A 57671-nucleotide genomic window follows, 5' to 3' on the forward strand; every position below is an offset into this window, starting at 1 on the left:
CACAGGAACAACTGTATGTTTTTCTTCAGAGTGAACAGCCAATTACTCTGATGGGATTTTCACCCATTGGATTCCTATAGCCTCGTGGCACACCAACGTTCTGTGTATGGTGCGTATCCCGAAGGGTATGCACTATACACCGTGTGCCTGTTACACAAGTATTAGATAAAAATAGTATTATTTCGTAAATTGATATATGCAAGGCAAGAAGATTTATCAAGAAAAACTATTCACTCATTTTCAATTGAGTGATCGTATAGCCAAAACAAATTTCTATCGTCGATTAAAGGAAGTTATCCACTTAGATTTTTTATATGACAGTACTAAAAAGTTTTATGGTAATAGTGGTCAAAAAAGTATTGATCCTTTAGTATTTTTCAAATTGTGTTTAGTAGGTTACCTAGAAGATATCATTAGTGATCGCAAGCTTATCGAGCATTGTAGCATGCGATTGGATATTCTTTACTTTTTAGATTATGATCTAGATGAACAGCTTCCTTGGCATTCTACTATCAGTCGTACTCGACAGCTTTTTCCTGAAGCAGTTTTTGAGCAAGTCTTTACTCATATACGTACCTTGTGTGTGGACAAGGGTATGGTCAGCAGACATACTTAAGCCATAGACTCAGCTCCCATAAAAGCTAATGCTAGTATGGATTCTTTAGAATTAAAAGTTCCTGCTAATGAATTAGATGTACATTTAGCCAAGATCAGACATATTAGTAATAGAGATAAAGAGGTTTTTAGAAAAACTAAAGAAAATAAAGCTACTCAACAGCAAAGAACAATCACAGCTAATGCCAAAGAAAAGAAGTTTTCTGTAACCTATTATCGTGAACAATACGAACGAAATAAAACTAGAGTACATAGCAAGAAAGGAAAATATATGAAGTAAAAAAGACAAAGTACAGTTGAACCAGTCTTTGGAACGCTAACTCAATTTATGGGATTGAGAAAGATCAATACTATAGGTATACCACAAGCCAGTAAGGTGATGATGCTTTCTGCTATTGCGTATAATCTCAAAAAATACTTGAAAATCTCTAAAAACCTGAGCAAGAGTATTGCTAAAATCAAAACACCTAGTTATAAATCTCTATATGTTGAATTAGGAGCGTATTATATCTCTTTTAAGGAACTTTAATTTTATCAATTAAATATCCTTATCTCATAAGAAAACCCCTTTTAAAGAGCTTTTCTTCTTCTTTATATTTTATAATTATTGACTTGTGCAACAGTTACCATTGTTACCTACCGTTATTATTTATTTTTTCAATCCAATACTCCTCAAATTCCTCTCTTAGTGAGTCTTTATTTCGTTTAGGATAAATTTGCGGATAAATATGTCTGAAACCAAATCTATTTTGTTCTTCGGTTCTAAATTGTTGGAAATTTCCTTTTTCAGTTTGACTGTACATTATAAATTCTGTAGTGTCAATCATTTGTTTATTTCTGCCATAGAACGTTTTACTTAAAAAATCAATTCTTGAATCTTGATTGAAATCGTACAATTCAAATTCAAATCCCGTTCTAAATCTTCCGAAATAACTTTCACTTTTTGTTTTTAAGTCATAAATTAATTGATAATTCACGCTACAACCCAATCCTGTACAAGGCTCATTTGTAAGCACGAAACCAATTAGAGAGTCAGATTTATAAAGTTTGATTTGTCTCACGTTATTTGCAAAATTCACACTGTCAATGCTTTTTCCCCAATTATAATTCAGAGTAACTTTTTTTGATGTGTTTATTTTAGTTCCATTGATTATAATTTCAAGTGCGTTATCTTTCTCCGACCATTTGATTTCATTATCGGCAAGTTTAATCGCTGACTTTTTATCTGAATTATAAGGGTTATTGAAAATCAGAGTAGGTTCATATTTTTTAGGTTCGAGATATTCAGAAATTATAGTTCCGTATTCGATTTTTTTTGTCAAGTCAGTTTTAGGTTTAGTTCTTTTCTCTTTAGAACAACTAAAAATCAATATCAGTATGAATATTAATTTGATTACGTATTTCATCTAATGGTAGGTAACAATTATATATAGTTACCATGGTAACTATATATCTATTATGTAATTAGCTAAATTAGCAAATCTTACACATTTTTGAACTTTTTTATGGATCAATCTCAAAAGTTGTGGGAGAATTAGAATACTATATTGAATGATATATAAAGATTTTATATTTTCATTTAAAGACTCCTCAACTAAAACCCTTTAAACCTTTACATTTAGTATTTTACCTTTTAGAATATTTTGAAGTTAAAACACAGTAATTGTTTTTGAACGATAATTATGGAGATCATAGTAATAACGGATCAGTCTCAAAAGTTGTGGGTGAATTAAAATATAATAATGAATGTCGAGTACAGAGTTAGGATTAACGATAGTTGATTTTAGATTAATCGATCGTGGAGTCAAAGTAACGAATTTCACTCAAAAAAACATTTTAGATTTTAGATTCAATCTCACTTATCTCTCATCGCTAATCACTCGTCACTTATACAAAAACACAACAATTGTTCTTGACTCGTAATAACTGTGATCTTTTTTATCTATATAATGTAACATTTTATAAACTTATACCGTCATATAATTGTGGTTCAAAATTTATAAGGATTTTTTTATTCTTAAGGTTCTTTAAAAAAAAAGAACTTACCTCCTGTATCCGTAGGAGGTAAGTGTTGGGGAAAACAAAAAAAGTAAGGGAAAAATTGTAATTGGAATACGATTCAAAGATACAGAGGTTTATCAATATTTGCATACGGTTAAACCGTAAACCTTATGTGGTTGTGCTAGTAACTTGCTAAAAACCACCACTTAAACAACTAAAAAACAACGATTTAAATCATTAACTTGTAAAAATTAACTTTATAAAAAATACTCATTTTTTTCATAGAAAAAACATAATACACTGATTTACAAAGCTCTTGTTTTTATTTTTTTTTACGCTTTTATACTAGAAAACAATTATTAGACAATAAACTGTTGTTATTTTATCATTATAGTGATCTTAAATTATCCATTTATAGCGTATTCACTCATAATATTCTTTATTAATAATCTATCTTGTAAATGGATAATGAAAAAATAAAAAGAAACTTTTCAAAAGACTTTTTTTAAATCGATAATGGCTTAAATTTGCAGTGTAACTTTTAAGCCAGTAGGCAGAATATAGAATTCATTTTTTTATGATGCAAAAATTAAGATCGTTAGAGAACAAAAAAGCCCTTAAATTAATTGACAAAATATTGGCTGATATAGATCGTGTAGGAATCATTACAAATACTTTAATAGAAGACCTTAAAACATTAAGACCTTTTGCTATTGAAGAAGAAATTCCTTTGGTTGTTAAAGTAATTAGATTGACTTATGAACATATTGAAAAATATGAAACTTTTGCAATTCCAATTCCAGATGATGAGCCTATAGAAGGAGAAGAAATGATTACAGACGAAGCTGTAGTACCAGAAGAAAGTCTTTATTATGTAATTGCTCTTTTAAAAGATACCTCAAAAAAAGTTAACGTAGCAGATTTAAGAGTATACTGTAATGCCTTAATTGCTTATGCCGAAGAAAATTAATTCGTAGTTTATTATATATTAAAGATAAGCCTTGATTTTTCAGGGCTTATTTTTTTTACATCAACTATACTATTCTATCATAATATACGTTATAAGTTATCTATCTTATTTAAAAAAATAAATACACAAATTGTAAGCCTTATTAATTTATTTCGACGAAATTTCTGTCTATTAATGAATGATATTTAAAAAATAATTATTTTTGCCCCCTTTTTAAAAGAGTATATGAAGACAAATCAGAAGACGTTAAAAAAAACAAGATTACAACTATTACATCAATATTATAGTTATACTGGGTTTTATAAGTTTTTAGGTACTAGCTTAAAAAAAGCCTTACCTCCTATTCTTATCTTTATAGCAGCATTATTAGCTGTAAACTTTTTTGTAATCAACATTAATGATTTACTTATTCATGTTACAGAAAACTATTCCTATTTTGTAGTATTGAGTGTATTCTTTGCTTCAGAATCTTTATTAGGTTTAATTCCGCCAGAGATTTTTATTGCTTGGAGTGATAAGACTAGTAATCCTATATTCTATTTATCATTATTAGCTTTATTATCATATTTGGGTGGTGTTGTATCTTATTTTATAGGAAAAGCAATCACAAAAATTCCAGCTATTCATGATTATCTAGAAATAAAAATGGCTAAACATATTAAAAACACTCGCAAATGGGGTGGATTTTTAATTGTTGTAGGAGCTTTATTACCTATTCCTTTTTCTATTACAAGTATAGCGGCTGGAATGATTAAATACTCTTTTACTAGCTATTTATTATTTGGTCTTTTACGTTTCGTTAGATTTTATTTGTATGCAATTGCTATCTTTAGTCTAGTTTAGCATTCAAAACAATACATGAAAACATACGGAATTTCAAAATATTTTCACACCCTTTTCTTAGAAAAAGGGTTTTCTGATACTATAGCTGCTTACCTAACATTATTGGTAAGCATTTTTCTTATCCTAATAATCGTATATATTCTGGATTTAATACTGCGTAAAGCTGCTTTAAATCTATTCAGAAGATTTGCTATTAAGTCCAAAAATAATTTTGATGATTATTTAGTTAAAAACAAAACATTTGTCTTCATTGCCCACAGTATTCCTCTGGGTATTGTGATTTGGCTATTACCTGATTTATTTCATGATTTTCCAACTTTAAAACGTATCGTAGAAATCATCCTTGATATCTTAGCCATATTTTTAAGTATCTGGATTATACGTAGCATACTTAGAACCTTTAGAGATTTTTTAAAGTCCATAGATTCCTTTAAAGACAAACCTATAGATAGTTATATTCAAGTCTTTATGATCTTTGCATGGCTAATTGGTATTGTATCTGTTTTTTCTGTGATAACAGGTAAATCTATCTGGACATTTTTAACAGCATTAGGGGCATTATCTGCTGTAATCCTACTTATTTTTAAAGATACTATTCTGGGCTTTGTATCTAGTATACAAGTAGCTGTCAACGATACTGTGCGTATAGGTGATTGGATCACTATGTCAAAATACGGTGCAGATGGAGACGTTATTGAAATCAACCTTTCTTCTGTAAAAGTTCAGAATTTTGATAAAACTATTACTACTATTCCTACCTATTATCTCACTTCAGATTCTTTTAGAAACTGGAGAGGTATGTTAGATTCGGGAGGACGAAGAATAAAACGTTCTATTTTAATTAAGACGAGTAGTATTAAGTTTTTATCTGATGGAGAAATAAGCGAACTTAAAAAAATTGAACTTATTCAAGCGTATCTCGATCATCAGCAAAAAGAAGTGTCTCATTATAATACTTTGCAGCAAATAAATAAGGAATTACTTATTAACGGTCGTAATCTTTCTAATATGGGAGTTTTCAGAAAATATGCCGAATTATATTTAAAAAATCATCCTGATATTAATGAAAAAATGACGATTATGACTCGTCAATTAGCTCCTACAGCTCAGGGAATCCCTTTAGAAATATATGCTTTTAGTAATGATAAAGTTTGGCTTAATTATGAAAACATCGTTGCCAATATTTTTGACCATCTCTTGGCTGCTATTCCTTATTTTCACCTTGAAGTATTTGAACTGGATTACACAAAGAATTGAGTGTTTTTTCTCTTAATATCATCTTTTTGTGATGTATCTTTGCGCAATGCAATTTTAAACCCCGTAAGATGATAAAAAGTTTTAGACTCATCAGTATATTAGAAGGTATCTCATACCTACTTATCTTATTTGTTACCATGCCATTAAAATATATCTTTGAATCACCTGGACCTAACCAAATTATAGGTATGGCACATGGTTTACTATTCTTATTATATATAGTAATGGCTGTAATGGTAAAAATGGAAAAAAATTGGACTCCAAAAACACTGTTCATAGTATTACTCTGTTCCATTATACCATTTGGAACATTCTGGATGGATAAAAAATATTTAAGACAGGCTTAGGCCTGTTTTTTTTATAGCTGTTCTTCTCGTTTTTCTATAGGAATCAATTTTTCAATTTTGTTCCTTTGCATTTATGCTAGATCAGGAGAAATTAATACATACTTTAAAAGAATATTTTGGTTACGATAGTTTTAGACCTCTTCAAAAACAAATCATCGATAGTGTTTTTGAGAAAAATGATAATTTGGTCATTATGCCTACTGGTGGAGGTAAATCTATTTGCTATCAATTACCTGCTATACTATTACCAGGAATTACATTAGTAATTTCGCCTTTAATTGCATTAATGAAGGATCAGGTTGATGGATTAACGGCAAACGGAATTCCATCTGTATATCTTAATAGTAGTCAAAGTGAAGAAGAGCAACAAAAAATATATAGTGCACTTCATACAGGTAAAATAAAACTACTGTATATAGCTCCCGAGAGTTTAAGTTTTTTAGAAAGTATATTAACCACCACTCCTATAAGTTTAATTGCTATAGACGAAGCCCATTGTATTTCTTCATGGGGACATGATTTTAGACCTGCATATACACAATTAGCATTTTTAAAAAGTAGACTACCTCAAACTCCTATAATAGCTTTAACTGCTACAGCCGATAAAGCAACTCGTGACGATATTTGTAATCAATTAAATATTCCTAATGCCGTAAAACATATCGCTTCTTTTGACCGTAAAAATCTATCGCTAGAAGTACGTCCAGGAATTAATAGAATCAAGCAAATTGTCGATTTTATAGATGATCACCCTAACGAAAGTGGAATCATCTATTGCCTTAGTAGAAAAACTACTGAAGCTCTTGCAGAAAAACTACAACAATCTGGTATAGATGCCGCAGCATATCACGCGGGTCTTAACCATACTCAACGTGCAAAAACACAAGACGAATTTATCAATGATAGCGTTCAAGTTGTTTGTGCTACCATCGCTTTTGGTATGGGTATCGATAAATCAAATGTGCGATGGGTGATACATTATAATCTACCTAAAAACATCGAAGGTTATTATCAAGAAATCGGTAGAGCTGGGCGAGATGGATTACCATCTGCTACCTTATTATTTCATAGTTATGCAGATATAGTACAGCTACAAAAATTTGCTGACAATGCAGGTAATAAAGAGTTGCAATTTGCAAAGCTTGATCGAATGAAACAATATGCAGATGCTTTGAGTTGTAGAAGAAAAATTTTACTGAGTTATTTTGGGGAACATATAGAAAAAAATTGCGGTAACTGTGATATTTGTAAGAACCCTCCCTCCTTTTTTGATGGTACTATTCTCGCTCAAAAGGCATTATCTACTGTGGTAAGATTAAAGGAAGATGAATCATCCGGTACAGTAATCGATGTCTTAAGAGGGGCTCAAAATGCTGTTATTCATAATAAGGAATATCAGAATGTAAAGACCTATGGTATTGGTGCAGATGTTTCCTGGAAAGATTGGCAACAATATCTAATTCAGTTAATCAATTTAGGTTATCTAGAAATTGCTTTTCACGAAAACAATAAATTAAAGGTCACTCCGCTTGCGCGAAAAGTTTTATTCGAAAAAGAACAAGTTCAATTGGCAAATCTAGCCGAATTAGAAAAGAAAAAACAAGCGATCCCTAAAGAAACTAAAAAAGCTGTTGCAGATACGCTATTTGAACGTTTGCGTTTATTGCGTTTAAAACTATCTAAAGAAGCAGAGATACCAGCTTATCAAATCTTTAGTGATGCTACCTTAAAAGAAATGGAGCAACAACGTCCAATGACCGATGAAGATTTTATGCAAATTAGCGGAGTTGGTAAGCGTAAAATGCAAGACTATGGTTATCAATTTATCAAAGAGATTATAGCTTTTCACAAAGAGAAAAGAACAACTAAGAAAACAAAAAAAGGAAATACACATAAAGTAACATTGGAGCTTTATAAAAATGGATTATCAATTCCAGAAATCGCTATTGAAAGAAAATTAGCAGAAACAACCATTTTCTCACACCTATCAAAACTATATGAAGATGGCGAAGATATCGATTTACATCAGTTTGTAGATAAAGAAGAGTTAATAGCTATAGCTAAAGCTCAAAAAGAATTGGAGTCACCTACAGCATTAAAACCTTATTTTGAATATTTTGAAGAACGTATTTCTTATCAAGCTATAAGAGTAGCATTAACCATATTAAAAAAAGAAAAAACGACCTAGATAGCACCTGTTTTTTATTAAAATAAGTAACCGTCTTAAATTCAATTTTTTGTAAAAAACCAACAATTCTTTTTATAAAAAACATACTAAAATTAGGTTAAATATGAATCCAATTTTTAACTTTGCCATGTATGGAGCACTTTATAGTATCAGCACGAAAATACCGACCTAAAACTTTTAAAGATGTTGTAGGGCAACAGGCTATTACTAATACATTACTTAATGCTATTGATAATAACCACCTTGCTCAAGCTTTACTCTTTACTGGACCTCGTGGTGTAGGTAAGACTTCGTGTGCTCGTATATTAGCAAAAACAATCAATCAAGATGGAACAGAAAATCCAGATGAAGATTTTGCTTTTAATATATTCGAATTAGATGCTGCTTCAAACAACTCTGTTGATGATATTCGTAACTTGATTGATCAAGTTCGTATTCCTCCTCAAGTAGGAACTTATAAAGTATACATCATTGATGAGGTTCATATGTTATCTCAAGCTGCTTTTAATGCATTTTTAAAAACACTTGAAGAACCACCTAAACACGCTATTTTTATTTTAGCAACTACAGAAAAACACAAGATTATCCCTACGATATTATCTAGATGTCAAATCTTTGATTTTAAACGTATCACTGTTACCGATGCTAAAAATCATTTGATAGAAGTTGCAAAAAGTGAAGGTATCACTGCCGAAGAAGATGCATTGCAGATTATAGCTCAAAAAGCAGATGGAGCTATGAGAGATGCCTTATCAATCTTTGATCGTGTTGTAAGTTTTAGTGGTACCAACCTTACAAGACAAGCTGTAACAGAAAACTTAAATGTTTTGGATTATGAGACTTACTTTAAGGTTACAGATTTTATCATAGATAATGATATTCCACAATTGCTTATTGAGTTCAATACTATTTTGGCAAAAGGATTTGACGGACATCATTTTATTGCTGGATTGGCTTCTCATTTTAGAGATTTATTAGTCTGTAAAAACGAAGCTACCATACATCTTCTAGAAGTAAGTAAGCAAACCAAAATGATGTATTATGAGCAATCAAAAAAATCACCTCATGAGTTCCTAATTACAGCTATTGAATTAGCTAATGATTGTGACCTCAGATATAAAACAAGTCAAAATCAACGTCTCTTAGTCGAATTATGCTTAATGCAACTTGCCTCTATCCTTACCGATGGAGGAAAAAAAAAATAAGCAACCTTATATAATTCCGCCTGCGTATAAAAAACTAGTTGAATCCCTTTCACAAAAGGATTCGGCTACGTCTTCTGTTTCAGAAGATACTCCTGAAACTTCAAAAGAAGAAAACCAAGTTCCAGCTACAACTCCTGTTGAACCACAAGAGCCCCCTAAGATTTCGCTTGCAGAAAGTCGTAATTCACGTTCTTCTGGTCTTTCTCTAAGTAGTATTAGAAAAAGGAAAGAGATGCTAGAAAGTCGTGTCGAAAAAGTAATCGACCCTAATAACCTTCCTAAAAAGCCATTTACTCAAGAAGAAATGATTTTCGCTTGGCGAGAATATGGTGCCAAACAAGATAAAAAAGGTGAAAAGATTGTAGGTTCTATGTTTGCCATGAATACTCCTACTCTAGACGGTATAACAATTTGTCTTGAATTACCTAATGAATCTATGAAAGTAGATATGGAAGCAGCGCAATCTGGACTTTTGCAATATATGTATCGTGAAATGGAAAATTTCAGCATTGAAATGAAAATCACGGTAAACGAACAGGCTTCCAAACGTCATGCTTTTACACCTCAAGATAAATACGAAAAGTTGAAAGAAATTAATCCATTGATCGATAAATTACGTGTGTCTTTTGACTTAGAGTTATAATCGCTTTAAAAGTATCTTTTCTATTTAGATTTAGACCTTATCATTTTTAAGAGCCATAATTTATCTTTAATTTTGTATTCTATTACAAAAACATATATATGTTAGGTCTTAAACTTCCTACAGATCCTAGATGGGTAAATATCGTTGAAAAGAATATTGAAGAAATTTTAACCGATCATGCTTTTTGTGAGCAAAAGGCTACTTCTACTGCTATTTCTTTAATCGTTTCTTTTCCTGAATATTCAGAATTAGTTGACGAAATGACAAAATTAGTCAAAGAAGAAATCAGTCATTTTAAAATGGTGCATGATAAAATATTGGCACGTGGATTTGTTTTAGGAAGAGATCGCAAAGATGAGTATGTATTAAAACTTGTTACCTTTTTTCCAAAAGGAGGTTCTCGTACTACACAACTAGTTCATCGCTTATTATATGCTGCTTTAATCGAAGCTAGAAGTTGTGAACGCTTTAAGTTACTATCTGAAGAACTAGAAGATAAAGAGTTGGCAGATTTTTATCGTAATTTAATGGTAAGTGAAGCTAATCACTATACTATGTTTTTAAATTTTGCTCGTAAATATGGTGACCGTAAAGAAGTGGATCAAAAATGGCAAGATTTACTCACATTTGAAGCTGAGATCATGAAGAATCTCGGTAAAAAAGAAACTGTACATGGATAATCTCATATATACTAAAGGCAACCTATCTAGGTTGCCTTTAATTTTTCAATATGCTTTTACGCATTGTCATCTAATATCTTTTTATGCAACGCTTTTGTATTTTCTATAAAATACCACCCTTCGTCTACATTTTGTAAATCAATCTCTATAATAGGATTGATATGATAATGTATATTCTTTAATGCATAGAAAAGCATTTGATTTTTATTCTCTAATTGCTCATTTAAAGAAGGTAAACTAGTATTTCCTATTTGAATTTTCTCTACAAAACCATCATATTGTTTTTCTATCTCTCTACGCATTTCTAGAGGTTTCAAATTAGGATCTATATTATTGGGTATTTGTATTTTTTCTTTGGTTACAATTTTGATATTATCTATTAAAGTTGGTGATGTTTTAAACATAGGAGAAAATTGCGCGCTTGGTATTATTTCATTTTCTTCAACTTCACTTATATAAGTGGCTAAATTCAATTGAAAATAATGTTTATATCTCTTTCTTCCATTAATTTTTACTTCTTCTATAACAGCTTTGTAAATAACTCTGCCATTAGTTGTATAAACACTAAGTTTTCTAGGCTCTTTATCATTACTTAAAACAGCTAAGGTCACTTTTGACAATGATATATAATTTAAATCGTTTATAAATTCTTTTCCTTCTTTAGGAAACGTCCTATATATCAAATATAAAAAGCCAAAACTTATAGGAATATACCTTCTCCAATTTAAGCTTTTGATCAAGGGAGTTAATATTTTTTTAATTCTTTTTATTGATAATGGTATTAACTCCTTTTGTAATTCACTTATATATTTTCTTCTCTCATTATAAAAACCTGTAGTATTAATCTGTTCTTCATAATACGTTTCTATAAAATTATTTGTCGGTACTATAAATGCTTTTCCTTCTCTAAAACCATGTTTTTCTTCTCTTAATGCATAAAATGTGCTTAACCTAGCAAAATCAAAAGCATAGTTTCTGGCTCTTTCTGAGCCAAATCCAGCAAATGCAGCAATTTCTTCTCCTGGTAAACGTAAAGTCTCTAGATGTTTATTTATAGGTAAAATAGCAGCTCTAGTGGCTTCAAGTTTTTTTCCTTGAGTGTTTAATGAAAAATCTATTATTATATTAAATACAGTTTTTGCAAAAGTTTCTTGTGTAGATTCATCATCCTGTATTTCTAAATAAGTATAGATATAATTAGTATTCATACTCTTTAGCAATGCACCTTCATCTGTTTTGGACAATGCTACAGCTTTATCAATTTCAGCTTTTAAAGCTTTTAACTTTTCTTTGTTAATTATACTACATATATCTTCTTCTGTATTGTTTAAACATTTTTTTTTCAGTTCGTTTAAGAAATATACAATTGGACTTCTGGTTCCTAGAGAGATTGGATGATATTTAAGATTTTTATCTATTTTATTAAATGCTTCGGTTAATAATCGAGCATCTATTCTATCCTTAAACGTATTTTCCTCTAGATACGCTTCAAATGTAGTTCTTAGGTGTAAATTTTCACGTACATCATTAATCTTCTGCTCTTCTTTGATATTCCCCTGATTCCTGAGTACATTGGCTATACTCGATACTGCACCAATAAACTTATCAAACTCTTTATTAAATTCACTTTTTCTTTCCTTTTGTTTTATCGGCTTATAGGAGTTTTGTTCAAAAGGATGATGTTCATTAACACGAACTATAGGGTCAACAAATAACACTAATCGTTCTTCATGTTCTAGCTCGCTATCACGTCCATAATCTTGAAAACTTCCTAATTTAAACGCTTCTTTTATAGGTTCGTTATTAAAGGTTCCTCCATCCATATAAGGAAAATTAAAAATTTCATAATCAATCTCGTTTTCTTCGTTTGCAGTATTAAAAAACACATTATGTTTCGATACTTCTCCTCTAGTTTCATTAAGAATATCTGTATATGCTTTAGGCCAATATGTATCTATTTTTTTGTCTCCTTCTTGTTTATCTTTAAGATCAAACTCTTTTTTAAATCGCCTGAGCATTACTGGTTCAAAAGCTATAGGAAAAGCTCCACAAGCTATAGCCGAAGCTGCTAATTCTGCCCAAGCTTCATTTGAATATACATTAAAATGCATAGGATTATCATTCGTATTTGCTCTAGAAAACTTTAACCATCTATGATCTGTTGGTCTCTTTTCATTTTCGTTAAAAACGAAATCTATAATTCGTAATTCTGTATGATTCTGTGATCCTATAGATTTCATTACATTCTTTTCTAGTTTACTCTTGTTATTAGAGTATTTTATAACATCTATTGGTAATAAGTTTGTTAATGAACAAGCAAATACTATTCTATTTGTATCCAATACCTGTATAGCATTCTTATCTACTATAGGCGTCAATAGAAAATCCTTAGTTAACTTAATCAAATGATCACGGTCTAGCAACCCAAAAGAATCGTTATATTCATATTTTTTAGTTTTTGTACGCTCACCATACAAATCTTCAATGGTTACTTTCTTTACCCACAATTCTTTTTGTATTAATTGTGCCAACTCTAATGCCTTTAACGCTTCAATCTCCTCAAACGATTGTGCTTTATTAGTATCTCCTTCATAATATGCATTTGCAATATTTTCAAGCAGATCTTCTTCTGTTTTGTCAATTTTGGATAACATTGATTTATAATCGATCAAGCATCTTAACATAATTGTTAATGCTATAGCTCCAGCACTTGCTCCACTTATCCCGTCTACTATAATTTTTTTATAAGGTTTATTTTGAGCATCACGTCCATAGAGGATTAATAATTTTAAAGCTTCTGTAAGTGCCGATCCAGAAAAAGACCCTAAAGAAACACCGCCTCCCATTGCTAAACAAACACGCAAAGTTTTACCCATAACTAATTGATTTTATATGATTTACAATAACTTAAAGTTAAAACATTATTATATTGATTTAATGGGGGTTAACTAGTATTTATAGAGATGGTACTCTTTTTTAACATAAAATGTTAAGTTTTTTAGTTGGCTTATCGAAAACAGTATCTTTAAAATAAAATATTTTATGGTTCTACGTTTGTTCTTATTATGTGTCTGTTTATGCTTTAGTATACTTTCATTTGCTCAAAAAATGGATTTTGAAGCCTATGACCCACCTTCAACTTTAGTAGTACCAGAACATCAAATTACCAAAGCTAAATTTCCTTTTATCGATGTACATAATCATCAATTTAGAATGCCTACTCAAAACCTTAACGATCTAGTTGCAGAAATGGATAAACTTAATATGGCTGTAATGATTAATTTGTCTGGTAGAGGTCGTGGGTCAGAAAAGCATTTATTTGGTGCTCTGGATAATGTCAAAAAAACTGCACCTAATCGTTTTATTGTCTTTACTAATATTGATTTGAATGGAATTGATGATCCTAATTGGACAAAAAATACAGTAGCTCAAATTGAACGTGATGTTGCTAAAGGAGCTAACGGTTTAAAAATCTATAAAAGTCAAGGAATGGATAATACCGATAGTAAAGGTAATCGTATAAAAATTAGCGATCCTAGGATAGGTCCTGTTTGGGAAAAGTGTGGAGAGCTTGGCATTCCTGTATTAATTCATGCGGCAGACCCTAAACCATTTTGGGATGATCACGATCATAATAATGAGCGATGGCTAGAGTTAAAACTAAGACCTAGAAGAAAAAGAGATGCAAAAGTTACTGGTAGTTGGCAAACTATAATCGATGAGCAGCATACTATCTTTAGACGACATAAAAACACCAAGTTTATCAATGCGCATTTAGGTTGGTATGGTAATAATCTTAAAAAGCTTGGAGAATTAATGGACGAAATGCCTAATATGTATACCGAAATAGGTGCTGTAATTGCAGAATTAGGTAGGCAACCTCGCAATGCCAAACAATTTTTAACCAAATATCAAGATCGTGTAATGTTTGGTAAGGATTCATGGAAACCTAAAGAGTATTATACCTATTTTAGAGTATTAGAATCTAATGATGAATATTTCCCTTATTATAAACGTTATCACGCATTCTGGAAAATGTATGGTTTGGATTTAGATGATGAAGTCTTGCGTAAAATTTATTATAAAAATGCTTTAAAAGTGATTCCTAATATTGATAAGAGTTTATTTCCACAATAAAAGTTGTTATAATTAAATCTAATACATTCCTATAAGTGGTCAATTCTATTAATCTAGATGATTTCTTTAATCTATTTATAAGCCTTATATTGCATTAACAATTATCAACTTATGAAACAGCTTATCACTCTTTCTACTTGCGCTTTAATATTCATAGGATTATTTTCTTGTGGATCTGCTCAAAAAAAGGATGCCACTTCTCAAGATACTACCGAAATTAAGGAAACTGAACGTTCTATCTCTGGAATAGTGCAATCTATTGAAAATGGTAAAGATGGTTATACGGCTGTAGTCAAAACTGCTAATAACGAATTGTATACTGTTTTAATAAGTATTCCTAATTTAGGGAAAAACAATCAATATCGTAGGTTTAAAGTCAACGAAGAAATCGCTGTTAAAGGTGAATATTGGACTCTAGGAAACGAAAAACGTATAACTGTAAGAGAAATTTTAAATTTATTTTAAACACTCTTTTTGTTTAAACTTAATAATTAAAACTATATAAGACTATTGATAGAAAACAATAGTCTTTTTTATAAAATTGTTTTGCTTTAAAACTGCTCATTTTTTGCAAAAGACCAAATAACCCTCTTTACATCAACATATTATCTTATTTTTTCTGTACTATAAAAATACGGTTTAACCTTATATTTAAATACAGATAAAATATCTAAAAATACTATGACTATTGTCATCATTTTACTGCTCTTTTGATACTACTTTTAGTATAGAAATTAAAACCAGAGATCATGAAAAAAAGAGTTCCAGTTTCACAGATAATGACAACTGATTTGATTTTATTAAATCTTACAGATAGTCTAGAAAAAGCAGAAATACTATTTAAAAAACATAAAATACGACATATTCCTGTTGTAAGTGGTAGTTCTATCGTAGGAATTGTAAGTTATACAGACATACTACGTATAAGTTTTGCTGATGTAGTTGAAGAAAGTGATAGCGATGTTGAGACAGTTGTATACAATATGTTCAGTATTGCTCAAGTAATGGCAAAAACACCTATGACAGTATCTCCAAGCACTACTGTTAAAGAAGTTGTAGAAATATTAATAAAGCAAGAGTTTCACGCCTTGCCTGTAGTAGAAAATAATGAATTAGTAGGTATTGTAACGACTACTGATTTAATGAAATATTTATTAGAACAATATTAGTTTTAGGATTATCATTAGGTTTCAATTAAAAGGGCGCTTAACTGTAAATCAATATACATTGACACACATATTATTAATCATCAAAGAATTCATCTATTTCTGTGGCTAGTAAATCATTTAATTCTTTAATTAATAAAAAATATATTGTCTTTTAAGCGTTCTTTTAAAATCAAAAAATAAAGGGTAAGCATATATACTTACCCTTTACTCAATCAAATCAAACCAAAAAATAAAATAATCAATCAATCAAAAAACTACTATTAAATATCTTGTTGTTATCGTCTATAATACGATAGCTATAAAGTCCTCTAGCTAAGTTGTCATTTATAAAAGTAACTTGCTGTCCGTCTTCTTTTGTTTTTAATTCTTTATGGTATATTCTTCTTCCTAACATATCTACAACAGTAAGTGTAACATACCTTGAGCTATTAGGTAATTTTATTGTTGTTTTTCCTCTAAATGGATTAGGATAGTTATATACTTGTTCTTTTACTATTACAGTTTCTTCTGTTACAGATAAGGTTTCTTGCACGTCAAACGTTACATTATTCACTTCTAATTCAAATGAATTGAATGTACTATAGTCACCTTGTATAGAGAAGACCACGCTACGTATGTTTTGAATTTCTTCTGCTACATTATTGGCATTTAAAAATTCTTCAAAAAGGATAGTACGTCTCTCTGTCTCTTCATAAGCTGGTAGTGTATATCGTAACCTATTGTTCCAATCTTCAAGGTTTTCGGTTACCAAAATAACTTCTACAGGTCTTGTATTTTTTATATCAAAAGTAATCGCTTCATATTCACTCGCATCTAGTGTAAGGTCACCTGCCAAAATATTTCGGAATACATTGAATGTACCTTTAACCTCTCCTATAACTTCAATACCACGTTCAATTACATATGTATCAGTGTTTGCATTTATCACCTCATCTTGTGCCATAATGTCGATTACATCAACTATTGCTTCTTCATCCAAATGATCTACACCCCAAGGTCCATCTGCAAGATATAAAGCATCACTTCTATTAGAGTTCTCGGCTACAAGAGATAATCCTGCATCAAATAAATATCCTGTAGGTACTGTTACTGTTTGTGTCCATTCTCCATTAAGTGAAATTTCTTTTGAATAGTCTTCACGTTCAGAAAATTCTGTTCTAGCAATACTTGCATTAATATTTGCATAGGATGCATTAGATTTATTCGTTAGTACTAATTCTAATGTTCCATTTTGATATTTCCCTTCACTTATAAATACTGTAGGAACTCTATCTTCTACCACATCTGCTGTAACTACTTTTTCTTGCTGTAAAGTCCTTATTATTTCGTTTGCTAGCGTCGCCACTTGTCCTACAGAACATCCCCATAATTGAAAATTTATATAAGATCCAGCAGGATACTCTTCAATATTCCATCTACTGTGTAATTTGTATTCTTGAGGATTCTCTTGAATAGAGAAACTTACTGCATATTCAATATTTCCATTATCACGCTCTATTACTGCATAAATAACTTGATATCCTTGAATGTTTACGTTACGTACATCTTTTAGTTTTGAACCATTTAAACGATCACAAATCATTTTTGAATGATCATAAACACTGGTTGCTGTTCGTGTCGCTAATCCTGCTGATACTCTTTTATCTCCATTGTAATAATCTACAGCAAAAACTTCAGTTGCATTAGTGATTTCTAACAAGTCACCTGGGCTAGATACATAAGGCGTCTCGGTATAAAACATTCCTGTTTGTGGGAAATAATGATCCAATGTACTGGTTCCACTGCTACTCCTCCGATATGGAGTTTGCGAGGATTTTTTATTAAGTGCTGTATTGTTTTTTGCTCTTTTAAAATTTCGCTTAGCAATTAATGTAGCTAGATTTCCATTGCTTTCTAATCCTCCATTATTTGCAGAGTAGATATCTGTAGCAGAGTCAACATCTGCATAATTATTAGTTGTCATCGCACTATAAGGACTTGCTGTAATATAGAATACTGCATCATTAAAATCATTATCACAAGACCCATAATCTCTACGGATGTCCTCAAAACCTAATATCACTCTTTCATTTTCTGGGTCTTGCAATAATACATTATGGTATCTCAAATCTGGATTACTTTCTGGGTTGTAATCTGGGTTAGAATACAACTGCCAGTATCCTGATGTTACTTGCTGTCCATTCCAGGCATTGGCTAGTAAAACCCAGCCAATACCTGTTCCTGCTTCAAAATTTCCTATCTTAACTTTATTACCTGCTTCTAATCCTCCACCACTACCTAGTGCCGATACATTAGGAAAAATAATTGTTATATCTTCTGGATCTGGTACTGTAGGTGATGGATTATTTATATCATATGTATAAAATCCTAAAACATTTCTGTATCCTGCTCCTTCACTTACAAAAGTTACCCAGATATCGGCATCTTCTTGCAGCATAATATCCGTATCATATCCTGACGAAATATAATGTGGGTTATATTCTGGCACCGGGTAACTTTCTGGTAAAGAACTATCTATCAATTCTAGTGTTTCTACACTAACTATATCGTTATCATCTAAATATAATGGAGTTCCATTTGAAGTATAACTTCCTAAATAATTATAGTTTTGAGCACTTATTGTTGTTATGCTTAATATCGTAAGTAGTAGTAGGTATCTCATAACTTGTTCATTTTGGTTACCTCAAAACTACAGCAGAATACCTCTTTTTTATTTCATTTTTCGATGAATGAATCTTAAGTGTAGACGAATAGATTCATTTTTAAAACAAATCGTAACAAACAGAAATACAATATTTTAAAATCCTAAATAATCTTTTAAAGCATCTTTATACGATTTTCCTATAGGCAATTTCATCTTACCTATTTCTACAGTATTTCCTTCAATTGTTTTAATATTATTTAGTGCAATAATATAGGATCTATGGATTCTTAAAAATCTATTTTTAGGAAGTGTGTCTTCTAAATTTCTAAGCGTATTTAAACTCAAAATCTTTGTATTGTCATTGAGATAAAAACTCACATACTCAAGAGCCCCTTCTATATACAAAATGTCACTAAAAGCTATACGATGGATTTTCTTATCAGACTTAATGGTTATAAAGTCTTCAGTATTATCTAAATTATTTATGTGGTTATGTTTTACTTGATCAAAAGAATTATCATCATAAGCACTAGCTTTTCTTTTTATAGTTATTAATTCTTTAATCTTGTTGGCTGCTTGAATAAACCTAGGGAAAGATATAGGTTTAACGATATAATCATTCACATTAAGCTGGTAACCTTCTAGCGCATATTCTGGATATGCTGAGGTAATGACAGTACATGTTTTTTGCTCTATAGATTTTAAGAAATCAATCCCCGTAATTTCGGGCATTTGTATATCTAGAAAAAGAATATCAACATTACCATTTTCAATTAAAGAAAGGGCTTCTAGCGGAGACTCAAAAGAACCAATACATTTTAGATACGGAATGCGTTGTATATATTGTTCTAATAAATTTCTTGCCAAAACCTCATCATCTACAATAACACATTGTACATATTCTCCTATCATGTCAATTCAATTTTTAAAATTACTTTAAAAGTATCTTGATCTTGTATAGATAATTTATGTTTATCTGGGTAAATTAAATTTAATCGTTTTTTTACATTATCAAGTCCTATTCCTCCTTCTCCTACAAGCATATGCGCTCTGCTCATTTGTGGTTTACTATTTTCTATTTCAAAACTTAAAGATTTCGCTTCAAAATGCACTTTAATGTTTACAAATCCTGTTTTATCTTTTTCAATTAGGCTATGCTTAAAGCTGTTTTCGATAAACGGAATAAGAATCATTGGAGCTATCTTTATTTGTAGGTCTTTAGTTTCAGGAATATTATAACTTATATTTTGTTCATGTGTTGTTTTTATTTGCTGAAAAATTATATAATGCTCGATATAACTTAATTCTTTTATTAATGGTATGTAATCTTCTTTACAGTCATACAAGACAAACCGAAGCATATCTGATAATGATAAAATTTGATCTGGAGCGTTCTCATTACCAGAGTATGTTAGTGAATAAATGTTATTTAAAGCATTAAATAAGAAATGAGGATTAATTTGAGATTTTAAAAATTTAAGCTCATTATCTACGTTTTCTCTTTTAAGCTCTTCAAACTTCTTTTGTAATTTTATTTGATGCCGTTGTAAACCTATAGAAAGACTCACAAAAAAAGCTAGCCCCATTATAATAGAGTAAAAGAAATATCGTAAAATCCCATCTGGTTCATGATCATTTATATTATCTCCTTCATCTGCAAAAAAACCTTCTGGAATAAACAAACTATCTGTTAAGTATATCCCTAAAAGTATACTAAACCAGAATATAATAACGTATTTATAATATTTTTTTGAATTATTTTCATCATAATATCTAGGCAATAAAAACTCTAAATTACCGTAGAAAACAATCACTTGTAACCCTGTAAAAAACATAGCCACAGCAATTGGGTATTTATCATCTGTATTTAAGGAAACAAAGAAAAAGAATAGCCAAACTAAAATCCAGCCCCATATACTTCTTAAAATATTCATCATCTTGAAAGTAGTTGTTTTTACAATAAGCTCAGTTTTTTAATTATAGTAAAGCTATTTAATTTTAACCTTATATTTTCCTAAGGTATCTCTTTTTCTATTAACTGTTATTTTTATACTATTAATTTAAGCTTTTCGTCAATAAATTAAGTAATACTACGTTTCTTTACATTAATAGAGGGAAACCCTCATTTCATAGATTTTTTTTTTAATAACTATTCCTTTCAATCATTTTTGATTTGCTAAACTCTTCAAGATTACTATATGAAGCACTTAAGAATCATGTTATTTTTATGTATGATAGTTCCTTTGGCTATACATGCTCAACAGAAACATAGTATCAGTGGTACTATAAAAGACATCAATAATGGGGAAACACTCCTGGGAGCAACTGTTTATTTAAAAGATACCTCTATAGGTACTGTTACCAATGAGTACGGTTTCTTTTCTATTACTGCACCAGCAGGTTCCTACACTATTGTTATCAATTATATCGGGTATGATGATATTACAAAAACTATCACACTCGATAAAGATCAAAAATTAAACTTTGAATTGACTACTAGTGTTGCTCAATTAGATGAGGTGGTTGTTACTGCTGACGAAACTAAACGTATCAACATTAAAAAGCCAGAAATGAGTACAATTAAACTCAAAGCTGCACAGATTAAACAAATACCTGTAGCATTGGGTGAAGTAGATTTATTAAAATCCATTCAGTTATTACCTGGAGTTTCTAATGGTGGTGAAGGTACTGGTGGTTTTAATGTAAGAGGTGGTGCTGCCGATCAAAACCTTGTATTACTTGATGAAGCTATTATCTATAACACTTCTCACCTATTTGGATTCTTTTCAGTTTTTAATGCAGATGCAATTAAGGATTTAAAATTGTATAAAGGAGGGATTCCTGCTCAATTTGGTGGTCGTGCTTCTTCAGTTTTAGACGTACGTCAAAAAGATGGTAACAGTAAAAACTTTAAACTTACTGGAGGAATTGGATTGGTTTCAAGTCGATTGGCTATAGAGGGTCCTACCATTAAAGACAAAGGTTCTTTTTTACTAGCTGGTAGAGCTTCTTATGCACATTTATTTCTAAGTGATAATAGTGCTAATTTCTACGATATTAATTTTAAAACGAATTACGAATTCGATGAAAAAAATAAAGTATACTTATCCGGATATTTAGGTAGAGATGGATTAGAGTTCGGGAGTTCGTTTAATAATACTTATGGAAACTTTTCTGGAAACCTAAGGTGGAATCATATTTTTAATGATAAGCTTTTCTCAAATCTTTCATTGATTTATAGTAATTACGATTACAATTTAACCTTAGATTTTATTGGTCTGGATTGGAAATCTGACATCGCTAATTACAATCTTAAGTATGATATGAATTATTATATGAATAATAAACTTAAGTTTCGTATGGGGGTTAGTGGTATTTATTATGATTTCAATCCTGGAGAAGTTGCTCCTGCCAATGAGGAATCTAGTATTAATTACAGAAAACTAGATGATAAGACTGCTCTAGAAACTGGTATATACATTAGTGCCGAGCATAAAATTACTGATAAATTAACTGCATCTTATGGTTTACGCTATAGCAACTTTTTAAGATTAGGTGCTCAACCTTTAAGTGTTTATGCAAATGATTTACCAGTAATCTATAATGCAGATTTAGGTATTTATGAGCGTGCAGATGCTATAGGTGTTGTTGATTATGGTAGTGGTGAAACTATCGAAACTTTTGGTAATCTAGAGCCTCGTCTTGCTTTATCTTATCAATTAAATAGTTCATCATCGGTTAAGCTTAGTTACAATCGTATGGCACAGTATTTACATTTAATTTCTAATACGGCTTCTGTTACGCCTCTTGATGTTTGGGCACCTAGCGGAAAATATATAAAGCCTCAAATAGCTGATCAATATGCTGTAGGATATTTTAAAAACTTTAAAGACAATGTATATTCTCTAGAAGTCGAAGCTTATTATAAAACAATCGATAACCGCGTAGATTATATCGATGGTTCTGATATTATTGCTAATAATACGATAGAAACCGAAATCCTAAATGGTGAAGCGCGTTCTTATGGTTTAGAAATTTTGGCAAAAAAGAACACTGGTCGCCTTACAGGATGGTTAGCTTATACTTTATCAAAATCTGAACAACGTACATTGGGTGGTGCTTCTGGTGGTCCTGGAGTCAATAATGGAGATTGGTATAATACTGCTTATGACCGTACACATGATATTTCGCTTACTGCTAATTATAAATTAAATGAAAAATGGAGCGTAGGTACAAACTTTGTTTTTCAAACAGGAAGACCTGTTACCTATCCTAATGGGCAATTTGAATATCAAGGATTATCAATTCCTAGTTATGATAGTAGAAATGCAAACAGATTGCCTGCTTATCACAGGTTAGACATTTCTGCAACTTATAAGCCTAACAGGCGTCCTAATAAAAAATGGAAAGGCGAATGGGTTTTTGGTATCTATAACCTCTATAATCGAACAAATGCCAACTCAATATCTTTTGGACAAAATACCGATACTGGGCTTAATGAAGCTACTAAGACCTATATTTTTGGGATACTTCCTGCTATTACTTACAACTTTAAATTTTAGACTTATGACCACTATAGCAAAATATTTATTTCCAATAATCATTGTTGCTCTTACTTTGGTTTCTTGCGAAGAAACTGTAGATATTGATGTTCCAGAAGGAGCACCTCGATTAGTTATTGAAGCTGATATATTATGGGAAAAAGGAACTGTAGGTAATGAGCAAAATATAAAATTGAGTTTATCTACTCCATTTTTTGATACTACACCTGTACCTGTAACAGATGCTACTATAACGCTTACAAAAAATGATGACCAAAGTAGTATATCTTTTATTCATCAAAATGATGGTATCTATACCACTTCTAATTTTGTTCCTCAAATAGGACAAACTTATACGCTAGAAGTAGTTCATGATAATGAGACTTATATTGCTACTGAATCCATGATTACTGTACCCGAAATTAATAGAGTAGAACAAAGTCTTACTAATGAATTTGGCAGTGAACTTATAGAAATTAGTGCTTATTATGATGATCCTGCAGATGAAGATAATTTTTATAGCGCTCGATTTAGTGCTCAAGATGAATTGTTACCTACTATTTTTTCTCAAGATGATGAGTTTTCAAACGGAAATGAAATGTCTTTTGATTGGACTAATGAAGATGAGGATGAAAATGATGACTTAGAAGTTGGAGATATTGTAGCTATTGAAATTTCTGGTATTTCTGAACGCTACTATAACTATTTAGATTTATTATTAGAACAATCTGGAGGTGACGGAGGTCCTTTTGGTAGTACGCCCGCTGCTTTAAGAGGAAATTGCGTTAACCAAACAAATCCAGATCATTACCCCCAAGGTTATTTTAGGTTAAGTGAAGTTGTGAGAACAACTTATACGGTACAATAAAAGACACCTACCCTAGATTTTTAGAGTGCCCAAATTATAAAATCACTTTATATGTTTTTATAATTATAGGGTACTCTCAATCTTTTCTCCATTAAACTTAAAATTAAAAGTTCCTTTAATTTCAAATGGGCTACTGTATACTATGTCATCCTGAGGATACCATTTTTTCTTATTCTTATCTATTAAAATAAATAATCCTTCCTCATCTCCTAAGGCACAAAAGCGATCAAAACCATCATCAAAAATCGCTATTTCCTTTATTTTGTTGATTTCGCTATACAATAATTCTATATTGCTTGTCGGTATTCCTATCTCACTTACATTAAGTATTTGACTGCTATCAAATCGTTGTTTAGTTTCTTGTTTTAGATTTTTTCTTGCAATAAACTCAACTATATTATTTGCCTTATCATAAAAATAAATAGCTACTGCATTCCACGCTTTAAAATTTGCTATAGGTTTTCCTTCAACATCCATCACTACTACTCTTTCTTTTAACCAACATAAAGCTTCTTCTATTTTATTGGCTGGAATATTAAAAGCAAAATGATATGTTTTTGCGTTCTTATTATATTTAAAAGTCAATATAGAAGTTCCTGCTTTTATCGAGAAGCTAGTTGTTGATTTTTCTACTACTTTTAAATTCAATATCTGAGTATAAAATTCATATTGCTGCTCTATTGCAGTTGTTTCCAGTATTAATTCTTCTATTTTCATCATGCTAGTATTAAGGTATACTAAACTACTATTTATAAACAGTTTATTTTCATGATTTTAATAGCTATAAAAAAAGCAGCTATAAATTAGATTTATAACTGCTCATTAACACTTTAAAAATTATACTATCGTTTACCAAATCCTGTAATTAATTGGAATGTAACACCCCAATCTGCATTAGCATCTTTTTGATAGTTTACAAAATGGTTTAGTCTTAATCGAGTATGTGGTGATAACACATAAGAAAAACTATTTATCCATTGTCCATTTAAGGTATTAGCTAATCCTGAATCTTTAGGATTTGCAATTAATACTCCATTTGAAATATTAAATATGAATCTTCCTTTGAAATAATATTCGATATTACCTTGAAAATTATAATTTGTTTCATCTGATCGGTGATCAACTACCGTATTTCCTATAGCCGCTTGTCCTCCAATTTTCCAGCTCTCACTTATTTTTTTCATCAGATCAAATCCTATTCTATTAATTTGTCGAGTATCGTTTTCTGTATCTTCTAATCGCCCTGACATCGCTATAAGTCCATATTCAAAACTCTTAAAATTAGGTGTCCCTATACGTCCTGTAACTAACCATGTTCCTCTATATTCTGGTTCAATAACATTCCATTCGTCGCCTAAATCATTAGAAAACCACGCCAATGGTTTACTAATTGTTCCTCCAATAGTAGCTCCTATTTCTGCATCAAAATTTTTCGAAATTGGACTTCTAAAAAAGACTCCTGCATCTTGGTTAAATCCTATATCTTGTTTAGTCACATTAGCTGTAAAATTTGATACAGGATCTATCTTAGGGTTAAGTCCAAATCTCACCGAATTATATCCTACAAATAGCTTAGTTCGATCCCATTTTGTTTTAAAATTAAGTCCTAAATTTTGCAGTCTTAAACTATAAACATCTGCTCTAGTATTTTTATCACTAAAACCTCCGTTAAATTGTAATGATACTCTAGCTGCAAAATTATTTATAGCCATAAATGTGGTATATCCTTTTTGTAACTGTCTTTGATTCTTTGATAAGAATCGATATGTAATATTATTTGAAGGACCTACGTTTGAAAGATCAAAATAGTTTTCATCTCCTTCATTAAAATATCCAATATGAAAGTTTGTTTGTAAATAATGAAACTTTGTTTTTTGTTTATCTCTTTTTATTGATTGCTGTGCGTAAAATTTCGTTGGTAATGTAAAAAAAAGACATACCAATCCTATCATGAATGTTTTATTCATTTTTTTATTAATAATGTTTATGAAAAATGTGACTTGATAAAGTCTTTAGTAATTGTATAATTGTTTACGAATTCTGGCTTTTTCTCTTAATTCTTTAGGAAGCCTTACACTTGCCATCCACAAAGGAGCAATACGTTCGTAAGAAATTAAATAGATATCCAAAACATCCTTTTCTAGTGTATTAAAGGATAAATATACCTTACCTAAACCTTTATGGAAATTGTCAACCCATTTATTAGTTTTTGTATCGGTTAATAATACATAACGCTCATATGTTTTAGGCATTAAATCCTCGTCAAAAGTAATTGTTGGCTGTACAGGATTATATCTTCTTCCTTTAGGATATACATTAAACCCAAAATGTAATCCATACAATTTTTGTTCTTGAACAGTTGACAAGTCAAAATTACCTAATGTCACTGTAAATGGTGACCATTTACCTGTTAATTGTATCTGTACAAGGCAATCTGTTTCTGGTAAATCTACGCTCTCAATAATTACTTCATCAAGATGAGATAACCAATTCATATCAAAAGACAAAGCTGTTTTTGGTGAATAGAATCCTTCGTCTCTAAACTGAGCAAATTTTAATGGTTGTTTTTCTGGTTGAATTATAGAGTTATACGTTTCTTGTGCTAATGATGCTGTATCATAGTTTACAAAAAGTCCATAATCTATTTTATAGTGTTCTTCCATATCAAGTAACTCAATAGCCCGATTACTCTTATGTCCCACTTCGATCATCTCTGTCTTCCATCTTCTTTTAATCGGTCTTCTTAATTTTTCAAAATCAATAGTAACTTCTTTTGATCTATTGGATAATGTTTTATAATCAAAGTTTCCGTAATCAAAATCTGCTACATTAATTCCTCTATTTTTTTCTTGTACCAAAGTGCGATACAACTCTTTAGGTAATAAAAACCAGGTATGTGCTAATATTTTGTTTTGATTAAAATTTACAGGATTATGCACTCTTTCGTTAAAATCTGAATAATCTTCACTGGTTAAAGAGACTTCCCATTTCCCAGGATCTAGACATCCATTTACAATACTCATTCTATAAGTTCTATCCAAGGCTTTGTTATAAGCTTCAGAGTTTTGCTGAGATTTATTGATACTAAACTCTTTAAATTCTTTACGAAACCCTACTCCATAACGATTAAATTCTTCTAGTAATAATTCTGGATATAAATGGTCTCCTTCTGTATTTAGCGTTGGTATAATACGCATTACGTCAAAATCTTCTACGACAACTTCGTTTCCTTTCTTGTCCTTAAATTTAAAGTCAATTTGCACTTGCCCTTCTGGCATATGCTCATTAAGTGTCATTTCTACAGTATTAAAATGTAATGCTTCTTCGTCCTTTGCAAAAGTTTCGTCTTTTTCCCATGCATCATACTCATACGTTTCAGAAGGGCTAACTCCATTAACGACGATGGTATTATTGTTTTCTTCAAAAATCTTCTGAATTGCAGTAGGTGCTGCTGTCAAATCGTTTTTACTTTCGCCCCATTTATATGTATAACAGCTTGAGGTTAACATTAAACCTGCAAGAATCATACTGGACTTGACATAAAACCCTTTCCTTTTTTTGACGATGTTTTGTGTGATTGTTGTTTTCATCGATTTGTAAAAATTAGTTGTTGTTTATGAATTGAATTATAGTTGTTCATTTATTCTTATAGTAAAACCATTATTGGATTTACCTTTTCTAAACTTTTAATAAAATTGGAGGGGATAATTTTCTTCTTTACACATCAATAAAGTGAGGGCAATGCGTAATTTCAATGCGTCAAAATTATAGTATTATCATTTTTTTCTTTTAAAATTTACCACAATATAATTATGGCTATTCCTCATTTTTTTAAGGGGTTTTTATCCCTTATACACTTAGATAATCACCTATATCCTTTATAACAAACCCTTACAAACACAGCTATTACCTATCTTTTTACAGTGCTTTTAAAAACTGTTTATCAACTAGTTAAAAAAAAATTATTTTTTATCTAATACATGACTTATATCATAAAATATGTGGTTTTACTCGCCTTAAATTTGTATTAAACATTAAATGTTATGAGTATGAGCATATATAAAAAATGGACCGAAGAATTTAAAAATGGTGTTATAGGATATTCCTCAATTGCAATCATTCCGCAGAGTTGTTTAGGATCTATTGCAGCGATGTTTATTTTAATGAACGGGAATAATTTTGCCCAGATGATACAATTGTTTTTGGTAGTTGTAGCTTGTATGACTTTTAATGCAGCTGTATTATCACAACAAAAACCTAAAATGATTTTTAATCTGTTTATAATAAGTATAGTTACAAGTATTGTACTTACAATAATAAATCTCTTTTAATTCGTGAAACAGGACATTCAGAATCGTGATCATATTCATCACCTTATCACAGCTTTCTATACAAAAATAAGGAAGAGTCCAGATATTGGCTTCTTTTTTAATGATACGATTCTTGATTGGCCTGAACATTTAGAAAAGTTAACAGATTTCTGGGAGACACAACTTTTTATTGGTGGTACATATAGAGGAAATCCTCTTGCTGCACATGCCAAAGTTGATCACCAATTTCATCATAGTATTACACAAGAGCATTTTGGTTTATGGTTGAATCTATGGTTTGAAACTATAGATGAATTATATCAAGGCGCAACGGCCGAAATGGCGAAACGCAAAGCACAAAAAATGTCAACTATGATGTATATAAATATATACCAAGAAAGAGATTCCTTGGTTTAAAATACTAATTGCTATGATAAAAACATCTTTAACAGCGGAGCTTACTTTTGGGAAATCAAAACCCAATATTACTCCATTATTAGAAACTTCTTTTTCTAAAGAGATTCGTATAGTTTTTAAAAAAGGACAAGTCATGAAATCACATAAAACACCTTTTCCTATAGTTGTATCTATTTTTGAAGGAGCAATCACTTTTGGTGTTTCTGGAGAAGATTATGCTTTAAAACGCGGTGATGTAGTTTCGCTTGATCCAAATGTTGTTCATCATCTTGAAGCAAAAAGAGACAGTATTGTTAGACTTACGTTAGTAAAACAAGATACTATTGAACGTGTTAAAGACGTAGCATCCTAAATTTTGAGATTTCTTTCAATCTATTCTATATTCACTTAGATTACGCTTATGCATTAGTGTGTAAGCGTAATTTTATTTTTAAATTACCCCTGCGATGAGTTTTCAAGAAGTCTTTCAGCTTTTATACGACGGAATAGAAATGTCATTATCGTATTTTATCAATCCCAAAAAGCGTATCTATTTATTATATCTAGGCTCTTCTACGCTATTAGCTTATTATATTTATTACCGATCAAATAAATCAACTTCTTTTTTAAATTATATCTTTCATAAAAAAATCTGGTGTAGTACTTCTTCTTATATCGACTATATTCTCATCTTTTTCAATAGTTTTATTAAGCTACTCTTTATTGCTCCTTTTTTGATTTATGGTTTTTATTTGGCCTTTCATACGCACGAATTTTTATTAAATCATTTTGGTTATCCTTCAGAAAGTCTAACTGTCTTTCAAACCCTATTATTTTATACTATTGCGCTAACACTGTTAAACGATTTTGCAAGTTTTCTTACGCATTACCTAATGCATAAAATTCCGTTTTTATGGGAGTTTCATAAAGTACATCATTCTGCCACCACTTTAAACCCCATGACTCAGTATCGATTACACCCTATAGAGTTATGTATTAATAATATAAGAGGTATTGTCATTTTTGGGATTACAACTGGCTTTTTTGATTATTTATCAAAACATCAAATTGATAAGTTAACTTTTTTAGGCGTAAATGTTTTTAGTTTTATATTCTTATTCTTTGGTGCAAACCTTAGGCATTCTCATGTTCCTTTTAAATATCCTACTTTTTTAGAATACATCTTTATTAGCCCTTTCCAACATCAAATTCATCATAGTAATGCTCCTATACATTACAACAAAAATATGGGTGCCAAATTCGCACTTTGGGATTGGTTATTTGGAACGCTTGTATTGTCTAAATCTGTAAAAAAACTATCCTTTGGTTTAGGAGAAGATGACAAACATTTTAATACGTTTTTAAAAAATATGTATCAACCCTTTGTTGGTGCTTTTAGAGCTGTTTTTAACAGGAGAGACTAATCATAAATGTTAAGATGATTTATCAATAATTTGCAAATAAAGTTTCTGTAGAAACAAACAAAACACTGTATATCAATTTTTTATTTATTATAAAATTCTTATTTTAACAAAAAATACAAGTACTAGGTAATACTTGACTTATATTAAAAACTCAATAATTAATAGAATTTTAATCTAGAAAAATATCATAGTTGGTTAAAAGATAATATTTGAGACTAACCTTCTTACATGAGAAAAATGGAGGAAAATAAAAAAAGAAATAATAATGTTTTAATAAGAATTAAAAAATACTAAAAATGAAAAAAATAATTTTACTATTAGTTATAGCTGTAACTTTTTCTCAAAACATTGTAGCTCAAAAAAAAGATAATTCGATCTTTACTGTATTAAAAAACGCTTTTACTATTACAACAAATAGTCAAACTAATAATCTTCATAATGATTTTCAAGATGATTATGATTATATTATAGAATATAACCAAGGATATAGAGACGGAGTTAATTTAGCTAAGACCTGTGAAAGAAGTAGATTATACAGTGCTTTAAATACTCCTTCTACAGAGGCCTATAAACAAGGATTATCAACAGGATTTGAAACTGAATATAGACGAAGAGGTTGTAATACAGGCGGTGGAGGCTGTCAAACAGTTGGTGGAGAAACTGTCTGTCCTAATTGATTATAAAAATTCATTTAATATTATATAAAAGTAGCAAAGTAAAAAGATTGCTACTTTTTTTATTAGTTAAACTATATTTATACATGACGAAAACTAATGACATCGATTTTTCTCTCATTCTGCATCCACATGGTTGGAGTACTGCTTGGTTTTATATAAACGGTAAAAGGTTTGAATTTACAACTACACATGCTTTTGGAGAACCTTATTTTGATTTTATAAAATCTTTATCTCAACTTATTAATAAACAAATGGAATCAACGTTTTTTTGGTATAGTGAGCCTGGAGGAAATAAGATTGAGATAAAAAGAATTAAAGATCGACAACATATCCTCAACGTAAAAATAGCCGAGTTTAATAATTCTTTTGGTGAACAACTAAAAGAGTTTGAAGAGATTTTAGAATTTGAAATAAAGGAAAAGCACCTAATTACTGTAGCATATTACCAACTCAAAAAAATCGAAACTTTGCTTCAAGATAAATCATTCGCTCTTTATCGAAGTAACAACTTTCCCTTTCAGGATTTTATGTTATTTGAAAATAAAGTTACGACCTATTTAAAATTCATATAAAGTATATTTTTAAATCAACCTCAATCATAAAAAATGAAACTAAAACTAGCCGAATCAGATAATGAACTACAACAAATTTTGGAATTGCAAAATGCGAATCATTATAATAATGTCTCCTCTACATTACAAAAATCAGATGGTTTTGTAACAGTAAGTCATGATTTTGATTTATTGTCCAATATGAATAAAAAAGCAAAACAAATCATTGCTGTAGATAACGGAAAAGTCATAGGCTATGCATTGGTTATGCTTAAAGAGTTTAAAAATATGATTCCTGTACTTATTCCCATGTTTGATATGTTTCAAAACATAGCTTATCATGACATTAAACTTGATGATCTTAATTATTATGTTATGGGGCAAGTATGTATTGCTCAAGAATATCGAGGAAAAGGTATTTTTAAAAGTTTATATCAAAAACATAAAGAAGTGTATTCTCCTCAATTTGAGTTATGCTTAACAGAGGTAGCTTCTAACAATCTAAGATCAATGAAAGCACATCAAAAAATCGGCTTTAAAATACTACATACCTACAGCGACACTACCAATGAATGGAATATCTTATCTTGGGATTGGAAATAATGATTATAACCATTGCTTCTGTTTTTCATATTATTTTTACATTCTATTCCAACTTACAAACAAAAGCATTATATCTTATCCTTTTTTATGATTCATTAAGCGCCATTATAAAAGCTACTGGGAAACTATATTAACGATTGTTGATTTATTTTTTGATCCAAGATCAATTAATTTTGAACTATCCTTCCGATAGATCGTTAAAAGAATTATGACTATCTAATTATTGGATATAACAATCTTAGATAGTCTAAAAATAGTTTTCTATAAGCTACAGTATATAGTTTATATTGAGAATCCTTTTTAATTTTAGATTTAGCTTTTTACATTTTAGATTCAATCCAACTTATCCATCGTTGCTAATCACTCTTCTCTTATAAAAAACACAACAATTACTCTTGATTCATTATTAATTATCCTAAGGTTATTTATTTGATCTATATTTACCATTCTAGACATATTTATTAAAAATAAAACTGAATGATTAAACACATTGAATTCCCTTCAAAAAACGAATATCCTAGCTATGCAGAAATGTATATGAAATTAGTTAAAAAAGATGGTAGTCTTATTCAACAATTGAAATTGAGTTTGGAGAAAACTAAAGCTTTATTTAATACTTTATCTCAAGAAGAGTTAGATTATCGATACGAAAAGAATAAATGGTCTATTAAAGAAATCTTAGTACATATAATTGATGATGAAAGAATTTATGGATATAGAGCTCTTTCTTTTGCTAGAAACGATAAAACAAATCTTCCTGGATTTGAACAAGAAGATTATAATCATTATTCAGACACCTCAGCTAGAACAATTGAGAATATATTAGAAGAATATGAAGCTGTAAGGTTATCTACTATAGCCTTGTTTAATGGCTTATCTGATACTGCATTAAAACGTATAGGAACTGCAAACGGAAATCAAGCAAGTGCAAGAGCTTTGGGATATCATATTCTAGGACATGATTTACATCACATAAAAATAATTGAAGATTTGTATTTAAAAAATAGCAATGCCTAAATCAATATTTAATATTAGTAAGTACATAAATTAAATTCTCAATACAATTTGTTAAAACGAGCTATAATATTAACCATAATTTTTAATTCAATAATTCTAATTGGAATTCCAGCTGGTCATGGTTATGGAATCATGATATTATTCGAATTGATTAGTCTTCCTCATATTATCAAAAATGGAATCTATCTTCAGGAAGAATATCCTTTTCAAAGTAGTTTAATGCTAATGACGTTATTTTCATTTATTGGAAAATTGATTTCAATTATTACATTGTTTTCCAAAAATATATTAAGCAAAAAAAACTTGATTTATATCGGATTGATTTTAATGCTTATTTCATTTTTTGGAGTTAGCTATAAGACTTGGGACTATGACAACTTTTTATTTACTATAACATTTGGAAGTGGAATCCTGTTTTTAATATGCTCTGGAAGAGTTTTTTATCTAATCAATAAACTAAAATAAAAAAGTCTCAGAACATTTTGGCATTATGTTCTGAGGCTCTTTATAAAACAAACAGATAATTAATTATTTCACCACTACACTGGCAGTTGTATTTAATTGTGGTGTACTTTTATATATCCCTAATTCTGGGATAATCATGAAAGGTATGTTGATTGCAAAAGAATCTAACCTTACCTTGGTCTCTCTTGTAATGGTCTCTATAAAACTGTGTTGATAATTCAACATGATCAAGAGATATATTTGAAATTTATTTGCAAAATTTTCTATTGTATTAGAAACAGAATCTTCTTGAGCTTTAACAAGATGTACTTTATGTTTTGCCTCTTTAAAGTATCTTTTTAACATATTAAGATTAAACTGCTGAATTTCGGATAACTCGGGAGTAACCTGTACATGCAAAATCTTAACTGTTGCATCAAAAACACTAGCTGTCTCTATAATGGGTTCTATCATCGCTTCATTATAAAAACGTTTAAGATCAGTGGCAAAAACAATATCCTTTACCTCTTTATATTCATAATGCTGAGGTATAATTAATATGGGGCAATTTTTAATAGCTTTTACTATTCTTACTGCATTACTCCCCATACTAACATCCAACGAAGCTGTTGCTCCTTTGGCTCCCATAATAAGCATATCAATATTTTCAGATAATACGATATCTTTAATTTCGTCTACTATTAGACTAAATGAAGATATCGTTTTAAATTCATGTCTTGGATTCTTACTATAATCATAAATATCATAAAGTATTTTCTTTAATCCATTTTCTGAATCTGTTTGAGAATCTCCACTTTGCTTACTTCCTACATTTTTTTTGGCTAAAAAACGATTATGAACAATTGCAGGTGTATATGTATGAAGTATATAAAATATACATTCTTCGTTTTTTAATAACGAAACCGCATACTTGATAGCATTCCATGAATTTTCTGAAAAGTCTGTAGGTAATAAAATCTTCTTTGTATGCATTACTATCTATAGTTATTTATAAAAAAACTAGTTTCTTAACATAGTAAATCTATAGACTTACTATAATTAAAATATATTTCGTGTATGATATTTGTTGTTAAGAAGAAACTATAGGCGTATTAGTATACCTATATTTGATTTATTAGTGTTAATACTCCTCGTTTAAAAACATTCTATCTCACATCAAAAGTCATTTCAAAAGTATAGTTATTCGCTCTTTAGAACTATGACTTATGTCAGTTTTTAAATAAAAACACTTAATTTAATCAATCAATTTTATAATGCATTAGCTATTTGATTCATTCCTTTAAGGTCTTCTACTTTAATTCTTTTTCCTTTAGTAGAAATTAATTTTTCTTTTTTAAGTTGTGATATTAATCTAATCGCCGATTCTGTAGCTGTACCTACTACATTAGCGATATCTTCACGAGATAGTACCAATGACAGATACCCTTCTTCGTCTGTACCAAAAGTATCCTGTAAATATAAAATCACCTCGACCAAGCGTTGCTTTACTGGCTTTTGAGACATATTTACAATTACATCGTCTGCCTCTTTTAATTCGTGAGCCATATGACGTAACATCTCTGATGTAAAATTAGGATTCTTATGTACACTATCCATAATAATGTCTTTAGGTACAAAACAAACCTCCATATCAGATACTGCGACAGCACTCAAATTTGTAGACTCTTCTACAACAACCGATCGCTGTCCTAGGATCTCCCCTTTAGTGGCAAATTTTACGATTTGATCTTTACCGTTACAACTCAATTTTGAAAGCTTAGAGATTCCATTACGTACGCAATACACTCCGTTAAGCTTTTCTCCTTCATCAAAAATGGCATCACCTTTTTTGACAACCTTAGTAGTTTTATTATCAGACACTTTCTTTAAATCCTCTTTGCTCATGGCTCTAAGTGAATTGAACTGTCTGATAATACAATTTTCACATCTGCTATTCATAATACAACAAAGATACAAGATAAACACCGACCAAAAACTGATAATTATCATATTTTATTCTATCATCCTGATAAACCTTTGCATAGGGATAAATGCAACTTAATTATGGAAAAATCTAGCTGTTTCCATTGCGGTGATATATGCACTTCGATTATCAATTTTGATGATAAAGAGTTTTGCTGTAATGGGTGTAAAACTGTTTACGAAATTTTTACACTAAGCAACTTAACAGACTACTATACTATAGAGAAAAAAGCTGGAGCAAAACCTCTAGAATCGTATAGTAAATACGATTTTCTGTCTGACGAAAAAATTGTTTCTCAATTATTAGATTTTGACGACAGTACTACGCAAATCATCACACTTTACATTCCGCATATTCATTGTAGTTCCTGTATTTGGATCTTAGAAAATTTACATAAACTTCAAGAAAACATAACAGCTTCTCAGGTTAATTTCCCTAAAAAAACTGTTAGAATATCGTATAAAGCATCTTCATATACACTTAAAGATTTAGTAATCTTATTAAGTTCCATAGGTTATGAACCTTATATTAGTCTAGATGATGTCGCTTCAGAAAAAAAGGGTGTTGATCGCAGTCTTATCTATAAATTAGGTATTGCAGGGTTCGCTTTTGGTAATGTGATGTTCTTATCTTTTCCAGAATATTTTGAAATGCAAGACTATTGGATAGAACGTTATAAGCACACCTTTAGGTGGTTGATGTTTTTCTTTTCCCTTCCAGTAGTTTTCTATGCGGCTCAATCCTATTTTATAGCTGCATATAGAGGTATTACATCAAGAATACTCAATATCGATATTCCTATTGCCTTAGGTATTTTGGTCCTTTTTATTAGAAGTGCTATCGAAATTATTTTTGACCTGGGTACAGGTTTCTTTGATAGTTTAACAGGTTTGGTTTTCTTTTTATTGTTAGGAAAGTTCTTTCAGCAAAAAACCTACAACTTCCTTTCTTTTGAAAGAGATTATAAATCCTACTTCCCTATAGCCGTAACAAAAATTAATTCTGATCAATCTGAAGCTACTGTTCAAGTCTATGACATTAAAAAAGGAGATCGCTTATTAATTCGTAATGGAGAATTGCTTCCTGTAGATGCCATTTTAATCAAAGGTAAAGCTACCATTGATTATAGTTTTGTAACCGGTGAATCTGAAGCCATACAAAAAAACTCTGGAGATAAACTCTTTGCAGGTGGTAAACAACTCGACGATGTTATTGAGGTTGAAGCGATAAAAACAGTTTCACAAAGTTATCTTACACAATTATGGAGTCATGAGGTCTTTCAACAAGAAACAGAAAATCCTTTTAGAACCATTACAGATACCATTAGTAAACGTTTTACTATAGCCGTACTAACCATCGCCACATTAGCAACTACATATTGGATGATTTATGATAGTAGCAAAGCACTTAATGTCTTCACTGCTGTATTAATCATTGCCTGCCCATGTGCTATCGCACTTGCTTCTCCTTTTACCTTAGGAAATTTGTTACGTATCTTGGGTAAAAAGAAGTTTTATCTTAAAAATGCAGCTGTCATAGAAAAAATGGCAACTATTGATACTGTTATATTTGATAAAACAGGGACTATTACTTCAAACGAACAAAGTACGATTACTTATGATGGTATACCGCTCACGCACAAAGAAGCGTCTATACTTAAAAGTACCCTAAGAGCTTCTAATCATCCCTTGAGTAGACGTTTATATGATCAATTAGCTCCTTTTGATATCCAACCCATTGATAGTTTTCAAGAACATTTAGGGCAAGGTATCGAAGCAAAAATCAATTCTAAATCTTTAAAAATTGGATCTGCTACTTTTGTAGGTGTACCTATACTATCAAAAAAGACATTACAAACTACAGTACATATCGCTAGTAACGATACTTATAAAGGATACTACGTTTTTCATAATACTTATAGAAAAGGATTAAAATCATTATTCCAGAAATTTCATAAAGAAATGAAAGTAGGTATTCTTTCTGGAGATAATGAAGGAGAAAAAGCTTACCTAGAAACACTACTTCCTAAAGGAATTCCATTACTGTTTAATCAAAAACCAGAAGACAAGCTTAACTACATTAAAGCCTTACAAGAACAAGGTCAAAAGGTATTAATGATCGGTGACGGTTTAAATGATGCAGGCGCTCTTGTTCAAAGCGATGTAGGTGTTGCTCTTTCAGAAAATATCAATGTCTTTTCTCCTGCCTGCGATGCTATTTTGGATGCTACAAAGTTTGAACAACTATATACCTATTTAAAAACAGCAAAAAAGGCTATGCGTATTATTAAAATGAGTTTTATACTCTCATTATTATACAATTTAATCGGACTTTATTTTGCTGTAACAGGGCAATTAAAACCTGTAATAGCTGCCATTTTAATGCCCTTGAGTTCTATTAGTATAGTGGTCTTTACTACCCTAGCAACAAACATTATCAATAAACAAACTAAATAATACGGTAAGACCATAAAACATGATATTTATCATTTTATAAGGTGCGGTATCACAGTACTTTTGGTCTATAAATTAACAGCGTTATGAATGTCATCTACTTACTTCTCACCATAAGTATTATCGTGGCTATTCTCTTTTTTGTCGCCTTTATTATATCGGTAAAAAAAGGGCAATATGATGATACTTATACTCCATCTGTTCGGATTCTGTTTGATGACGAGCTCGTAAAGGAAAAAACAACAACTCACGAATAACCAATACACGGATAATTAAATATATATGGAAATACAGCAGTTTTACTACGATAACAAAATCGTTAAAAAATTCATTTATGCGACGATGTTTTGGGGAATCATAGGAATGTCGGTAGGGTTATTACTAGCCTTTATGTTTCTATTTCCCAATTTAACAGACGGCATCTCTTGGTTAAGTTTTGGTAGATTAAGACCTTTACACACCAATGCCGTAATCTTTGCCTTTGTAGGTAATGCTATTTTTGCTGGAGTATACTACTCTACTCAGCGATTACTTAAAGCTAGAATGTTTAGTGATGCTTTAAGTAATTTTAACTTCTGGGGATGGCAACTTATCATTGTTGGTGCAGCAATTACGTTACCTCTGGGATACACTACTTCAAAAGAATATGCCGAGTTAGAGTGGCCTTTTGATATCGCTATTGCATTAGTTTGGGTAGCTTTTGGTTGGAACTTAATCGGTACTATTTTAAAACGTAGACAGCGACATCTTTATGTAGCTATCTGGTTTTATTTAGGAACTTTTGTAACCGTAGCTGTATTACATATTTTTAATAGTTTAGAATTACCTGTAAGTGCTTTAAAAAGTTATTCTGTTTATGCAGGTGTTCAAGATGCATTAGTACAATGGTGGTATGGTCATAATGCCGTAGCATTCTTCTTGACAACTCCGTTTTTAGGATTGATGTACTACTTTGTACCTAAAGCTGCTAATAGACCTGTATATTCTTATCGCTTATCGATAGTTCACTTCTGGTCATTAATCTTTATCTATATCTGGGCTGGTCCTCACCACTTATTATATACTTCATTACCTGATTGGGCACAAAACTTAGGTGTAGCTTTCTCTGTAATGTTAATTGCTCCATCTTGGGGAGGTATGATCAACGGTTTATTAACCTTGAGAGGTGCATGGGATAAAGTACGTATTGACCCAGTATTAAAATTTATGGTTGTTGCTATTACAGGTTATGGTATGGCAACCTTTGAAGGACCTATGCTATCACTTAAAAATGTAAATGCCATTGCGCACTTTAGTGACTGGATTATTGCTCACGTACACGTAGGTGCTTTAGCATGGAATGGATTCCTAACTTTTGGTATGGCATATTGGTTAGTACCTAAGTTATTCAAAACAAAATTATGGTCTACACAATTAGCCAATGTACACTTCTGGATAGGTACTTTAGGAATTATCATGTATGCCTTACCTATGTATGTAGCAGGTTTTGTTCAAGCTTCTATGTGGAAACAATTCAATCCAGATGGTACACTTACTTATGGTAACTTCTTAGAAACTGTAAATCAAATCATCCCTATGTATTGGATGAGAGCTATAGGTGGTACAATGTTTATCATCGGTATGTTTATCATGGTATATAATGTTGTAAAAACTATTCAATCTGGTCAAAAAGTTGAAGATGATTTAGCTGAAGCTCCTGCATTACAAAAAATATCAAAAAGACGTGTTAGAGGTGAAGGATGGCACACTTGGTTAGAGCGTAAACCAGTACAATTAACAATACTAGCTACACTTACTATTTTAATTGGAGGTATTATTCAAATTGTGCCTACTACTCTTGTTGACGAATATGTTCCAAAGATCACTAGTGTAAAACCATATACACCTTTAGAACTTGAAGGTAGGGATCTCTATATAAGAGAAAGCTGTAATGCTTGTCACTCTCAAATGGTAAGACCTTTCCGTAGTGAAGTTGAACGATATGGAGAGTATTCTAAAGCCGGAGAATTTGTTTATGATCATCCATTCTTATGGGGTAGTAAACGTACCGGACCAGATTTACATCGTATAGGTGGTAAGTACTCAGATAACTGGCACTTAAATCACTTCTATGATCCACAAAGTACATCTTCTGGTTCTATCATGCCTAGTTATAAGTGGTTAATCAAAAATAAACTTGATCGTTCTGATATTAAAACAAAAATGGAAGCTATGGTCACTTTAGGAGTACCTTATACTCCAGAAGAGATCGAACGTGCAGAACAATGGATGGATGAGCAAGCTTCTCAAATAGAGAAAAACTTATATAGCGATCCTGATTTTGCCAAGAGTTATAATGAGGACAAAAAATATGCTAAAGAAAATGGACTTGATTTCATTGAAATGAAAGATCGCGAAGTAGTTGCTTTAATCGCTTATATCCAGCGCTTGGGTACCGATATTAAAGTTGCTAAAAAAGATGAAGTTTCTCAAAACACAAAATAACAAGTCATGCTAAAATTTGTAAAAAATCATATGGAGAGTATCTCAGGGGTTGAAATATACCCTTTGATCTCCCTTCTTATTTTCTTTTTCTTCTTTGTAGCCTTATTCTGGTGGGTAGCTACAGCTAGAAAAGAACATATCACAGAAGTAAGTAATATTCCTTTAGAATCTGATAACAACAACACACTATGAATACTGTTTCTTCATATTTAAGAGTCTTTGGTTTTTTGACCTTGGCTTATATTATTCTAGAATTAACTATTGATTCTGGTACACAATGGGCTATCGAGAAATATCCTGCTTTATGGATTGTTTTATCTCTAGTACTACTTGTTTTGGTTGCTGTAGAAATTTGTCTAGCAGCCCTTCAAAAAATACTTTTCCAAACGTTAAAAGCAGATGCAAAAGAACGTTACCTAGAAGCTAAACGTCTTAGAAAAGAAAATAAATATGCTTGGCTAAAAGAAACTTATGCTAAGTTAACAAAGTCTAAGCCTATAGAAAAAGAAAGTGAAATCATTCTTGATCACAACTATGATGGTATTAAAGAATTAGATAATTCATTACCGCCATGGTGGGTATATAGTTTTTATGCTACTATCCTATTCGCTTTTATTTATATGGTAAGATTCCATGTGGTTAATGATTATACTCAAGACGAAGAATATCTAGCAGAGGTAGCCGCTGCTCAAAAAGCGATTGAAGAATACAAACGTACTGCAAAAGACCTTGTAGACTTCAATACTGTTGAATTATTGACAGAGGCTTCTGACTTAAAAGCTGGTGAAGGAATTTTTGGAGCAAACTGTGTTGCTTGCCATATGAAAGATGGTGGTGGTGGAATTGGTCCTAATCTAACTGATAAGTATTGGATTTTAGGTGGTGGAATCAAAAATGTTTTCAAAACAATTTCTGAAGGTGGTAGAGATGGTAAAGGGATGATTGCTTGGAAACAAAACCTAAAACCAGCACAAATTGCACAGGTAGCTAGTTATGTGTTATCGTTACAAGGTAGTACACCTGCAAACCCTAAGAAAGCCGAAGGTGATTTATGGACAGATCCTAATGCACCTCAAGAAGAAGCTCCTAAAACTAGTATTGACTCCACAGCAATTCAAACTCCTGCTGTAGATTCTACTAGTGTAGTAAGTACTCTTAAGAAATAACTTTATAAAGCTACTATATTGGAAACCCCCGAAAATGAACAATTCAGAGACTCTATCGGTACAATAAATACCGAGGGGAAACGCGCATGGGTTTATCCTAAAAAACCATGGGGTCGTTTATATGATTATCGTAAATGGGTGAGCTACGGGCTATTATTATTTTTATTTAGTTCACCCTTTATCAAAATCAACGGAAATCAATTTTTGATGTTCAACATCCTTGAGCGACGTTTTAACGTTTTCGGGTTTCCTTTTTGGCCACAAGACTTTCATCTGTTTGTAATCATCATGATTATAGGTGTAGTTTTTATCACCTTATTTACGGTTGCATTTGGTCGTATCTTTTGTGGCTGGATATGTCCACAAACCATTTTCATGGAAATGGTGTTTAGAAGAATAGAATATTGGATTGATGGAGATCGTGGAGCCCAAATTAGATTAGATAAAGCACCATGGAATGCCGAAAAAATACGTAAACGTGTTTTAAAATGGTTTGTATTCTTTTTGATCTCTTTTTTAATTGCTAATATTTTTCTTGCTTATTTTATAGGTAGTGATCGGTTGATTCAATATGTAGTAGATGGCCCAGCTTCGCATTTAAGCACGTTAATCTCTTTACTGATTTTTACTGGAGTATTCTACTTTATCTTTGCCTGGTTTAGAGAGCAAGTTTGTATTATCGTTTGCCCTTATGGTAGATTACAAGGTGCATTACTTGATACTAAGTCGATTGTTGTTGCTTATGATCATAAACGTGGAGAAGGTCAAAACGGTCGAGCAAAATTCAGAAAAAAAGAAGATCGTTCTGCATTAGGTAAAGGCGATTGTATTGATTGTAATCAATGTGTACAGGTTTGTCCTACTGGAATTGACATTCGTAATGGTACACAACTTGAATGTGTCAATTGTACTGCTTGTATCGATATTTGTAATCACATGATGGAAAAAGTGGATTTACCAAAAGGATTAATTCGCTATGCATCTGAAGATAATATCGAAAAGAAAGCCAAATTCAAATTTAACAATAGACTTAAAGGATATACTGCTGTACTTACCATCTTGATAGGTGTACTTACAGGAATGTTATTTTTAAGGAATGATGTCGAAGCTACTGTTTTAAGATTACCAGGGCAGTTATATGAACGTAAGGCAGATAACATCATTAGTAATGTATATACCTTTAAAGTAGTAAATAAAACTGTTGAAGATATAGCAGACATGCATTTTGAGTTATTATCTCATAAAGGTAAAATAGAATTAGTAACGCATAAAAACTTTACCGTTAAGGCACAAGATATTGCTGAAGGTACTCTATTTATCGAAATTAATGCTGCTGCTTTGGATAAAGATAAAACCAAATTAAACATTGGTGTATATCAACATGATAAACTTATAGAGACTACACAAGCAAACTTTTTAGGTCCTAGAAGTTATAATTAAAAACATATAAATTATGAAAATAAATTGGGGAACAGGAATTGTGATATGCTTTGTAGCTTTCATTAGTTTTATTTTATTTTTTGTAGTTCGCATGAGTACTCAAAAAGAATATGCGCATGATTTGGTTACCAAAGAATATTATAAAGCAGAATTAGCTTATCAAAAAGAAATCGACAGTGAAAAAAATAGCTTTTCACTATCAGAAAATATACAGACAAAAATAACTCCAGATGGTTTATTACTTATTTTCCCAAAAACCATAAAGGATAACGAAATAAAAGGAAAGATATTCCTTTACAGACCTTCTAATAAACTTTTAGATTTTGATACTGTACTATCGATATCTAATTCACAAATGCTCATACCAAAAAAACGTTTATTAGAGGGTCGATGGGATATCAAAATCTTCTGGAATTATCAAGATCAAGAATATCTTTTTAAAGAATCTTTACATTATAAATAAATGATCGCTACTGCATTTATATTAGGTTTATTAGGAAGCTTCCACTGTATTGGTATGTGTGGTCCCATAGCGTTAATGCTACCTGTTGATCGCACCAATGCAAAAAAGAAATTCTTCCAGATCACCTTATATCATAGCGGACGTTTATTAGCATACAGTGTTTTGGGGTTAGTATTTGGGTGGATAGGAAAAAGTTTGCATTTATTTGGTCTACAGCAATATTTATCTATCGGTATAGGAATTCTTATGATACTCGTCATACTACTCCCTCACACTGTTTTTAATCGTTATAACTTTTCAAAACCCATTGCTACAGCTATTATGAAAATTAAGAGTGCTTTGGGTAAAGAATTACAGAAAAAAACTACTGATACTTTTTTAACAATTGGTTTTTTAAATGGCTTTTTACCTTGTGGATTAATCTACATTGCCATTTTTGGAGCTATTGCTACAGGTAATCCTTTACAAAGCAGCGCATACATGTTATTGTTTGGATTAGGTACTATACCTTTATTATCTGTTATTATTTATGTGAGTGATTTGATTACTCAAAAAGTTAAGTATCGTATCCGTAAGATCATTCCTGTATTTGTTATACTTATGGGGTTACTATTCATCCTTAGGGGTATGGGATTAGGAATACCATATGTATCACCAAAACAAGAGTCAGAAATGATTTCTTCAAATATGAAATGCCATTAATAGTGCATTTTATCCCTTGTAAATAGGAATATTAACTATGTTTAATATTCCTATTTCATTTTTAGGTCGATAAAGTTCATTTTAAATACTATTTCATGCATTTTATCGATATTAACACAACATATTAGAAATAAGTGCTGTAAAAGTATATTTTTACTTTACAATACTATTTTATGAAGAATACTTTTCATTCAATCATTAATGCTGATATCCCTGTTTTAATTGATTTTCATGCCACTTGGTGTGGCCCTTGTAAAATGCTCGCTCCTATATTACAACAAGTAAAAGAAGAATTAGGTGATACGATCAAGATTGTAAAAATTGATGTAGATAAAAACCAAAAATTAGCTTCTCAATATCAAATTCGCAGTGTTCCTACCCTACTCTTATTTAAAGATGGAAAACAAATCTGGAAACAATCTGGTGTAGTACAAAAGGAGGATCTTATTAATTTGATTAAAACCATATAATTTAAATCCTTATATCACAATACGTATAATTAAGTATGCTTTTCTTTAATTTAGAGGAAAAGAAACTCCTATGGCAGTAGCTCCAGAAAACTGTTCTAAATCTGGGTGAAAATAATATGCAAATGCAAAATTAAAATTGTGTTTAGGCCCTAATTTTAATCCTAAAGTAAGTGGAATATGCATAAATACTCCGCTTTCATCTATATTAGTATAGGGTGTAACAGTTTCAAAAGAACCAAAAGAGGCTCCTATACCTATTTCTATATAAGGTGCTACCCACGGAATTGGTGCTGTAATTTGTGTTTTTCCTCCTATCAAAACAGCATTGGTGCTTAGCGTAGGTGTTGATGTAAAAGGAAAATCATCGTCTTCGTTATATTCTGTTAAGATTAATCCCACATATGGTCTTACATCCATCCATGTGGTAAGTTTATATGCATATTCCCCTTGTAGATAAAACCCTGTTGCTGTGATATCAATATCATCATAAGGGAGACTTAATCCATATCCTATAGCAACATCTATAGAGTTCTTATTAGCTTGTTGTCCATTAGTATATATTGATACTAAAATTAGCATCATTAGAGTCATCGTTTTTTTCATGATTTATGTTTTTTTATAGTATTAATGAATTGATTTTATTCTTACTGGAGTCTTAATTGTATCAAAACATTAGTGTATTTCTAAAAACCATTCTGAAGAGAAGCTTTAGAAACACACTAACTTATTATTATTAATTTTTCTTGAATATTTTATTTGATAAATGATTCTATCCTGGGCTATAGATCACTTTTTCTACATTTATAACTTTTGCTATATTCTCAGCTTCTTTATGGGCTAGCTCTTTATCTTTTAATTGCTTTAGTACTATCTTAGAATAATGATTTTCATTTAAGAGTGTAATTCTAAATACTAAATTTTTATTTGAATGTGCTACATTAGAGTTGCTATACATCGTTTGCTTTTCAGTAATTTCCAGTACTGTTATATATGGATAATGATTCAATGGTTCCCAACCTCCTAATTTAATCCAAAAAACACTAGTATACTCTTTTAATTTATTGTTTTCTTTATCTATTAAAACGCCAAATCGTGTAAAACTTAACCCTAAGCCAACTACGCAAAAAATAACTGTTTCTATTCCTTTAGTAAATAGTCCTATTATACCTATTAAGGTTATTATATGTCCTAAATACCTGCCCATAGTAGAGAAAAAATAAGTTGTTTTAAAATTGATGAATTTTTCCATTTTACTTTTTAAATAATTATTTGATGATCGCAAAATAATCAAAAAACATAAACTAAAAATGCCAACTTATATGATATAAATTGGCATTCTTAATCTATGTACTATTCAATTATTCTTTTATTAAAGCTAATTTAAATGTATTATCAATTTCTTTAACTTGCCATTTTGGATTTAATTCAAGCTCCCATCCATCTCCTTTAACAATCTTTGTTGTAATTTCTGTAGGTGCAGTCACTTTTACATTGCTCCAATCTGAAGCTAAAAGAGCATCATTATTTACAGTTAAATTCCCCCAATCATCGGTTACTTTCATATTAGGATATACTGTTCCTAAATTATCAAGTGGTGTGATGTTTCTTGGATCAAACGAAATATTCATATTTTTAAATGCTAATTCTAAAGTAGCATTTTCTAAGAATTTAACTTTAAGTCTTTTTATGTTCTCTAGTCTAGTATTTTCTCGTTTAGTTTCTTCTTCTTTAATTTCTAAATAATTGTACTTAAATTCTATTGCAATTTCTTCGCTACTTTTCTCAGTTTCTAGTGTCTCCTGAAATGATTTATTAAAATAATCGGTTAAGTTAGTAGTACTATCTATTGCTCTATGCCATTGTTTATTTTTTGATGCTAACATATATCCATAAAGAGGAATTGTTTGATATGCAAATGATCTAACAAATGTAGGATTAGTATAAAAATCTCTTTTCGATTGTGTAAAATGTGTTGTCATTTCTTGACCATCTCTACCACTTAACATAATTGCAGTATATTCTGCTAAGCCTTCATTAAGTTCTAATGAATTTTCTGCATTTTTAATCTCTTTATTTTCATGTCTTTTATTTCTAAAAATCAATGCATTTTGAACATGCTGCATTTTTATTTTTTTATCATTACTACTCAATGCTTTTTCTAGTGCTTCTAATTCTAGTTTTAGTAATAATCGGTCTCTATATGTATCTAAATGTTTATTGTCTAATTCTTTTATATTTCCAAAACCTATTTCAGGTTGAAGTCTGTGATATAATTCATGAATAATTAGATTGTTTCTAGTGTTTTTATCTTTTGGTAAAGGAAGCATTACCATAGACCATCTTTTATTATTCCAATTTATAGCTGTATTGGCAATAGTAATATTTGCAGGTAAACTATCACTAAATATTGTTCTTATTTGTTTAAAATCATTAGTTGGATTATTCTCATTTGAATAAAAGATTTTCGATATAGGGTCAACCAAAATTATACTTCCATAAAGTTGTTTTCCCCAGAAATTCCCATTATCACTTTTTAATAAACTATCGACTTCAGAAAAAGTTTGAATAATCTCCTTTTCTTCTACTGTTAAATTATCTATTTGTTTTTCGCTTTTCTTAGCATTGTCGTTGAGGCATGACGTAAAACAAATTAAGGCTAAAAAATAAAGTATTATTCTCATAAATAGGGGTTTTAATTATACTTGAAAGGTAGTACAACATTCCTTTTATTGTACTTATTTTGCTAGTAAAATCCTTTACCACATGCTAATTTATCTCTATTAAATATTCATCATATCATCAAGATTATTTATTTTTCCTTCTAGCTCTTTCCTAAAAGTTTTTTGCCTATTTTAATTGATAATTCGTGATCATTTAATATATCATCTAAGTATAACACAAATTTATTTTCAAAGACTTCAACTTTTTGTTCTGCTACTACTAAGGCTTCCTCTAAATCTTTTTTATTAACTTTTTCTATTATAGGTTCATAGTCCCCATATTCGGCAACTTCTTTGATTTCAATAACATTTTCATCTTCAGTTTTTCTCCCATACATTAACGCATGTCCCATTGATAAATTATACCAATCTGTAGATGCTATACTAGCTAATTCTTTCCAATAGTTAAGATCTCCTAAATTACAACAGCATTGAGGCATAACTACTATTTTATCATTTTCAAAGAGTACATAACCTCCTTCTAATGGAATAGTTTTCTCGTATATATCATTTATAGATAATCCATCATTGATAGCTATATTGGCTATTTTTTTAATTACCTCAACATCCTCTATTTGATTTATAGCTATGTTCAAAGAACCCGAATACACCGGGATAAGATTAATTGTTTTAAGAAAATTATCCCAATATTCTTTCCAACTATCTGTTCCTATGATTTTGTGAACTTTATCTCCTAGATAATCCCAAGGTTTAAGCTCAATTGTAGGTTCTAATCTTAACATTATTCTTCTTTTTTATTTATTAGCTTTTGAAGGATTTGTTCTAAATACATACGCAAAAAACAAAGCAAATACGGTGTATAATACTGCTAGAACAATAATTATTTCTGAATGTGTTTTTATTATAAAGAGCATCTTTATCAATGCTATTGCTCCTACACCAAAATGCATCAGATTTCCTATAGCAATTGGTCGGTTATATATCCCGCCTATTAATGTTCCTTTTGCCATCCAATTTAAAATTCCGAATCCTAAATACAAAGCACTTAACATTTTAAAAAAGAGAATTGTAATAGCATTTTGTTCGATATTTAAATATGTAGCTATTTCATTGGGTAAAAAAGAGAAAAGTATTCCTAATAATGCTAAAAAAATAGCACTTAAAGTCATTAATAATTTTGTTTTCATTTTGCTAAACTAGATTTGATATCAATCTATAAGTAGCCTAAGTATGGTCATTGTTACAACAAAACCCAATACTCGTTTTTCGTATTAAGCTAAGAGTCAAAATGTTCATTTAAAGCTATACTCTATCCATCATAGAGATTGTATTAAGTATCCCATGAGCAATAATCAATGGCCATAAATTACGCCCAAACTTTACATAAGCTATCCCCATAATCAGGCCTATGATACCAACTGTTATTGATCTAACAGATAAATCATAGGTATGTCTAAATCCAAAGATTAACGCTTGTAATAGTACTGCAATAACTGTAGCAAATGTTGTGGATGAAAAAAGACGTTCAAACCAATTAATTAAAAAACCTCTATCTAATAATTCTTCTAGCATAGATTCAATTAATACTACAGGCATAATACTGAAAAATAATAACCAATTTCCTTTTAATGCTCCAAACTTAGTTGCAGAATTTTCTGCATAATTATCTTCTCCCAAAGAAAACGGCAAATGATCTTTAATCAGATGAAAAAGTACAATCGATACCATTGTCACTACTAATATTCCTATCGAGATTGCAAGTGTTCTTTTATAACTTTTAGGTTTTACTAAACCTATATCTTTCCAACTCACTCCTCGTATTTTCATTCTCCATGTAGCTACTAATAAGGTAACACATGACCACATAAGTCCATTAATTAAAAAGCCAATTTCTTGAAAATATACTTCTCTAATTAAAAACATTATTGTGATGTAAATAATTAGATCTAATAAAAAACCTTTTGTATTGGGTAACGCAGTATTGTTGATTGTCTTATTCATGTTTTATAAGACTACTCTCATTTCTAAAAAGTTACATTCTTTAACGATTATTTTGATGACTTGGTCTAATCCAGAAAAAGGATTATTATGCCTTACTGTTGCTCCAGCAGTGTGTAATTCAATTTGCTTTTTTATTTTCTTATCCATTCTCTTCGAAAATTTATCTTCTTTCCTAATTTATACCCCTTCTCCAGAACACCTTAACAGTTTTATATAAAGCTAAAATCCAGATATATTCGCATCTTTTTATTTTTATCTAATGCTCTAGTATTTATTAGTATAATAACTATGTTTACTAAAACAGAAATCATCAATACAGGAAGTGTAAGCTTTATTCCTGATGAAAATATTCTACTAGCAAATGGACTAAGTATAAAAAGAATACTAGCAATAATCGTCCACATTATTTGAACCGAAACAATTTGTTTTGTCAATACATTCTTTTCTTTTTTTATATGTATCAGCAGTAGCGGAATAAGAATATTGGCTAACGGAATTACAACAAAAGGTAATGATGATAGGTTGATTAGTTTAATTAATTTTATGTTTAATTCTTTTTCATTTTTTGATTCTACAAGTTCGTCTATACTAACATTTAAAGCTTTAGCAATAACACTTAATGTATGTCCTTTAAGCTTTGCTCCAGCTTCAATTCTTTGAATTGTTCTTACTGATACACCTGCTTTTTCTGCAAGCTCTTGTTGGGTAAGATTAAACTTCTCTCTATAGAATATAATTTTAGACATGTTATTTTAAACGAGTTTTTATTGTGTTTTTAATTATGGAAAATATTAAATTCATCAAGGTTTTTAATTCCAGGAGCATTTTTACAAATCTTTACTCCCAATTCATCAGGTAAACCTATAAAAAGTGTTGCACTACCATCCCAACAAACTATTTCAAAAAGAGCATCCTCAAGTTGTTTTTGAGCAGAAGCTGTCCAAAAATCGGGATTTCCATCTGCATAAGGATTAGGGTTCAATTTAGGTTTGGTTCCTAATGGATATGCTGAAATTACCGCCCATACAAATTGATAATCGTACTCGTGAATTTTAGATTTCAATTCTTGCCCAGTAATCCAACTGGGATCTTGAATTCCCCAACCTCCTTCAATATCAGAAAAATGCCAATCATAATCAGAAAGTTCTATTTCCATCCATTTTTCAATAATTTTCAAACTTGTATAATATTCAACTTCTCGAGTATTTTCCAGAATTAGATTCATAGCTATTCATAACTTTAATTATTCATCAAAATATATTTTATTGATTTCTATCACTTTGATGCTATACCAACAAGGTTCGTATTCTGGTTCTTCTGTATTTTTTAAATCAACAAATTTCTTTGCCTCATCACCACTTGTATATATTTTTTCTGTTACTCTAGTTACTTGTCCAAAGCCTTCCATAAAATAACTCACTACATACAAAACAGCTTCTATTACTTTTTCATCCACATCTAACCACCTAGAAATATCCTTTAATATGATATCTTCATTCAAATTTACTTCTTTATAGGCTTGTTCATCCCATCTATCATTGTCTTTACAATACGCTATATATGCTTCTTTTGCTTTATTAGCAATTTCTATATTTTCAAATATCCCTAGAATTATGTTATGATGCGTATATTCTGATATTTCTCTTTCTATAATGATCATAGTTGTTGTAAGCTATTTATGTGATTTCATTATCACGAAATATAGAGATTAGTTTTTATGTTCACTCTATCTTCTTTAAAGATACTTGTTTTTTATATTTTACTCATATGCATATATTTCTGTATATTTCACATAAAAATAAATCATGCGTTCATCTATATTCGCTTTATTCTTAAGTACATTAAGCATATTTACTTATGCTCAATCTAATACAGAAGTTCATCTTTTTGATATACAGAAAAAAGATGGAAAGATTCATCTAACAAATCATATCAATGTTTCTAATAATGAGGGATATGATAATCAACCTTCTTTTTGGGATGATACTACACTTTTATATGCTGCGACTCGTAACGGACAAACAGATATTTTAAAATATGATATCGATACCAAAACTTCTACATGGATCACTGACACTCCTAATGGTAGCGAATATTCTCCTACTCGTATACTACAACAACAAAAAATATCGGCTATTCGCCTAGATGATAATGGTAGGCAATTTTTATATAGTTATCACCCTAAAAAAGGAACTTCAACTCCTATTGACCAACAACTTGTTATAGGATACCATACATGGGTTACTCCTAACCAATTAGTTTCTTTTGTATTAGGTGATTCTTCATCTTTAGTTGTTTCTGATCTTAAAAAACAACAACACGATACCATAGCTCAAAATATTGGTAGATCTTTACATAAGATCCCTAATACCGAATTGGTAAGCTATATTGATAAATCTAAAGAACAATGGAAAATACGCTCTTTGAACCCTAAGACCAAAGAGACCCAACAACTAATTGCTACATTACCTGAAGTAGAAGATATGTGTTGGACACCAGACGGAACAATTCTTATGGCCAAAGGACAAATGATTTTATCTTATATACCTAAAAAAGATCAGAACTGGTCTTCATATGCTTTTATACTAGATAAAAACATACAAAATATTACACGTATGGCTGTTAATCCTTCTGGAACAAAACTTGCTCTTGTTGCAGAAGTTTCACCAGAAGGCATCGTCCAGCAACAACTAGAGGCTTATAATAATAGAGATATTGACGCTTTTTTAAAAACCTATAGCAAAGATGTTAAAGTTTATAATTTTCCTAATACCTTAAATTATCAAGGTAAAAAGACTATGAAAGCTGCTTATGAAGGCTTTTTTAAAAATACTCCTGATTTGCATTGCAAAATCATTAAAAGAATAGTGCAAGGTAACAAAGTAATAGATGAAGAAATGGTCACTGCAAACGGAGCTACCTTTGGAGCTACTGCTATTTATGAAGTTGTTAATGGTAAAATTGCAAAGGTTACTTTTATTCGATAAACCTTTTATCTTATAATTACTAAACAAAAGGCTAGCTTTTATAAAAGCTAGCCTTTTTATCTTTATTGTTGTCCGTTTTGTTGTGGTGTATTGGGATTAGTCACTTTAAAAAGTTCTATAAACGACTTACCTATATTCTTTATAATATCTCTTGCCAATAATGCTTGATAACCTAATTCTTGAATAGCTAAATCTCCTGCGCTTCCGTGCAAATACACTGCAAAAACTGCTGCTTCTAGTGTATTATATCCTTGAGCAACTAATCCTGCAATCATTCCGGTAAGCACATCACCACTTCCTGCTGTAGCCATACCTGGGTTTCCTGTGGTATTTACAAAAATTTGATCTTTGTAAATTGTTAGGGTATTAGCCCCTTTAATGATCAAAATCAAATCATGAGTTGTAGAAAATGCTTTTGCTTTTTCAAGTTTATCAAAATCACCTTCCCAACTTCCTATTAATCGCATTAATTCTTTAGGATGAGGTGTTAGTACACTTCCTTTTGGAATAGATGAAATTAACTCCTTATCTGAAGCTATCATGTTTATTCCATCAGCATCAATAACCATAGGAGTCTCAACATCTTTTAATAGTTTTTTTAAACTTTCCTTAGTTTTATCATGAGTTCCCATACCTGGTCCCAAAGCTATTACAGAAGGTTTTATATCATACTTAATCTCTATAATATAATCATCCTCATCATCTGTAATTACCATTGCTTCTGGCACTGCTGTCTGTACTATATCATATCCGCATTCTGGAACATACGCAGTAGTTAAACCAGCTCCAATTCTTAATGCAGCTTCTGTAGTCAAGGTAATACTTCCTATTTTACCATAACTACCTCCTATCGCTAAAACATGTCCAAAATCACCTTTATGTGCGTATTTATGTCTAGGCCTATAAATAGGCATTACTTCATGTTTAGCGATCAATTGAGCTATACCTGGTGTTTGTTGTAAAAACATACTATCCAGACCTATATTTATCACTTCTAGCTCATGTGTATAAATTCCTGTCTCTGGTAAAAAGAACACTAGTTTAGGTAATTGAAATGTAATTGTTATAGAAGCATATATCACCGCTTCTCTATCTTCTGGCATCTTATCTGTATATAAACCAGAAGGTAAATCTACCGCAAGAGTAAAACATCTAGCAGCATTAATATGCTTTATTAATGTTTTTACCCAGTCTACAATAGGTCGATTAAGTCCTATACCAAAAATAGCATCAATGACTAAATCTTCTTTATTTAATTCAGGAAAATCATCTTCACATTTGATCTGACTAGGCCATTCTTTTGAAATCGCCTTTAATCGATCATAGTTAACCAAAAACTCCTTAGAACGCTTTTCGCTAAAGTTAACGATATGTGTATGTACATTGTATCCATACTCAACTAGTAGTCTAGAAATAACTAATCCATCTCCTCCATTCTTTCCTATTCCACAGAATACATGTATAGGTATTTGCGCTCCTTGTAATCGTTGATGAATTAAATTAAAAATTTGAGTAGCGGCATGCTCCATTAAATCTAATGAAGATATTTGGTTATTTTGAATTGTAACAGCATCTGCTGCACGCATTTGTTCTGCAGAAAATATTTTCACAGGTCTAGTTTTTAGTTATTTGCTATTTTTAAAGGCTTATTTTTATCGTATTAATAAAAGTTTCCCTTTTTTATCCGATTAATTTTTTCTAAAAATAAAAAATTATACATTTGATATTACATTATTAAGACTAAATGTATAAGACACAGTTCATATCAACTTCTTTTGCATCTGCTTGCTCTTTATTTGCAAGTATAGATACAATAGCTGTGTATACTTCTACCACTACTACATCTATCATTACTATTACCCCTTAGGGGTTATCTTATTACATATTATCACAACCTATATACTATTGTATCTATATATCATACAGTATTAATCAATTATTATATATTTTTAAACCACCACATTATGAACGTTCTAAAATTCGGAGGTTCGTCTGTTGCTAATGCACAAGCTATAGCACAAGTATTAACTATTATCAATCAAAAAGCTAGTGAGGATACAACTTATGTTGTTGTCTCTGCTCTAGGAGGTGTAACCGACCTTTTACTTGAAGCAGGAAAACAAGCTGCAATCAATGATGAATCTTACAAAAAAACACTTAAAATCATTGAACAACGTCACCTTGATTGTATTAAAGATTTGATTCCTATTACTGCTCAAAGTGCGATTTTAAGTAAAGTAAAAACAACACTCAATAAATTAGATGCTTTATGCGAAGGAATTGCTTTGCTTAATGAACTAACACCTAAAACCTCCTCTGTTCTAGCTAGTTTTGGTGAGCTATTATCTTCTTATATTATTGCCGAAGCTGCAATAGCTCAAGAATTTGATCTCATACTCAAAGATACTCGTGATTTTATCATTACTACTCCTACCGAAAAAGTGGCTATAGTCTATGAAGAAACTAATCATCGCCTACAAGTATTTGATAAAAACAATCTACATCGCATTGTTTTATGTCCTGGATTTATTGCTCGTGATATTAATGGTAATCCAACAACTCTAGGCAGAGGTGGGTCCGATTTTACAGCAGCTGTCATCGCTGCTGCATTACAAGCCAGTTCCCTAGAGATATGGACAGATGTAAGTGGTATGTATACTGCTAATCCAAAATTGGTAAAACAAGCAAAACCTATACCTCATATTTCTTATCAAGAGGCTATGGAATTATCTCATTTTGGAGCAAAAGTAGTGTATCCGCCTACAATACAACCTGTATTAGATCAAGCTATACCTATTTTTATTAAAAACACCTTTGCGCCAAAAGATCACGGTACTCTAATTTCAAAAAACGCTCCTAAAAAACCTAATATTGTTACGGGTATTAGTCATATTGACAATATTGCTCTTTTATCCTTAGAAGGTAGCGGAATGATTGGTATTCCTGGTTTTTCAAAACGTTTATTTGAAACCTTATTTCTTGAACACATCAATGTTATTTTAATTACTCAAGCCTCTTCTGAGCATTCTATTTGTCTTGTTGTCCAAAAAACACAAGCGCAACGAGCAAAAGAAGCTCTAGATACTGTTTTTGCTTACGAAATATCAAAACATAAAGTTGCTCCCGTACATATAGAAGACGATGTTGCTATTGTTGCACTTGTAGGTGATCAAATGTACAAACACCAAGGTTTAAGCGGAAAAATGTTTAGTACTTTGGGTAAAAACAATGTCAACGTACGCGCAATTGCTCAAGGATCTTCAGAAAAAAACATCTCTGTTGTCATTGCAAAAAAGAATGTAAAAAAAGCACTAAACACTTTACATGAACGCTTTTTTGAGGTTAAAACCAAACAACTTAACTTATTTATTACTGGTGTAGGTAATGTAGGTAGTAAGTTACTTGATCAATTACAACAGCAAAAAAAATATCTTAAGTCTAAATTACATTTAAAAATACGCGTGATTGGATTATCTAATTCAAGAACAATGCTATTTAATGAAAATGGTATCGATCTCGATCAATGGCAAGAATTGTTATCTCAAGGAGAAACAGCAGATCCTAAAGCGTTTTTTGAACATATAAAGCAATTGAATTTACGTAATAGCATCTTTATAGATAATACTGCTACCCCACTTATTGCAGGAATGTATAAGTATTATTTAAAGGAAAGTATCGCCGTAGTAACTTGTAATAAAATTGCTTGTGCAGATGTTCTTGAAAATTATCAAGAGCTTAAAACACTCGCTGCTACTTATAATGCTCCTTTTTTATATGAAACTAATGTGGGTGCAGGTTTACCTATTATTAACACTTTAAACAACTTGATTGCATCTGGGGATACTGTACATAAAATTCAAGCAGTACTTTCTGGAAGTCTTAACTTTGTTTTTAACCATTATTCTAAAGGAAAAAAGTTTAGCAATATTGTAAAGCAAGCGCAAGAAGAAGGATATACAGAACCTGATCCAAAAATTGATTTAAGCGGAATCGATGTAGCTCGTAAGTTATTAATATTGGCTAGAGAAAGTGAGTATACTCTAGAATTAAATGACATTGAAAACAATTCATTTCTACCAGAAGAAAGTTTAGCTACAACTACTGTAACTGATTTTTATGATTCTTTATCCAAACATGATAATCATTTTGATCAACTCATTACTACAGCCGAAGCTAATGATTGTAGATTAAAATACGTAGCACAATTTGAAAATGGTAAAGCATCTGTTGGACTACAACAAATCGACAAACATCATCCTTTTTATAATTTAGAAGGTAGTGATAATATTGTTTTATTTTTTACCGATCGTTATCCTGTTCAACCCTTGATCGTAAAAGGAGCTGGAGCTGGGGCTGATGTAACTGCTTCTGGAATTTTTGCAGATATTATTAGAGTAGGAAGAAATTAATTTTACATTTTAAGTCAATTATTATCATGAAATCAATACGTATTTTTGCTCCTGCTACTATAGCTAATTTATCTTGTGGCTTTGATGTTTTAGGGTGTTGTCTAGATACTATAGGTGACGAAATGACCTTAACTTTAACAGCATCAAACGAAATTAGAATCACAAAGATCACTGGTGCTCAATTACCACTAGAAACGACCAAAAATGTAGCCGGAGTAGCTGTCAATGCATTGGTAGCAGCTTTAAATCAACCTGTAGGAGTTGATATTGAAATCCATAAACGTATCAAAGCTGGAAGCGGTATTGGTAGTAGTGCGGCTAGTAGTGCTGGTGCTGTATGGGCTGTCAATCATTTATTAGGTAATCCATTTACTCCACATGAGTTAATCTCCTTCGCCATGGAAGGAGAACGACTTGCTAGCGGTAATGCACATGCAGATAATGTTGCTCCTGCGCTATTAGGTGGTTTTACTTTTGTACGTTCGTATGCTCCTTTGGATGTTTTAAAGTTACCTAGTCCAAAAGAACTTGTTGCAACGGTAATACATCCTCAAATTGAAATTAAAACAGCCGATGCTCGTGCCATTATCAAGCAAAATGTAGCACTTAAAAAAGCTATCACGCAATGGGGAAATCTTGGTGGATTTATTTCTGGTTTGTTTACAGAAGATTACAATCTTATAAGTCGTAGTCTTGACGATGTCATTATCGAACCCTTACGTTCCATATTAATTCCCGAATTTGAAACCGTTAAAGAAGTAGCATTATCAACTGGAGCCTTAGGTTGTGGAATCTCTGGCTCTGGCCCGTCTATTTTCACCTTAAATAGAGGCTATCAAACAGCCCAACAAGTAGCTCAAGCTATTAAAAATGTATACCAACATACCGGAATTGATTTTGA

54 protein-coding genes and 2 pseudogenes (1 of these 56 running past the window's edge) are annotated in these 57671 nt (G+C 30.8%); 35 read left to right on the plus strand and 21 right to left on the minus strand.

Going from position 1 to position 57671, the window contains the following annotated elements:
• Window positions 1–196: 196 nt before the first annotated feature.
• The 3 genes and pseudogenes from ACYEKI_RS14345 to ACYEKI_RS14355 form a co-directional block, all read left to right on the plus strand.
• On the plus strand, window positions 197–616 hold the full coding sequence (locus tag ACYEKI_RS14345) for a transposase (RefSeq protein ID WP_459211889.1): 420 nt from the start codon (window positions 197–199) through the stop codon (window positions 614–616).
• 36 nt (window positions 617–652) lie between these two features.
• Window positions 653–895, plus strand: coding sequence for a hypothetical protein (locus ACYEKI_RS14350; protein ID WP_459211890.1), 243 nt, complete (start codon window positions 653–655; stop codon window positions 893–895).
• Window positions 896–907: 12 nt separating this feature from the next.
• Window positions 908–1144 (plus strand): annotated as a pseudogene (locus ACYEKI_RS14355) (transposase); the annotation flags it as partial.
• Between the two features lie 103 nt (window positions 1145–1247).
• On the opposite strand, the gene ACYEKI_RS14360 reads toward ACYEKI_RS14355, so the two are convergent.
• Complete coding sequence (locus ACYEKI_RS14360; protein WP_459211891.1) at window positions 1248–1937, minus strand: hypothetical protein; 690 nt, start codon at window positions 1935–1937, stop codon at window positions 1248–1250.
• Between the two features lie 1256 nt (window positions 1938–3193).
• Between ACYEKI_RS14360 and ACYEKI_RS14365 the strand changes: the two genes are divergently transcribed.
• From ACYEKI_RS14365 to ACYEKI_RS14395, 7 genes and pseudogenes are all read left to right on the plus strand, one after another.
• Window positions 3194–3586 carry a hypothetical protein gene (locus ACYEKI_RS14365; protein ID WP_459211892.1) on the plus strand — a complete coding sequence of 131 codons (393 nt, stop codon included), beginning with the start codon at window positions 3194–3196 and terminating at the stop codon, window positions 3584–3586.
• A gap of 225 nt (window positions 3587–3811) precedes the next feature.
• Window positions 3812–4429: a YqaA family protein gene (locus ACYEKI_RS14370; RefSeq protein ID WP_459211893.1), complete on the plus strand. Its 618-nt coding sequence runs from the start codon at window positions 3812–3814 to the stop codon at window positions 4427–4429.
• A 15-nt stretch (window positions 4430–4444) separates the two neighbouring features.
• Window positions 4445–5686, plus strand: a complete 1242-nt coding sequence (locus tag ACYEKI_RS14375) for a mechanosensitive ion channel family protein (protein ID WP_459211894.1) — start codon at window positions 4445–4447, stop codon at window positions 5684–5686.
• 68 nt (window positions 5687–5754) lie between these two features.
• Complete coding sequence (locus ACYEKI_RS14380; protein WP_459211895.1) at window positions 5755–6033, plus strand: DUF3817 domain-containing protein; 279 nt, start codon at window positions 5755–5757, stop codon at window positions 6031–6033.
• Window positions 6034–6106: 73 nt separating this feature from the next.
• Window positions 6107–8221 carry a DNA helicase RecQ gene (gene recQ / locus ACYEKI_RS14385; RefSeq protein WP_459211896.1) on the plus strand — a complete coding sequence of 705 codons (2115 nt, stop codon included), beginning with the start codon at window positions 6107–6109 and terminating at the stop codon, window positions 8219–8221.
• Window positions 8222–8352: 131 nt separating this feature from the next.
• Window positions 8353–10069 (plus strand): annotated as a pseudogene (gene dnaX / locus ACYEKI_RS14390) (DNA polymerase III subunit gamma/tau).
• A gap of 98 nt (window positions 10070–10167) precedes the next feature.
• Window positions 10168–10749, plus strand: a complete 582-nt coding sequence (locus ACYEKI_RS14395; RefSeq protein ID WP_459211897.1) for a MiaE family protein — start codon at window positions 10168–10170, stop codon at window positions 10747–10749.
• 56 nt (window positions 10750–10805) lie between these two features.
• Here ACYEKI_RS14395 and ACYEKI_RS14400 read toward each other — a convergent pair whose 3' ends face one another.
• On the minus strand, window positions 10806–13625 hold the full coding sequence (locus ACYEKI_RS14400; RefSeq protein ID WP_459211898.1) for a patatin-like phospholipase family protein: 2820 nt from the start codon (window positions 13623–13625) through the stop codon (window positions 10806–10808).
• Between the two features lie 232 nt (window positions 13626–13857).
• Here ACYEKI_RS14400 and ACYEKI_RS14405 point away from each other — a divergent pair, with 232 nt between their 5' ends.
• The 3 genes from ACYEKI_RS14405 to ACYEKI_RS14415 all read left to right on the plus strand — a co-directional run bounded on the left by ACYEKI_RS14405 (window position 13858) and on the right by ACYEKI_RS14415 (window position 16055).
• Complete coding sequence (locus tag ACYEKI_RS14405) at window positions 13858–14886, plus strand: amidohydrolase family protein (RefSeq protein WP_459211899.1); 1029 nt, start codon at window positions 13858–13860, stop codon at window positions 14884–14886.
• A 111-nt stretch (window positions 14887–14997) separates the two neighbouring features.
• On the plus strand, window positions 14998–15351 hold the full coding sequence (locus ACYEKI_RS14410) for a hypothetical protein (RefSeq protein WP_459211900.1): 354 nt from the start codon (window positions 14998–15000) through the stop codon (window positions 15349–15351).
• 284 nt (window positions 15352–15635) lie between these two features.
• On the plus strand, window positions 15636–16055 hold the full coding sequence (locus ACYEKI_RS14415) for a CBS domain-containing protein (RefSeq protein ID WP_459211901.1): 420 nt from the start codon (window positions 15636–15638) through the stop codon (window positions 16053–16055).
• A gap of 238 nt (window positions 16056–16293) precedes the next feature.
• Here ACYEKI_RS14415 and ACYEKI_RS14420 read toward each other — a convergent pair whose 3' ends face one another.
• The 3 genes from ACYEKI_RS14420 to ACYEKI_RS14430 all read right to left on the minus strand — a co-directional run bounded on the left by ACYEKI_RS14420 (window position 16294) and on the right by ACYEKI_RS14430 (window position 20636).
• Window positions 16294–18717, minus strand: a complete 2424-nt coding sequence (locus ACYEKI_RS14420; protein WP_459211902.1) for a DUF4114 domain-containing protein — start codon at window positions 18715–18717, stop codon at window positions 16294–16296.
• Between the two features lie 135 nt (window positions 18718–18852).
• Window positions 18853–19611: a LytR/AlgR family response regulator transcription factor gene (locus ACYEKI_RS14425; protein ID WP_459211903.1), complete on the minus strand. Its 759-nt coding sequence runs from the start codon at window positions 19609–19611 to the stop codon at window positions 18853–18855.
• Window positions 19608–20636, minus strand: a complete 1029-nt coding sequence (locus ACYEKI_RS14430; RefSeq protein ID WP_459211904.1) for a sensor histidine kinase — start codon at window positions 20634–20636, stop codon at window positions 19608–19610. Before ACYEKI_RS14430 ends, ACYEKI_RS14425 begins: the two co-directional genes overlap by 4 nt.
• 261 nt (window positions 20637–20897) lie before the next feature.
• Between ACYEKI_RS14430 and ACYEKI_RS14435 the strand changes: the two genes are divergently transcribed.
• Complete coding sequence (locus ACYEKI_RS14435; protein ID WP_459211905.1) at window positions 20898–23261, plus strand: TonB-dependent receptor; 2364 nt, start codon at window positions 20898–20900, stop codon at window positions 23259–23261.
• A gap of 4 nt (window positions 23262–23265) precedes the next feature.
• Window positions 23266–24108 carry a DUF4249 domain-containing protein gene (locus tag ACYEKI_RS14440; RefSeq protein WP_459211906.1) on the plus strand — a complete coding sequence of 281 codons (843 nt, stop codon included), beginning with the start codon at window positions 23266–23268 and terminating at the stop codon, window positions 24106–24108.
• 63 nt (window positions 24109–24171) lie between these two features.
• On the opposite strand, the gene ACYEKI_RS14445 is transcribed toward ACYEKI_RS14440, so the two are convergent.
• The 3 genes from ACYEKI_RS14445 to ACYEKI_RS14455 form a co-directional block, all read right to left on the minus strand.
• The gene (locus ACYEKI_RS14445) at window positions 24172–24828 is read right to left on the minus strand and encodes a VOC family protein (protein ID WP_459211907.1); all 657 of its coding nucleotides are present in this window, start codon (window positions 24826–24828) and stop codon (window positions 24172–24174) included.
• A 122-nt stretch (window positions 24829–24950) separates the two neighbouring features.
• Window positions 24951–26075, minus strand: coding sequence for a hypothetical protein (locus tag ACYEKI_RS14450; protein WP_459211908.1), 1125 nt, complete (start codon window positions 26073–26075; stop codon window positions 24951–24953).
• 45 nt (window positions 26076–26120) lie between these two features.
• Window positions 26121–27698 (minus strand): hypothetical protein, encoded by a 1578-nt coding sequence (locus ACYEKI_RS14455; RefSeq protein ID WP_459211909.1) that lies wholly within the window; start codon window positions 27696–27698, stop codon window positions 26121–26123.
• Window positions 27699–28157: 459 nt separating this feature from the next.
• On the opposite strand from ACYEKI_RS14455, the gene ACYEKI_RS14460 reads away from it, so the two are divergent.
• From ACYEKI_RS14460 to ACYEKI_RS14495, 8 genes are all read left to right on the plus strand, one after another.
• Window positions 28158–28439 carry a hypothetical protein gene (locus ACYEKI_RS14460; RefSeq protein WP_459211910.1) on the plus strand — a complete coding sequence of 94 codons (282 nt, stop codon included), beginning with the start codon at window positions 28158–28160 and terminating at the stop codon, window positions 28437–28439.
• 3 nt (window positions 28440–28442) lie between these two features.
• Window positions 28443–28835, plus strand: a complete 393-nt coding sequence (locus ACYEKI_RS14465) for a group III truncated hemoglobin (RefSeq protein ID WP_459211911.1) — start codon at window positions 28443–28445, stop codon at window positions 28833–28835.
• Between the two features lie 13 nt (window positions 28836–28848).
• The gene (locus ACYEKI_RS14470; RefSeq protein WP_459211912.1) at window positions 28849–29187 is read left to right on the plus strand and encodes a cupin domain-containing protein; all 339 of its coding nucleotides are present in this window, start codon (window positions 28849–28851) and stop codon (window positions 29185–29187) included.
• Window positions 29188–29281: 94 nt separating this feature from the next.
• Window positions 29282–30238, plus strand: a complete 957-nt coding sequence (locus tag ACYEKI_RS14475) for a sterol desaturase family protein (protein WP_459211913.1) — start codon at window positions 29282–29284, stop codon at window positions 30236–30238.
• A gap of 296 nt (window positions 30239–30534) precedes the next feature.
• Window positions 30535–30915, plus strand: coding sequence for a hypothetical protein (locus ACYEKI_RS14480; protein ID WP_459211914.1), 381 nt, complete (start codon window positions 30535–30537; stop codon window positions 30913–30915).
• 83 nt (window positions 30916–30998) lie between these two features.
• Window positions 30999–31487: a hypothetical protein gene (locus ACYEKI_RS14485; RefSeq protein WP_459211915.1), complete on the plus strand. Its 489-nt coding sequence runs from the start codon at window positions 30999–31001 to the stop codon at window positions 31485–31487.
• A gap of 33 nt (window positions 31488–31520) precedes the next feature.
• Entirely contained in the window at window positions 31521–32069 is a 549-nt protein-coding gene (locus ACYEKI_RS14490) for a GNAT family N-acetyltransferase (RefSeq protein WP_459211916.1), read from the plus strand.
• 477 nt (window positions 32070–32546) lie between these two features.
• On the plus strand, window positions 32547–33086 hold the full coding sequence (locus tag ACYEKI_RS14495; protein WP_459211917.1) for a DinB family protein: 540 nt from the start codon (window positions 32547–32549) through the stop codon (window positions 33084–33086).
• Between the two features lie 528 nt (window positions 33087–33614).
• Here the strand turns inward: ACYEKI_RS14495 and ACYEKI_RS14500 are convergent.
• Together ACYEKI_RS14500 and ACYEKI_RS14505 are read right to left on the minus strand one after the other, a co-directional pair.
• Window positions 33615–34523 carry a universal stress protein gene (locus ACYEKI_RS14500; RefSeq protein ID WP_459211918.1) on the minus strand — a complete coding sequence of 303 codons (909 nt, stop codon included), beginning with the start codon at window positions 34521–34523 and terminating at the stop codon, window positions 33615–33617.
• Between the two features lie 276 nt (window positions 34524–34799).
• Entirely contained in the window at window positions 34800–35435 is a 636-nt protein-coding gene (locus ACYEKI_RS14505) for a Crp/Fnr family transcriptional regulator (protein ID WP_459211919.1), read from the minus strand.
• A gap of 159 nt (window positions 35436–35594) precedes the next feature.
• Between ACYEKI_RS14505 and ACYEKI_RS14510 the strand changes: the two genes are divergently transcribed.
• The 9 genes from ACYEKI_RS14510 (at window position 35595) to trxA (ending at window position 44692) form a co-directional block, all read left to right on the plus strand.
• Window positions 35595–37970 carry a heavy metal translocating P-type ATPase gene (locus tag ACYEKI_RS14510; protein WP_459211920.1) on the plus strand — a complete coding sequence of 792 codons (2376 nt, stop codon included), beginning with the start codon at window positions 35595–35597 and terminating at the stop codon, window positions 37968–37970.
• Window positions 37971–38053: 83 nt separating this feature from the next.
• On the plus strand, window positions 38054–38224 hold the full coding sequence (gene ccoS, locus ACYEKI_RS14515; RefSeq protein ID WP_459211921.1) for a cbb3-type cytochrome oxidase assembly protein CcoS: 171 nt from the start codon (window positions 38054–38056) through the stop codon (window positions 38222–38224).
• A 25-nt stretch (window positions 38225–38249) separates the two neighbouring features.
• Window positions 38250–40451 (plus strand): cytochrome-c oxidase, cbb3-type subunit I, encoded by a 2202-nt coding sequence (gene ccoN, locus ACYEKI_RS14520; RefSeq protein WP_459211922.1) that lies wholly within the window; start codon window positions 38250–38252, stop codon window positions 40449–40451.
• 6 nt (window positions 40452–40457) lie between these two features.
• A complete protein-coding gene (locus ACYEKI_RS14525; protein WP_459211923.1) occupies window positions 40458–40643 on the plus strand; it encodes a CcoQ/FixQ family Cbb3-type cytochrome c oxidase assembly chaperone in 186 nt (61 codons plus the stop codon).
• Entirely contained in the window at window positions 40640–41617 is a 978-nt protein-coding gene (locus tag ACYEKI_RS14530; RefSeq protein WP_459211924.1) for a cbb3-type cytochrome c oxidase N-terminal domain-containing protein, read from the plus strand. The genes ACYEKI_RS14525 and ACYEKI_RS14530 overlap by 4 nt, the downstream gene beginning before the upstream one ends.
• Before the next feature lie 18 nt (window positions 41618–41635).
• Window positions 41636–43057 (plus strand): cytochrome c oxidase accessory protein CcoG, encoded by a 1422-nt coding sequence (gene ccoG, locus ACYEKI_RS14535; RefSeq protein ID WP_459211925.1) that lies wholly within the window; start codon window positions 41636–41638, stop codon window positions 43055–43057.
• 13 nt (window positions 43058–43070) lie between these two features.
• Window positions 43071–43520, plus strand: a complete 450-nt coding sequence (locus ACYEKI_RS14540) for a FixH family protein (protein ID WP_459211926.1) — start codon at window positions 43071–43073, stop codon at window positions 43518–43520.
• Complete coding sequence (locus ACYEKI_RS14545; protein WP_459211927.1) at window positions 43521–44222, plus strand: sulfite exporter TauE/SafE family protein; 702 nt, start codon at window positions 43521–43523, stop codon at window positions 44220–44222.
• A gap of 173 nt (window positions 44223–44395) precedes the next feature.
• Window positions 44396–44692, plus strand: a complete 297-nt coding sequence (gene trxA, locus ACYEKI_RS14550) for a thioredoxin (protein ID WP_459211928.1) — start codon at window positions 44396–44398, stop codon at window positions 44690–44692.
• A 45-nt stretch (window positions 44693–44737) separates the two neighbouring features.
• Here the strand turns inward: trxA and ACYEKI_RS14555 are convergent, their stop codons facing one another.
• The 10 genes from ACYEKI_RS14555 to ACYEKI_RS14600 form a co-directional block, all read right to left on the minus strand.
• Window positions 44738–45295 (minus strand): hypothetical protein, encoded by a 558-nt coding sequence (locus ACYEKI_RS14555; protein WP_459211929.1) that lies wholly within the window; start codon window positions 45293–45295, stop codon window positions 44738–44740.
• A 166-nt stretch (window positions 45296–45461) separates the two neighbouring features.
• Entirely contained in the window at window positions 45462–45941 is a 480-nt protein-coding gene (locus tag ACYEKI_RS14560; protein ID WP_459211930.1) for a hypothetical protein, read from the minus strand.
• A 109-nt stretch (window positions 45942–46050) separates the two neighbouring features.
• Window positions 46051–47373, minus strand: coding sequence for a hypothetical protein (locus ACYEKI_RS14565; protein ID WP_459211931.1), 1323 nt, complete (start codon window positions 47371–47373; stop codon window positions 46051–46053).
• Between the two features lie 140 nt (window positions 47374–47513).
• Window positions 47514–48155 carry a hypothetical protein gene (locus tag ACYEKI_RS14570; RefSeq protein WP_459211932.1) on the minus strand — a complete coding sequence of 214 codons (642 nt, stop codon included), beginning with the start codon at window positions 48153–48155 and terminating at the stop codon, window positions 47514–47516.
• Between the two features lie 12 nt (window positions 48156–48167).
• Entirely contained in the window at window positions 48168–48560 is a 393-nt protein-coding gene (locus tag ACYEKI_RS14575) for a hypothetical protein (protein ID WP_459211933.1), read from the minus strand.
• Between the two features lie 115 nt (window positions 48561–48675).
• Window positions 48676–49374 carry a CPBP family intramembrane glutamic endopeptidase gene (locus ACYEKI_RS14580; protein ID WP_459211934.1) on the minus strand — a complete coding sequence of 233 codons (699 nt, stop codon included), beginning with the start codon at window positions 49372–49374 and terminating at the stop codon, window positions 48676–48678.
• Window positions 49375–49377: 3 nt separating this feature from the next.
• Complete coding sequence (locus tag ACYEKI_RS14585) at window positions 49378–49521, minus strand: hypothetical protein (RefSeq protein WP_459211935.1); 144 nt, start codon at window positions 49519–49521, stop codon at window positions 49378–49380.
• A gap of 62 nt (window positions 49522–49583) precedes the next feature.
• On the minus strand, window positions 49584–50120 hold the full coding sequence (locus tag ACYEKI_RS14590) for a helix-turn-helix domain-containing protein (RefSeq protein ID WP_459211936.1): 537 nt from the start codon (window positions 50118–50120) through the stop codon (window positions 49584–49586).
• A 29-nt stretch (window positions 50121–50149) separates the two neighbouring features.
• On the minus strand, window positions 50150–50599 hold the full coding sequence (locus ACYEKI_RS14595; protein WP_459211937.1) for a hypothetical protein: 450 nt from the start codon (window positions 50597–50599) through the stop codon (window positions 50150–50152).
• Window positions 50600–50617: 18 nt separating this feature from the next.
• On the minus strand, window positions 50618–51034 hold the full coding sequence (locus ACYEKI_RS14600; protein ID WP_459211938.1) for a hypothetical protein: 417 nt from the start codon (window positions 51032–51034) through the stop codon (window positions 50618–50620).
• A gap of 145 nt (window positions 51035–51179) precedes the next feature.
• Between ACYEKI_RS14600 and ACYEKI_RS14605 the strand changes: the two genes are divergently transcribed.
• Window positions 51180–52361: a nuclear transport factor 2 family protein gene (locus ACYEKI_RS14605; protein WP_459211939.1), complete on the plus strand. Its 1182-nt coding sequence runs from the start codon at window positions 51180–51182 to the stop codon at window positions 52359–52361.
• A gap of 62 nt (window positions 52362–52423) precedes the next feature.
• On the opposite strand, the gene ACYEKI_RS14610 is transcribed toward ACYEKI_RS14605, so the two are convergent.
• Window positions 52424–53971 carry an NAD(P)H-hydrate dehydratase gene (locus tag ACYEKI_RS14610; RefSeq protein ID WP_459211940.1) on the minus strand — a complete coding sequence of 516 codons (1548 nt, stop codon included), beginning with the start codon at window positions 53969–53971 and terminating at the stop codon, window positions 52424–52426.
• 354 nt (window positions 53972–54325) lie between these two features.
• Between ACYEKI_RS14610 and thrA the strand changes: the two genes are divergently transcribed.
• Window positions 54326–56770, plus strand: coding sequence for a bifunctional aspartate kinase/homoserine dehydrogenase I (thrA, locus tag ACYEKI_RS14615; RefSeq protein ID WP_459211941.1), 2445 nt, complete (start codon window positions 54326–54328; stop codon window positions 56768–56770).
• 26 nt (window positions 56771–56796) lie between these two features.
• A protein-coding gene (locus ACYEKI_RS14620) for a homoserine kinase (RefSeq protein ID WP_459211942.1) crosses the window boundary here: on the plus strand, window positions 56797–57671 show its 5' portion. It continues 52 nt past the right edge of the window; 875 of the gene's 927 nt are visible here — the first part of the coding sequence; its start codon is at window positions 56797–56799; the stop codon falls past the right edge of the window.

Origin of the sequence: Aquimarina rhabdastrellae, assembly GCA_947387485.1 — a bacterium.
Classification (GTDB): domain Bacteria; phylum Bacteroidota; class Bacteroidia; order Flavobacteriales; family Flavobacteriaceae; genus Aquimarina.

What these genes read in the sequence shown, in the direction of transcription:
- ACYEKI_RS14345 (WP_459211889.1), top strand. Translation starts at nt 197, where the DNA reads ATGCAAGGCAAGAAGATTTATCAAGAAAAACTATTCACTCATTTTCAA.
- ACYEKI_RS14350 (WP_459211890.1), top strand. Translation starts at nt 653, where the DNA reads ATGGATTCTTTAGAATTAAAAGTTCCTGCTAATGAATTAGATGTACAT.
- ACYEKI_RS14365 (WP_459211892.1), top strand. Translation starts at nt 3,194, where the DNA reads ATGATGCAAAAATTAAGATCGTTAGAGAACAAAAAAGCCCTTAAATTA.
- ACYEKI_RS14370 (WP_459211893.1), top strand. Translation starts at nt 3,812, where the DNA reads ATGAAGACAAATCAGAAGACGTTAAAAAAAACAAGATTACAACTATTA.
- ACYEKI_RS14375 (WP_459211894.1), top strand. Translation starts at nt 4,445, where the DNA reads ATGAAAACATACGGAATTTCAAAATATTTTCACACCCTTTTCTTAGAA.
- ACYEKI_RS14380 (WP_459211895.1), top strand. Translation starts at nt 5,755, where the DNA reads ATGATAAAAAGTTTTAGACTCATCAGTATATTAGAAGGTATCTCATAC.
- recQ (WP_459211896.1), top strand. Translation starts at nt 6,107, where the DNA reads ATGCTAGATCAGGAGAAATTAATACATACTTTAAAAGAATATTTTGGT.
- ACYEKI_RS14395 (WP_459211897.1), top strand. Translation starts at nt 10,168, where the DNA reads ATGTTAGGTCTTAAACTTCCTACAGATCCTAGATGGGTAAATATCGTT.
- ACYEKI_RS14400 (WP_459211898.1), bottom strand. Translation starts at nt 13,625, where the DNA reads ATGGGTAAAACTTTGCGTGTTTGTTTAGCAATGGGAGGCGGTGTTTCT.
- ACYEKI_RS14405 (WP_459211899.1), top strand. Translation starts at nt 13,858, where the DNA reads ATGGATTTTGAAGCCTATGACCCACCTTCAACTTTAGTAGTACCAGAA.
- ACYEKI_RS14410 (WP_459211900.1), top strand. Translation starts at nt 14,998, where the DNA reads ATGAAACAGCTTATCACTCTTTCTACTTGCGCTTTAATATTCATAGGA.
- ACYEKI_RS14415 (WP_459211901.1), top strand. Translation starts at nt 15,636, where the DNA reads ATGAAAAAAAGAGTTCCAGTTTCACAGATAATGACAACTGATTTGATT.
- ACYEKI_RS14420 (WP_459211902.1), bottom strand. Translation starts at nt 18,717, where the DNA reads ATGAGATACCTACTACTACTTACGATATTAAGCATAACAACAATAAGT.
- ACYEKI_RS14425 (WP_459211903.1), bottom strand. Translation starts at nt 19,611, where the DNA reads ATGATAGGAGAATATGTACAATGTGTTATTGTAGATGATGAGGTTTTG.
- ACYEKI_RS14430 (WP_459211904.1), bottom strand. Translation starts at nt 20,636, where the DNA reads ATGATGAATATTTTAAGAAGTATATGGGGCTGGATTTTAGTTTGGCTA.
- ACYEKI_RS14435 (WP_459211905.1), top strand. Translation starts at nt 20,898, where the DNA reads ATGAAGCACTTAAGAATCATGTTATTTTTATGTATGATAGTTCCTTTG.
- ACYEKI_RS14440 (WP_459211906.1), top strand. Translation starts at nt 23,266, where the DNA reads ATGACCACTATAGCAAAATATTTATTTCCAATAATCATTGTTGCTCTT.
- ACYEKI_RS14445 (WP_459211907.1), bottom strand. Translation starts at nt 24,828, where the DNA reads ATGATGAAAATAGAAGAATTAATACTGGAAACAACTGCAATAGAGCAG.
- ACYEKI_RS14450 (WP_459211908.1), bottom strand. Translation starts at nt 26,075, where the DNA reads ATGAATAAAACATTCATGATAGGATTGGTATGTCTTTTTTTTACATTA.
- ACYEKI_RS14455 (WP_459211909.1), bottom strand. Translation starts at nt 27,698, where the DNA reads ATGAAAACAACAATCACACAAAACATCGTCAAAAAAAGGAAAGGGTTT.
- ACYEKI_RS14460 (WP_459211910.1), top strand. Translation starts at nt 28,158, where the DNA reads ATGAGCATATATAAAAAATGGACCGAAGAATTTAAAAATGGTGTTATA.
- ACYEKI_RS14470 (WP_459211912.1), top strand. Translation starts at nt 28,849, where the DNA reads ATGATAAAAACATCTTTAACAGCGGAGCTTACTTTTGGGAAATCAAAA.
- ACYEKI_RS14475 (WP_459211913.1), top strand. Translation starts at nt 29,282, where the DNA reads ATGAGTTTTCAAGAAGTCTTTCAGCTTTTATACGACGGAATAGAAATG.
- ACYEKI_RS14480 (WP_459211914.1), top strand. Translation starts at nt 30,535, where the DNA reads ATGAAAAAAATAATTTTACTATTAGTTATAGCTGTAACTTTTTCTCAA.
- ACYEKI_RS14485 (WP_459211915.1), top strand. Translation starts at nt 30,999, where the DNA reads ATGACGAAAACTAATGACATCGATTTTTCTCTCATTCTGCATCCACAT.
- ACYEKI_RS14490 (WP_459211916.1), top strand. Translation starts at nt 31,521, where the DNA reads ATGAAACTAAAACTAGCCGAATCAGATAATGAACTACAACAAATTTTG.
- ACYEKI_RS14495 (WP_459211917.1), top strand. Translation starts at nt 32,547, where the DNA reads ATGATTAAACACATTGAATTCCCTTCAAAAAACGAATATCCTAGCTAT.
- ACYEKI_RS14500 (WP_459211918.1), bottom strand. Translation starts at nt 34,523, where the DNA reads ATGCATACAAAGAAGATTTTATTACCTACAGACTTTTCAGAAAATTCA.
- ACYEKI_RS14505 (WP_459211919.1), bottom strand. Translation starts at nt 35,435, where the DNA reads ATGAGCAAAGAGGATTTAAAGAAAGTGTCTGATAATAAAACTACTAAG.
- ACYEKI_RS14510 (WP_459211920.1), top strand. Translation starts at nt 35,595, where the DNA reads ATGGAAAAATCTAGCTGTTTCCATTGCGGTGATATATGCACTTCGATT.
- ccoS (WP_459211921.1), top strand. Translation starts at nt 38,054, where the DNA reads ATGAATGTCATCTACTTACTTCTCACCATAAGTATTATCGTGGCTATT.
- ccoN (WP_459211922.1), top strand. Translation starts at nt 38,250, where the DNA reads ATGGAAATACAGCAGTTTTACTACGATAACAAAATCGTTAAAAAATTC.
- ACYEKI_RS14525 (WP_459211923.1), top strand. Translation starts at nt 40,458, where the DNA reads ATGCTAAAATTTGTAAAAAATCATATGGAGAGTATCTCAGGGGTTGAA.
- ACYEKI_RS14530 (WP_459211924.1), top strand. Translation starts at nt 40,640, where the DNA reads ATGAATACTGTTTCTTCATATTTAAGAGTCTTTGGTTTTTTGACCTTG.
- ACYEKI_RS14540 (WP_459211926.1), top strand. Translation starts at nt 43,071, where the DNA reads ATGAAAATAAATTGGGGAACAGGAATTGTGATATGCTTTGTAGCTTTC.
- ACYEKI_RS14545 (WP_459211927.1), top strand. Translation starts at nt 43,521, where the DNA reads ATGATCGCTACTGCATTTATATTAGGTTTATTAGGAAGCTTCCACTGT.
- trxA (WP_459211928.1), top strand. Translation starts at nt 44,396, where the DNA reads ATGAAGAATACTTTTCATTCAATCATTAATGCTGATATCCCTGTTTTA.
- ACYEKI_RS14555 (WP_459211929.1), bottom strand. Translation starts at nt 45,295, where the DNA reads ATGAAAAAAACGATGACTCTAATGATGCTAATTTTAGTATCAATATAT.
- ACYEKI_RS14560 (WP_459211930.1), bottom strand. Translation starts at nt 45,941, where the DNA reads ATGGAAAAATTCATCAATTTTAAAACAACTTATTTTTTCTCTACTATG.
- ACYEKI_RS14565 (WP_459211931.1), bottom strand. Translation starts at nt 47,373, where the DNA reads ATGAGAATAATACTTTATTTTTTAGCCTTAATTTGTTTTACGTCATGC.
- ACYEKI_RS14570 (WP_459211932.1), bottom strand. Translation starts at nt 48,155, where the DNA reads ATGTTAAGATTAGAACCTACAATTGAGCTTAAACCTTGGGATTATCTA.
- ACYEKI_RS14575 (WP_459211933.1), bottom strand. Translation starts at nt 48,560, where the DNA reads ATGAAAACAAAATTATTAATGACTTTAAGTGCTATTTTTTTAGCATTA.
- ACYEKI_RS14580 (WP_459211934.1), bottom strand. Translation starts at nt 49,374, where the DNA reads ATGAATAAGACAATCAACAATACTGCGTTACCCAATACAAAAGGTTTT.
- ACYEKI_RS14585 (WP_459211935.1), bottom strand. Translation starts at nt 49,521, where the DNA reads ATGGATAAGAAAATAAAAAAGCAAATTGAATTACACACTGCTGGAGCA.
- ACYEKI_RS14590 (WP_459211936.1), bottom strand. Translation starts at nt 50,120, where the DNA reads ATGTCTAAAATTATATTCTATAGAGAGAAGTTTAATCTTACCCAACAA.
- ACYEKI_RS14595 (WP_459211937.1), bottom strand. Translation starts at nt 50,599, where the DNA reads ATGAATCTAATTCTGGAAAATACTCGAGAAGTTGAATATTATACAAGT.
- ACYEKI_RS14600 (WP_459211938.1), bottom strand. Translation starts at nt 51,034, where the DNA reads ATGATCATTATAGAAAGAGAAATATCAGAATATACGCATCATAACATA.
- ACYEKI_RS14605 (WP_459211939.1), top strand. Translation starts at nt 51,180, where the DNA reads ATGCGTTCATCTATATTCGCTTTATTCTTAAGTACATTAAGCATATTT.
- thrA (WP_459211941.1), top strand. Translation starts at nt 54,326, where the DNA reads ATGAACGTTCTAAAATTCGGAGGTTCGTCTGTTGCTAATGCACAAGCT.